This window comes from Salipaludibacillus keqinensis (assembly GCF_003226325.1).
Taxonomy (GTDB): Bacteria; Bacillota; Bacilli; order Bacillales; family Salisediminibacteriaceae; genus Salipaludibacillus; species Salipaludibacillus keqinensis.
Genome location: NZ_PDOD01000005.1, coordinates 114480 through 172150, shown reverse-complemented (window position 1 = coordinate 172150; position 57671 = coordinate 114480). Strand labels below are relative to the sequence as shown.

Genomic DNA, 57671 nt, shown 5'->3' with positions numbered 1-57671 from the left:
CACCTCCCCCATGGTGGAACGATACCCAGCTTGCTCCCGCTGCTGTATTAATCAATGCATTCAAGACGGCCCAATCTCCAACCGCGTCGCTCCCATCAAGCATTGCTTCTGTTTCTCTATTCGGGGAAGCTACAGAACCGCAATCGAGATGATCTCTACCAATCACAATTGGTGCTTTTAGCTCCCCCTTTCGAACCAGTTCATTAATAGCCAACCCCATTTTCTGTCGATCCCCATATCCTAACCAACAAATTCGTGCAGGTAGCCCTTGAAATGAAACTTTCTCTTGAGCCATATCAATCCAGCGACAGAGAGCCTTATTTTCAGGAAACAGTTCTTTAATCAGCCTGTCTGTCCTGTAAATATCTTCTGGGTCTCCCGATAGTGCCACCCAACGAAATGGACCTTTACCCTCGCAGAACTGGGGTCGAATATAAGCAGGTACGAATCCTGGGAAATTAAATGCCTCTTTTAATCCTTCATCTTTTGCTACTTGCCGAATATTATTGCCGTAATCAAACACGACTGATCCTTGTTTTTGAAATTGCACCATCGCTTCTACATGTTTTTTCATACTAGACTTCGCCAACGCTAAATACTCTTGTGGATCATGTTGACGCAGTCTGTTTGCTTCTTCTAGAGAATGTCCTTCTGGGATATAACCGACCAGTGGATCATGGGCTGATGTTTGATCGGTTACAATATCAATCTTGATTCCTTTGGCGAGGACCTCATGGAGGGTCGAAGATGCATGACCAACGAGACCGATCGACAACGGTTTACCTGCCTTCTTTGCCTCAATTGCCCACCTTATCGCTTCCTCTATAGATTGGGTTGATTTGTCACAATACTTCGTTTCCAATCTTTTAAGAATTCTTTTTTCGTCTACATCTACTGCGATGACCACTCCGTCGTTCATCGTTACTGCTAGCGGTTGAGCCCCTCCCATTCCTCCGAGCCCCGCCGTGAGAGTAATGGTTCCTTTTAAACTTCCTCCAAAGTGCTGTCTGGCAATTTCAGCAAACGTTTCGTACGTTCCTTGTAAAATCCCTTGCGTTCCAATATAAATCCAGCTTCCGGCCGTCATTTGGCCGTACATCATCAATCCTTCTTTTTCCAGCTGGTTGAAATGTTCCCAATTTGCCCATTTAGGGACAAGAACAGAGTTTGACAGAAGAACTCGTGGCGCCTGATCATGTGTTCTGAATTTGCCTACAGGCTTTCCTGATTGAATTAATAATGTCTCATCCGCCTCTAATTCTTTCAATGAGCAGACAATCGCATCGTACGAAGCCCAATTTCTTGCCGCCTTCCCCTTTCCACCGTAGACAATCAAGTCTTCCGGTTTCTCTGCAACGGCTGGATCCAAATTATTGCGTAACATTCGTAATACAGCTTCTTGCTCCCAACCTTTGCATTCCTTTTCAAGTCCCGTTCGTGCTTTCACCATAGGTCGTTTACTGCTCATCTACCTCTCCTCCTTATGAAAGATTTAACGATTGATTTTTAGTGGAATGAATGGTAATTTTTGCTCTTTTGAGCCACGTTGCCATCGCTTCCATATCCTTTGAAAAAACACGATCTTTGTTGATTGTTGGCACAATTTTTCGTCCTTGATGGAAGAATGCCTTTGTCGCCGTTGCCATCTTCTCTATTCCTCGGTATTCAACGGCCTGCATTGCACAAATCGCCTCCACAGCTAGCACTCTCCTTACGTTGTTGATGACTTCGTAGGCATGTCTTGAGGCAATTGTCCCCATACTCACATGATCTTCCTGATTTGCTGAAGAAGGAATGGAGTCCACACTAGCAGGGTGAGCAAATGTTTTATTTTCTGAGACAAGTGATGCCGCTGCATATTGCATAATCATCGCACCAGATTGCAAACCGGGCTCAGGACTTAAAAACGGCGGTAAATCATTTAACTGAGGATTGACAAGTCGCTCAATTCTTCGTTCTGAAATGTTGCCAATCTCTGCGATTGCGATGGTCATAAAATCCATCGCCAAAGCAATAGGCTGACCATGGAAATTCCCCCCTGAGATTACTTTCTCACCATCATCAAAAATCAAAGGATTATCTGTTGCTGCATTCATTTCTATTTTTAATTTATCTTTTACATACTCAAGAGCTTGCCAAGAGGCCCCATGCACTTGAGGAATACAGCGAAGGGAGTAAGCATCCTGAACACGCACCTCTCCTTGTCGAGTGACTAAACGACTATCCGTTAAATAGCCACGTATCCTTTTGGCCACGTCTATTTGTTCTTGATACCCTCTCGCCTGATGGACGTCGTCATCAAAGGCGTCAATGATTCCATTCAATCCTTCAAGAGTAACCGAAGCAATTAATTCCGACTGATAAACGAGCATTTCAGCTTCCATATAGCCAACGACTCCCATGGCGGTCATCGCCTGTGTTCCATTAATTAATGCCAATCCTTCTTTCGCCGTAAGTCTAATCGGAAAGATTTGCTCCTTTGTAAGCACATCTAGTGCCGGTTGCCGGTTGCCCTTATAAAACACTTCTCCCTCTCCTATTAACACAAGAGCTAAATGGGAGAGAGGGGCCAAATCCCCACTGGCTCCTAGTGATCCCTTTTGAGGAATAACCGGGTGGACTTGTTTATTAATTAATTCCAATAATCGTTCAATAACTACTGGTCGAACACCTGAAAATCCCTTTAACAATGCATTAGCCCGTAGCAAGAGCATTGCTCTCGAAACGGATTCAGGAAACGGGTCTCCTAGCCCACAAGCGTGAGAATGAATCAAATTTAGTTGCAACGTCTCTACATCTTTTTTCTGAATAAACACATCACTAAACTTCCCGAACCCTGTTGTAATCCCATAAACGACCTTTCCGTCATTCACAATTTTTTCTACAGACTGTCTTGATTTTATTACCTTTTCCATGCTCTCATCTGATGCTTTTACTTTTTCTTTTTCGTACAAAATCCGCTTTAGCTGAGCGAAATTCAACGTTTCACCTGTTAAAGTAATCATCTTCTTTTCCTCACTTCCTTGCTCTACTTCACGAAAGGAATATAAAAAGGAGGCTATATGAGAAAACCGCAACGGTTTTTTTCATATAGCCTCCTGAATTCCACTCGTATCTATAGGCTGTATTTATATGTGATTGATTCCCATGCCAATCGTTTCGTGTTCCGCTCCTTTGATTGGAGCACCAATCGTCCCGTAAAGTGAAACGGCAATCCATTCCCCTTCTTCCGAGTTGTTATAAGGTTTGCCCCGAACAACTGCAAAGCGTAAACCGACTGTACGTAACACCGATCCTAATTGAACTTGCCCCCTCGTCACTCCTTGAAGAGCTTCAATAATGGCATGATAAAGTGCATGACTTTCTCTGTAAAGTCCTGTTTGCACAATGTCATTTTTTCTAGCAGCGGTTTCAATGGCTGCTACGACTTTACTTGCTTCCATGGACCCTACTTTACCTGAACAGGCTCTCCATCCAAGACGCTCAATGGAATCCTTTGTTTCTTTGGGATCTTCACTGATCAATAAAAGCACCGCGTAACGCCCAATTCGACGATCATTATTCAGTGTCATAAAACCACAACGCTTTCCTAACATCTACTATCTAAACAAATGAAAAAATTGTAAATTATAATTTAATTGTAAGCGCTTTCTACCGAGTAGTCAATTGTCTTTTAATCGTAATTGAACTTAATGTGCAGGTTATCGTCTCATATTATTCGATTAAAGTTTGGACGATTGAATCTTGACTGCCTCCATAATTTTCAACGGATGAACCTGTGTTTAATTCACATGATAGTAAATGTGGTCATAACTTCGTCAATTAGGCCATCATTGATCAAATAAGAGGAGGATTATAATGGGAATATTAAGTGGAAATCAGCAAAATGAACCAATGCATTACGGTGAGATATTTAACACATGGACTTACTCAAGCGTAGTTAAATCGGCCATTGCCACGTTTGAAATTTATCAAAACCACTGTGGTGATGACGACCTGAAAAAGCAAATCCGAAACTTGATCGACACCGCCCGTCAAGAAGAACAGGAAGTGGATGCTCTGCTTAAGAAGAATGGAATCGGGTTACCACCGACTCCTCCAGAACGACCTCAAGCAAATATTGAAGACATTCCTCCTGGGGCAAGGTTTAACGACCCAGAAATCGCTATGGTTATTTCAAATACCCTTGCAACGGGTCTTGTTGCTTGTAGCACTGTGATGGGCCAATGTACTAGAGAAGATATTGCCACAATGTATGGACAATTCCATCAAGCGAAAGCTCGTGATGCCTTGAATTTATTGAAATTGAATAAAGAAAAGGGTTGGTTAGTACCGCCGCCATTAGAAGTGCAAAAGCCGAAGGAAATGCAAACAACTTAAGAAGATTTCCTTTTGCTGTTTAATTTTATTAACGCCTCCCCACTGGACAGTTCTCATTTAACCAGTCAAAATAGAAGATAAGATTAACTTTTAGGGGAGGTTTTTACATATGACTGAAACGAAAACATTCAAAGCTTTTGTAACAACTGGTGACGGCGAAGGACAAATTGTCGAACGAGCATTTGATGATTTACCAACGGGCGAAGTAACCATTAAGGTTCACTATTCTGGAGTGAACTTCAAAGACGCCTTGGCGTTAAACGCAAAAACGAAAGTAGCTAAAAATTACCCTATCGTTCCAGGCATAGACTTAGCTGGAGAAGTCACATCATCTGAAGATTCTGCTTTTAAACCGGGCGATCACGTCATTGTGACGAGTTATGAGTTAGGAGTAGGTCATGATGGCGGATACAGTGAATTCGCTCGAGTGCCTGCTAAATGGGTCGTTCCTCTCCCAGATGGTCTATCTACAAGGGAAGCGATGATTATAGGTACCGCTGGTTTCACTGCGGCTTTATCGGTTCATCGTTTAGAAGAAAGTGGATTGACAACAAAGGACAAACCTGTTTTAGTCACCGGGGCCACCGGCGGAGTAGGGAGTATGGCTGTGTCTATGTTAAGTAAACGAGGTTATTCAATCACAGCCAGTACAGGAAAAAAATCTGAACATCCTTATTTAAAAGCACTCGGTGCCGAAGAAATCATTAACCGCGAAGATGTCACACCAGAAAAAATAAAACCTCTCCAGGAACAACGATGGGCTGCGGCAGTTGATCCGACTGGTGGGCGACCCCTAGCTTCTATTTTAAGTTCCACTAAACAAGGTGGGGCGGTTGCCGTCAGTGGACTAACCGCTGGTGCGGATTTGCCGGTAACAGTCATGCCCTTTATATTAAGGGGAGTTGATTTACTTGGAATTGATTCGGGATTCTGTCCAATGGAGCTTCGATTGAACGTCTGGGAACGAGCTGCGACAGACTTGAAACCTGATCATCTAGAAGAAATCGCTACAGAAATTAACATGGATCAATTACCAAAAGCGCTTAAGGATATCTCTCAAAGCAACGTGCGAGGTCGCATTCTTGTTAAGATGGGCTAGCTCAGTATGGATTACCTGAATGTTTCAGGTAATCCTTTTCTTATTCCCAAATAGAATCCATAAAATCATAAAAAAGACAAAGGCGGCTACTTCCATACTTAGGATATACCATGGGTGAGGCCCTAAAAAATCCAACAAACTTCCTCCTGCTGGTTTCCTCTTTATAAACCAATAATTTCCTTCGAACATAACATTCGTAAAATAAATAAAAGGTAATAAAACATTTAAAAAAACCATCGCCTTTAGCACGCTCCACAAAGTTAAAGGAAAATGTCTATACCATAAAAAGTAAAAAACGACCCAAATAACCATAAGATGCGTATAGAAAAAGTGCCAGAATCGAAAATGTGGCCAACCAAAACTTAATACTGGCGTGATTATTGCCTGCAAGGCCCCACTAATTCCAACCAAAAATACAATTTCAAACACGAGACGGTTTCTAGTTAATAATAATAAAATAACAAGCAAGACACTTATATTGCTTAACTCTAATGGCAATGCGTGACTAACATGCCAATTTCCGGTATAAAAAAGCCATGTTTGATAGCTAACTTCCATCATAATTAAAGACATGCCAATACTAATCTCCCATTTACGATAAGTCTCTTCACGCCTATGCTTGTACAATGCTGCTGTCACTCCAATGAGGAGAGCTATCATTATTCCATGCTGAAAAGAAAACATCGTAAAAGGTGCTGCTGAAGAATCTCCTCCGAACCACATTTTTTTAACCTCCTTCCAGTGGGTATTCCCTCTTTCAGATACGGTACTTTTCTCCTATTTTCTATAAAACAACCTGAAAATACAATTTTAATCAAGTATAATAGTAAATTGATTGAAAAAAAATGATATTTAATGATACAGGGGGATCAATATGAAAGGGTGGTTATTACTTCTAAGCAGTTCAATGCTTGGCTTCATTTCAGCCGGGTGCGCTATTGAAGACACGGAAGAAATTATAGAAAAAGCTGTTGAAGCTCAAGAAAATTTAAATAGTTATTATGCTGAAGTTACGAGCACTTATATGTTTAATGACGAGCAAGAAGAGATGGCTTACAAAGAATGGCATGTTAAACCAAACAAGCATCGTATGGAAATGGATGAGGGACACATCTATGTTTCCAACGGGGAGCAGTCATGGTCTTACAATGCTCAAGACAATACAGTCATTGTTTACGAAGAGTCAGCAGATTTGTCTGAAGAAATGCCTGACGAAACGGATATGATCCGTGATATGTTAACTGAAATGATGAATTCTAATGAAGTTTTAGCAACTGGAACTGAAACTATTGCTGACCGCTCAACCATTCATTTAACTTTAACTCCTGATAACGATGAAGTTGAATCTCAATTTAATGGTCTGTATGAAATTTGGATAGATGAAGAAACTTATATGCCCTTAAAAATGATATGGGAAGAGGATGGATTCCGTTCAGAAATGGTCTATGATTATGTTGAATTCAACGTGGAATTAAACCATGACCTCTTTACATTCGATATACCTGATGGTGCTTCTATTCAAACAATTGATGATTATATGCCAACAAGCTTATCGTTGACAGAACTAGATAATCAGACAAACTATGAAGTGCCCGAATTAACCTATTTACCTAAAGACTTTGAATTAGAAAATGCCCTTTATTTAAGTGACATTGAGGAAAGTATACTTGAGTACACTAATTCTGCCGGGGACTATTTCATGTTGTCTATTTTTCAAGATCGGAACGATGCTCACTTTAATGATGAGGAGAGCAGCGAGGAAGTCGAAGTAGGACGGTATAAAGGGCAATACTCAGATATGATGGGCACTCATTTACTTTCATGGGACACTGGACCATATCAACTTCAATTAATTTCTTCAACCGACTCCATATCCAAGAAAGAACTTATGCAAATAGCTGAAGGTATAGAGTAATGACATTTATCTTACACCTTCAAAAAAATCTCCAGTTACCTAAACTGGAGATTTTACTTTACCCTTATTATTGAAGTTGTTTGACGGATTCTCGATTAAAAGCTTCTAGATCATCTGGTGTACGACTCGTTACTAGATTTCCACAGACAACCACTTCTTCATCAAAAACATTTGCCCCGGCATGACGAAGATCCATTAAGATCGACTTGAATCCTGTTAATTTTCTCCCGTGGAGAACATCGGCCGTGATTAGAAGCTGTGGCCCGTGACAAATTGCAAAAACCGGTTTATCTTTTAGTATAAAATGTTTTGAGAACTCTACGAACTGATCATCAGCCCGCAATATATCCGGTGAGAATCCCCCAGGAATAAACAAGGCGTCATAGTCACTTGCGTTAGCATCTTCAATTCCTACATCTACTTTCGTCTTCGCTTCACCATTCTTCCCTTCTATTTCCTTTCCAGATTCTGAACCGATGACAACAACCTCATGACCTTTGTCTTGAAATGCTTTCAAAGGAGATGTATATTCGGAATCCTCAAACATATTTGTCATGACACAAGCAATTTTACTCATGAATCTCATCATCCTTTCTGTAAATAATCTCATATTTTGTATACCCTTGACATTAAACTTGAAACATAATAAAAGAGCCGTTACAGTTATAACAGCTCGAAGTCGTTTGATTGAATTTATTGACATAGCATCATTTTTATTGAGCAATCGGGAAACTTTCCTTTCATATCTTCGTAAAAGTAAATTTTACTTTCTTCTGAGTAAAAAATCATTTCTGTTAACGTTTCTTCTTCTTTATTCGATTCCAATGCCCGTTCATTTCCTTCTTCATCTAAAACAATCACTTTATATTTTTTCATCTGAAGACCCTCCCTATTTATATCTATACAATCAATACCCCCCTTATCATGAAATTAATCGTGAAATTCAAATAGAAATGCGCAGGAGTATTCGATCACTCCTGCACATTTTGTGAGATATTGCATCACTGAAAATAACTATTTTATGGTCAAATATATTACTAACCTTATTTAGTAGGGTTGATTTTTACCATCACTCCGTCATATGACCATTGATCTTGTCCAAACTGGGTGTTCATCCTTACTTTTGTTTGATTCGTTTTTGAGGCGGTTAATTCATACCTCGGAGAATCTTCAAACGAGTATCCCGTAAGTTGATTCCTTGAAGATGTGACAAGTTCTCGTGTTAAATTTTTGTATGCATTTCGTTCGTAAAAAATATCATCATGTTCACTAATCTCTGCATTCCCGTTTCGATAAGGTTTACTTTTAGAATTAAATATAACTGTACCTTGATTAGGTTTATAGTGATCACCATGATGCAAGTATGTCGATTTCACTTGATCAATGGCCCACTCTCCATCCGACTCACCTTGGTGAACCTCCGCTTTATTCAAATCAAAAATTTGTACGCCGTTTTCACCTACAACTTCCATATCTACAGCTGGATGATTGGCGTTTCTCACAACCAATGCTGTTGTTTCGTCTACACCATAAACTTTACCAACGCCAACATCCGCTGCTAACCTGATCATTCTTCCTTCTCTTGCTCGTTCAGAGAAGTGACTATCTATGAGACCATAGGAGAAGAATCCTAATCCTCCTTCTTCATAATATCCTAGAATACTTCCATCACTGTGGTAACCTTCTAAAGATCCTTCAGTAATTCCACGGTAACTATCTCCGCCTGTTATCATGTACTCTGATGCTTGTACTGCCGCTCCTGCAGAAGACCCTGCAATCATGAGCTTACCTTCTTCAAATTTAGCTCGAATGGCGCCTAGGACGGCAGAATCTGTCCAGTCTCCTTGATCATTTTCACGAACGAGAGAAGTTATGTACCTCGACTGATCTCCCCCTCCAAGAAAAAACCCAGAAAATTCTCCATTATCGATGCGTTCAGCCCATTCTTCACTATCTCCTACCTCGATATTCGCGATATCAACCGGCACCCATTCTGCTTCTATTCCATAGTCAGCAAAAGCGTCAATATAGTAATTAGCATTCATTTTACTATTGCTTACGTCCGGATCGTTACACCCCCCATCTGTAGACTCACCAAAATCTTCACAATCCCAATCATAAGGATAACTGCTAGCTGTGATTACGCCTATCTTACCTTCAGTTCCACCTGACAGCTCCACCATCGTCTCATAGATTTCATCGGCTCCATCGCCACTGCCTAAAGAGCCACCAATAATGACGAGATGACTCCCTCTCGCTGCCTCACCACTTGAAGAAAAGAAAAAGAAATTTCCACTTACTAGAAGAATGAGTACAAGAAATATTTTACCTGCTTTTAGTCTCATTCAAATCGCCTCCTCCCGTTTTATACATTTTAATATGAATAAATGCATAAAAACTGTTTTTTCTGAAAATTAGGAATATATTCGACAGATATAGGCCTATTGGTCTACATAATTGATACAGATTTTAACAGGTATTGTAAATAACAAGCACAAAAAAATCAGCCCTATTCGAAAAGGCTGATTTTATTAATCTTTTTTTGCAGATGTTACAAACACAAAGTAACCAATATCTTTTTCAAAATTCCAGTCAACAAACGTATCAAGAATTTTTTTATTCAATATATTTTCAAGCCGCTTTTGATCGACTAGCTTTTTCTCCATTGGACGTTTAGTTAGTTTCAACTCTTTAATAAAATGATTATTTATAAGTTCACTTTCTATCTTGACTAAAATACCTGTTCTTTTGGCTATGATTGTCCGGTCGTTTAACCAAAACACTTCCGTCTTCTCAGGAATTTTCTGACCTTTTTGGCTTGCCCGTTCTATTTCATGGTAAAATTTCTCTTCATCCACTTTTGTTAATCCTGAATCTCCTTGTACACCCGCACCATCCTTGATTAAGCCAAACACGATTCCTGATCGATTGTCTAGACTCCAGTCATAATGGAGGGCATCTACCTCTAAACCGCCGATTTCTTTTAATTCTTGTTTGATTTCAGGCAGCAGTTCCTCCATCAGTAAGTCCCGTGTTTCTTCTACACGTTTTCTTTCACCTTTCTCAAGAAGTACTCGTTCCATCGGCGCAAGAAAGTCTGTTAAATAAATCGTCAAATAAGGCTTTTTAATCGTTACAAAAACCGACGTTGGTCCTTTTCCGAACTTCTCTCTTAGCAATCGCCCCATGTAACTTGAAATTTGAGAATGAACTTTAGCATCATTTGTAATCATCTTTGTACACAACCTCTTTATGGTAAATTTCCAGGAATTATGTCAGTACAACCAAATTTACTGCGAATCCGTTTCTTTTATTATACTCAAGTTTCTTCGTAATATAAAGACACAACGCTAAGAACACTTTATTAAATAGGTTTTGCTGATAATAGATTACAGTGCTCGCATTCTTTGTACTTTTCAACTATTTTTAATTTTTCTATATATCCCATATTGTGTGTAAATTCCCTTTCTTTCACATCTGTTTTGTGAAAATTACATCTGTCATTGGCATATGTCGTTCGGTGAATAGACTTTTTTTCATGATCAATAAGATATTGCATAAATGCTCCTCTCTCGTTCGATAATGAAAAATGAAAAACAAAAAAGCCGAAAAGGATACACCACGCATGTTGGCTGCTCCTCTTCGGCTTATGTTCGGCTCTGTCGTCCGAAACATTTCCACCTAAATTATATTCATGAAAGTTGTCTTCATTCAACTTATCTTCTAAACGTCTTCCTAAAATTAGAAACGCTATTGTTTTCCAATCAAGTTTCATTGTACAGGAATGTGCAACTCATTTCAACCTGATGGATTTTTCTATCTATGTCAGCTGCTTGTTCGCTCACATGTGATAGAATATGATCTATAGATTTTTCAACTTTTTAAGAGGAGGGACGATCATGATAATAGGACTTGCTCATGTGGCGATCACAGTGAAATACATGGATAGATCACTTTATTTTTACCGTGACATTCTCGGTTTAAAACATGCGTTTCATGTAAATGATCAGGAAGGTAACCCGTGGATTGAGTATGTTCAAGTTGGTCCGCAACAATTTATTGAGTTATTTCATGGCGGAAAAAATGAGTCTGAATCTGTGGATCAACAGATCGGCTTTCATCACCTCTGTATTCGCGTCGCTGACATCCATGAAATTGCAAATCACTTAACCTCTCATGGTATCTCACTGGATGTTGCACCGAAAAAAGGGGTCGGTAAAAATTATCAATGTTGGGTGAAAGACCCTGATGGGAATCGAATCGAATTTCTTCAGCCTGAGGAAGGTTCACCTCATATGGCAGAGTAAATTGAAATAAGGTGCTCGTTACTTTTAACGAACACCTCTTTTTATTAAAATGATTCCCACTGAAGTTTCCGTGCCTGTTCAAATCGATCGTTGACATTTTCCCAGTCTATAATCGACCAGAATTTGTCTACATATTCACCACGGTTATTTTTATACTGCAAGTAATAGGCATGTTCCCAAACATCCAATCCTAATAAAGGAATGGCATCTTGTTGGCTAAGCAAATGATGAAATTCCGCTTGAAGAATTTCTAAACGGTTAGCCCTTGGCGACCATACTAACAAAGCCCAACCGGCTCCTTGAACCTTTTTTGCCGCTTCACTGAAATGACGCTTAAACATTTCATAACTACCAAAATCTTGGATTATTTGTTGGCTTAGTTCTCCTGTTGGCTCACCGCCCCCTGTTGGGCTCATATTTGCCCAAAACATTGTATGCAGATAATGCCCTGCACCATGAAAGGCCGCTTCTCTTTCCCAGTGACGAATGAGATCATAATTATCCGTTTCCCTTGCATTCTGCATTTCTCTTTCAGCTTTATTCAACCCATCCACATAACTTTGATGGTGTTCTAGATGGTGTAAACGCATGATTTCCTCTGCGATTACCGGTTCTAATGCGTCATAGCTATAAGGAAGAGGCGGAAGCCTATGACCGCCTATCGGCACAGGTTGATTTGATAATATTTGTTCATTGCGAGAATTTTCTAATATACAAACTACTTGCTCATACGCTCTTTCTACCCGCTCCACTTGATGCGTAAAGGCAAGATCCACAGAAGAACCCCTATTTGCCTCAAATAATTTGCTTCTTAATTTCTTTAAACTTTCTAACTCTCTAAAGAAATACTTCCCTTGAGCGAAAGGGTGTTCTAATTTCTTTTCGGCTTGTTGTTCAAGGTTTGTCATCCATTCGTCTACTTTACTTACATAAACGTGCCAGTTATGATCCATATTCGTCGATCTCACTCCTAACGTTTTTTCCATAGCATACTATGAACAAACACGAAGAGGAGTGCTAAATAACGTGAAGAAATTCGTATATACTCATACATTCCTCTTTTTTGCATAGACCACTCTATTAGTCACAAAAAAAGGTTAAAGCCGGTTGCCCGGCTTTAACCTTACTTATCTGTTGAGGATCTTTTTTTTGATTTATGTTTATTTTTTTGTTTTTGCTCTTCTTCTTCTAATTTAACATCTTCTAAAGGAAGTTCATCGATCGGCATCACTGACTGATCTCGCTCCATTTGCTTTTCTTTATCAGATTTAAATTTTTCCTCAGTTTTGCGCTTGTCTTCGTTTTTATTCATAAATGGAATCCCTCCTGTTCATCCATTCTAGTTATTTTTCACCATTAAATCATAATAATAATGTAAGGCCGAAACCAACTTCACGCAACTTTTACAACATCGTTAGAAGTGCACTAATTACGACGATCGCTCCAATAATCATTAAAATAGTTCGAATCATATTTGTCATCCCTTTCTGATATGCTTTATCACTTGATACTTTATACGTTCCCACTCCAACTTCAACCTAAACGACTTAGTCTTCTTTTCTCAATATTTTTCATAATTAAAATAGTTTCCCATGCTTGTAAAGGAGTAAAAATAAATGTTTCAGCGCACTTAAGTAACATGTGTTTCTAATTCCAGATAGCTCTTTATAAAAATACTCAGCAAATACTTTCTCACAGCTTCTCGACATCTGACCGTACATTTCATCCAGTACTTCCTCTTGTGAATACAATTGTGTTATACGATCTTGTTTCCATTCAAGATAAGAAACCATTACCCCACCAGCATTGGCAAGGATGTCAGGAATCACGACTTTTCCTTGCTCATGAAGGTATTCATCAGCAGCTGAGGTAATCGGAGCATTAGCCCCTTCCACGAAAATATCTGCCTTCACATCCTTCATGTTAGCTTCATTAATTTGATCCTCAATTGCAGCTAAAATAAAAACATCCATTTCAAGAGTGATGATATCGTCTCTGTGAAGTAATTCAGCGTCAATTTCTTCCTTTTCAAGCTCTTTCTTTGTGTGAGGTAACTGTTCGTGTCTCTCGTGATAAGAAATCAATTTTTCAATATTTAATCCATTTTTATTGTACAAAGTTCCTAAGTGATCACTCACAGCGACAACATGATGTTTCAATTCTTTGCAACGGTGAGCCATTTGCGCAGCTACCCCACCTACATTCCCAAACCCTTGGACGGCTACTTGAATAGGCTCTCCACGATCACTTTTTTCGAATATTTTTTTTAGCTTATTAAACTGTTTTAGGTGTACACCGGTACCAAGTTTCTCTTCTGTTTCTTTTTGCCTTCTCGCCCACTCATGAATGAGCCAAAAATAACTGTGAAACGTTCCTTTTCCAGTCGCTTCTCTCCTACCTAAGGCTCCACCGTTACCAATACTTTTTCCTGTGAAGGCCCCTAAATAATTTTGTCCCGGATGAATCGTCTTATATTCCCCAATCATCCAGTCCATGACTCTTTCATTCGTCCCCATATCAGGGGCAGGAATGTCATGTGTAGGTCCAATATCCGGCGCAAACCGCTGTACATACTTTTTTGAAACTAAATTCAACTCACGGTCTGAAAACTCTTTAGGATTAATGACGACTCCGCCCTTCGCTCCTCCATAAGGTAGTTCGTGTAAGGCATTTTTCAATGTCATAAGCACAGCTAGATTCTCAACTTCTTCTTCGCTTACATTTTCGTTAAACCGGATGCCACCTTTATAGAAGCCTGCAATGTTATTATGTTGTATTCGATAAGCTGGTATACGAACAATTTCACGACTGTCTCTTGAAACACGTATGTAACTTTTGATCACTTTATCTGTTGTTGTTAGGATTTCTTTTCCTGACTCAAATACTTTTCGTCGTCTATCATCTTTTTCTTCAGGGAGAAATTGTTTATCGTCCAAAAGTTGGTTCATGATGCTCTCGATTGTTTGCTGAGTTTCTTTTATGGACATGTCAATCATTCCTTTCTTAAATGAGTAAAAACGCTTACAGTCTTTTTTCCCACTTTAACTATGGAATTAAACTAAAGAAAAACAGGGAAACCGACGATCAGTACGGTTAACCCCTGTTTAGAGTAGTCATAAAATGATTATTTTATTTTTTTGTATGAATCAAACCTTGCTCTCGGGCCATTGTCCCTGCTACACGTGGAGCTAGCCACAACATCGGTAACAAGATGAGTGAAACAGGAACAGCCGTAAAGACGATAAACGATTGCAGGGCATCAATAGTCCCTTCTCCTATAAATAACAGAACAGAAGCTACAGCCCCCATGATAACAGCCCAGAATACGCGAAGACCACTTGACGGATCTCCTCCTCCTGTTAAGGCCATTGAAATCGTATACGACATGGAATCACTTGTTGTAGCAACGAACACTACAGTCACAAGTAAGAAAGCTGCAGCGAGAGCTGTGCCAAAGGGTATTTGTTGCACTATAGCAATCATAGCAGCTGGCATCCCACCCGTTTCTAACGGTTCAGATACGGAACCCGCATTTTGCAGTTCATAGAAAATACCTGATCCACCAACTACAGAGAACCAGAAGTTCGTGACAATCGGAGCAATGATCGCAACAGCTGTCACGAGTTGGCGGATTGTTCTCCCTCGAGATATTCTGCTAATAAAAATAGCCATCATTGGACCATAACCGATAAACCAACCCCAGAAGAAGATCGTCCAGAAAGATAACCATTCTGTATCGCCTCGATATAAACTATTCGTGAAGAAATCACTAATATACACACCGAAAGATCCAATAAATGAATCAAAAATAAACGCACCAGGTCCTAAAAGTAAAACGAGCAAAATGAGAATAAAGGTAAAAATAACGTTAAATCGACTTAAAATTTGGATGCCACGATGGACTCCCGTTACAGCTGAAATCGATGCGATCATGATCAGACCAAATATAATTAATAACTGTGTTAAAAATGTGTTTGGAATTCCAAATAAGGCGTCCATTCCATAGGCAGCTTGAAGTCCTAAAAAACCAATCGGACCAATTGTACCCGCTGCAACAGCGATAATGGAAAAAGCATCCACAAACGTTCCTAAGATACTCTTTTTCATGATTTTTTCTCCGAACATCGGATAGAGAAGCGTTCTTGGTTTTAATGGCATACCTTTATGAAAATGACCATACATCATAACAATGGCACTTAGCGTTCCTAAGATCGCCCAAGCCAAAAATCCCCAGTCTAAAAAGGATTGAGTTAGCGCTGGAACAACAGCTTCTTCAGTACCTGCTGTTACATCTCCATACATAGGCGGTGTCGTTATAAAGTGGTACATTGGTTCCGCAGCTGCCCAAAAGACTCCGCCCCCAGCTAACAGTGTACACATAATGATTGAAATCCATTTAAATGTACTAAGTTCAGGGTTCTCCTTATTTCCTAGTTTGACATTTCCATATTTTGAAAAAGCAATAAATATAGCAATAAGAAACGTCAACAGCATTAATACTTGCCAAAAAGCCCCGAAATACGTAGCTGAAAACTGGAATGATGCGTCCACTATGTTACCTACTAGTGATGCATTCATCACCGAAGCGATAACAAATGTGAGAAGTAAACCTCCGCTAATGGCCATCACAGGCCAGTCAATTTTATTTTGAGAATACACAATGAGCCTCCTAAAGTTAAATGATTGTGTCTAATTATGTCGAAATTACACAAGGCATTATTATAACAAATTGAATAATAAAATCAATGACTTTTTTATATGTTTATATATTGATACTATATCGAGTATTTGAAAGGACCTTTTGAAGGGAATTTATTTGTAATGGAAAGATTGAAAGAGAGCTATATTTGCTTTGCTTTAATTTAATCAAATAACTTCGCCATTTCATCACTTTCATTATGATCACCCTTTGTTCTTACTATATTTCGAGATCGCTATTCATACATTGAGAAAAGAAAGGAGGAACCTTGATATGTATTACCGGCCTATTTATGCCCCTCACTATTACCGAAATAGGCAATACCCACCTGTCGATATTTCTATATTTCAACAGTCGCTACAAACATATCCTTCCTTATTAAGTAAAGCCGACCAAGTGATTGACTCTCTCAGAAACTCTCCAGATAAAATGCACCGAATCATGGAAGCAGCTCAGGCAGGACAGGATAATGAAGTGGAGGAAATTATTAATGAAGCAGGCACATCTTTAAATGTATCTATTTCTTATACGCCTATGTCGATGACGCTAACTTTTACAGATGCTCCCCAAAGTGCTTTGTGCTGCAGATTGACTATGTATATAAGGTGGGGATAAATATGATATTTGTTCTTTAAACACAAAAAAACGGCCTATAGCCGTTTTTTTGTGTGGTATAATGCTTTCGCATGAGAAGCTAACCTCTAAACCTATACGATGGCGCACCACTTACATCAAGTTTCACGGAGAAGATTCCACCTGCATGGGGTTGTTCCTTAAGGTCTTCATTAGATAAGCCCGCTCTTGCCGTTGTAATATACAATTCATTGAGATCTTCTCCACCAAACGTACATGAAGTGACTTGTGCAGCAGGTACAGGAATAACTGATAGTTCCTCTCCTGTTTCCGGATTAAACCTTGTCACTTTCCACCCACCAAAAAAGGCCACCCAAAGCATTCCTTCTTCATCGATTGTCATTCCATCCGGACTACCTTCTCCGTCCGGAATAGTAACCACTACCTGTTCATTTGCTATTTCCCCTGTTTCCATATCAAAGTCATATGATTTTATTTTTTTCGTTTCTGTATCAATGTAATACATCTTTTCTTTATCTATGTTCCACGCCATTCCATTAGAAACAGTAACATCTGTCTGAACAACATGCACAGATAAGTCTAGATCCATTCGGTACAGATTCCCTTCTCCTTTCTCCCCTTCTAGAACCATTGTTCCTGCCCAAAATCTTCCTTTAGGATCACATTTCCCATCATTAAAGCGATTTGTTGATATATGAGATTCAGGATCATAAATGGCTTCTAGTCTATCGTTTTCCGGATTGTAACTGTAAAAACCATTCTCCATTGCTAGGAGCATTCCTTCAGATTCTTTCAACACCGCCGCTCCAACTTTTTGTTCCATTGAATAGCTATTATTTACTCTAGACTGAGGATCGTATTCGTTCACAGTTCGCCCATCGATATCTACCCAGATAAGCTTATTATTTATTTCATCCCAAAAAGGCCCTTCTCCTAAAGTGGCTTTTGCATCTAATACTAATTCTGGTTTAAACATAAACATTCACCTCTCTTGTTCATTTTGAAACTCTTTTTTATATGAAGCTGCACCTTCTTACGTATGTTTAACCTTGTTTAAGAAGGGAAGCTGAGATTTAGAAAGGAGTGGTAACATGATTTCAAGTCTTCTTATTGGCTTTACCATCATTTTTTTAATCGTAAACCTATACTATTTTTTCACAAATAAATCATATAAGGGTAGTTATTTAAACTCTGCTCTCATGATAAAGTTATTTCTGGTACTTACCATGCTTACTTTTGGCTTTGCTTTTCTATATTATTTACTTTCACTTGAAGCTCCAGTTCTAAAAGTTAATGATCCAACAGATGACTCCGTAAATGTAACTTTCGGGAAAGCTTTGTATTTTAGCGGCGTTACTATTCTCTCTGTCGGCTACGGCGATTTTGTCCCTATTGGCAGCGCTCGTTTTTTCTCTCTCATTCAAGCAAGTCTTGGATTATTGCTTCCGGCTGCATATGTAATGAAAGCTCTTTCTAATTCAAATGACAATAAAAATAAAGATGATTAAAATAGTGTTTGCTGTTAGGCTATGTACACGGAACACCTTATGCCATTTCCCGGGAAATTTCAGCAATTTTCGTTATTTTCCAGTCTCATTCGCTTGATATTCTAAAAAAATGTCTAAATGTTTGTCGTTTTATAAGTTTTAAATAAACGTTTATTTAATTGGTAATTCGTCTCTTTAAAACTTACTGCACAGTCTATTCTTTCATTTTAGATATCATTTAGTTATTACTTCTATACAGTCTATCCCTCTAGTGATACGATGGCACAAACTGACAGATGAAAGGGTTGGCTTAGATGAAGGATTATCATTGTTGTGCTACTTGCATACATTTTGCTCACATTAAAAAAAATAATAAAACTGACTACTTTTGTGCCAGATTAGGCTTTGAAACGAAACCCGCTTATAAGTTTAATTGTTGGGAACCGAAAGAACATATTAAAAGATTAATAAGTAAAGAGCATCCCTCTTCGTATTAAGAAAGGGATGCTCAATTTTATTTCCTCTTATTATTAAACCAATCTGTAGCGAAGTCAACCGCTTTCACGAGCGAAAATAACCGGGCTTTGGCCTGCCCAATCTCCCCCATGTTTATCGAGTTAACTGCTTCGAATTCTTTGCCTACTTCTTGGAATAGATCTTCTTCAAAAGCGACTTCTTCATACGTTTTCCAAACACGCTGGCCGCCTTCTTCAATGGGTGCTCCTTTTATCTCTATTACAGGATTTACGGCACGGTTTTCCCCTAAATGAAAGCATGTATTCGTCTCATAATCAGTTCCTATAAATAATACCTGCGCTTCTAACTCATACAACCTTCCTAAAGGTGAAGTTTCTCCAAGTCCAAAATCTAAACGATGATTTTCAATAATGGCTTGCTTATTTTTCCCCCAGGCCGCGAAAGAAACGGCAGGGTGTAGGCTTCTAATAACGTCTGGATAAGACCGAAATACTTCGACGATCCGTCCCATTCCTCTTGTAGGCGTAATATTAGGGTGATAAGAGGGCATTGTTTGTCTGATAGGCTCCCACCATTCTTTTGGAACCGCTGGCGCCTCCCATTCTTTCGGGTCACTCCAATCTCCACTCTGTGTCGGCATCACAACGGTCCCTTCAACTGTTACCGTCTCCATTAGCGCTTGAATAACTGCGACAGCACCTCCATTTGTCCATCCTATTGCAGATAACGAAGAATGAACAAGTACTGTCATACCAGGTTTGAGACCTAATTGTTTTAAATCATTTTCCAATGTCTCTATCGTATTAAGTTTTTTTGTATCGTTCACTATCTTTTCCATTTCTTAGTCCCCCCCTTAATCTATTTCTTGAATAAGAAATTCCAGCCGTTCATATAGATACTCCCGTTTGTTCTAAGTCCATCGTTCCTCATGAATTATTTCAACTGTTGTTTAGCAAATTCTCGGTACAAAGGATGAATGTCGACTAGTTCATCGTGCGTCCCTCTTCCGGTTACCTTTCCTTTCTCGATAAAGATGATTGAATCTGCATCTACAATGGTGGATAGTCGGTGAGCGATAACAAAAGTAGTACGCCCTTCCATTAAACGGTACAATGCTCGTTGAACAATACTTTCTGATTGGCTGTCCAAACTGGCCGTTGCTTCATCCATCATGAGGATTTTAGGATCTCTTAGAAAAGCGCGAGCGATCGCAATTCTCTGTCTTTGTCCTCCTGATAATTTAACACCTCGTTCACCAATTTCTGTATCCAATCCTTTAGGGAACTCTCGAATAAATTGATCAGCATAAGACATTTTTGCTACATCCCATAACTGTTCATCTGAAATGGCTTCATCTTTAGAAAGTCCATAAGTTAAGTTTTCTCGAATCGTCCCCGACATCATGGCACTTTCTTGGGACACATACCCTATTTGACTTCGCCAAGCCTCCATCGAAAGTTGGCTAATCGGGGTATTCCCAATAAGAATCTCCCCGGAAGTAGGTTCATAAAAGCGTTCTAGCAAGGCAAACATGGTCGTTTTACCACCCCCACTAGGTCCGGCGAGGGCAATCATTTCACCTGGCTGAGCTTCAAATGTCACATTTTCTAAAACAGGTTCACTCTCGTTATATGAAAAAGACACATTCCTTACAACAACCGGTTCGTTAGCTATTTCTTTCTCAAGACCTTGCTGTCCCTCTTCATACGGTAGATCTAGAATACTAATAATTCGTTCAGTCGCCCCTTTTGCTTTTTGCAACTGAGTAAAAAAGGTCGCAAAAGAGGTGATCGGCATTATAATTTGAAACAGATACAGTAAAAAAGCAACTAGTGAGCCAGTAGTCATCGTATCATTGGCTACCCGAATCCCCCCATAACCAATAATCATCACGATCACTACCATGACAACGAGATACATTAAAGGAGCTATTAAAGCAAAAATCCGCGCTTCTTTCATCCCAAATTTACGTAACGACTCGATCCCTTCAAGGCCTTTGATTTCTTCATTTAATTCCGCATTAGAGGCTTTCATCAATCGTATTTCGCCTAACGTTTGTTGAATATGTCCAGTAAACTTCGCCGTTTCATCCTGCAGTCCACGAGATATTTTCGCCATTCTTCTTCCTAGTGGAATCATGATGGCTAATGTAACTGGCACGGAAACCAGCATGAGCAATGTCATTCTCCAATCCATGATTAGCAAGATCGTTACGGCACCTATGATCGAAATAATCCCAGTAACAAATTGAGGGAAATGATCCGAAATTAAATTTCTGACCACACTCGTATCATTGACTACCCTGCTGACTGTCTCCCCACTGGATTCTTCGTCAAAGTGGCTAACTGGAAGCCTAATCAGTTTAATCCACATCAACTTACGTAAACCTGCGACAATTTTTTGACCAACAAAACTTAATAAATAAATCGATAATCCACTAACGAGCGCTTGGATAATGAATGCGATGCCGATAAAAGCCATCAAAGTAAAGCTGAGCATATCGACGGAAAATCCATCGACTAAATCTCTCGTTAATAAAGGGACAGCAAGACCTGTTAGCGTCGTTAACAAGCTGGCTATTAACCCGGCAATTAAAGGCCATTTCGGTACTTTAGCTTTCCATATGAGTGACACAAATGGTTTGATACTTCTATTTTCATCATTCATCCCTAGCAGCTCCTGTTCTTGTGCGTTACAGCAGTCGTTATTCTAATTCAACTTCTTCAATTATAGCATTGTAGAAAAGGTAATCTGCTGCTCAAGCACTAATCTCACTAAGGATTTCAACCCTTTACCCTTGAATATCTCTTCTCCCATAACCAACAAATCCAAGTGCAGTAATAAAGATAGCGATAACTGTCATGATTATAAGAGTAAAAAGGTTCACCTCTTCCACTGGCAAGTCCGGCACGTGAGAAAATGGCGTCAAGCTCGAAATCCAATCGGGAAACTGAAATAACCCACCTAAATACACCACTACAAAGGAAAAACCTAAGTATAACCATGTAAGACCAGTGTATTTAGGCGCCCATCCAATAAGCAATACAGCAAAAGAAGTCATCATCCACAATGCTGGAAGATATACGAGGCTTGAGCTAAAAAACGTCCCTAAAGTGATATCACTCTCTATGACAACAACCCCGATACTGCCCATACCTATTGCAGAGGCGACAAGCATAACGATACTAGTGAAGATGGAAACCGAAAGATAGCTTGCCAGGAGTTTTTGCCGAGAAACAGCCAAGCTATATACATGCTCCGTGCGATGATTTTTTTCTTCGCCTTTTAGTTTTAAAATCATCATTAAGGTGGGAATTGAAGCTAAGATAGCCATGACGACCATGAGCATTGTAATAAATTGATCGGTCAGCGCCGCGCCCTCCACTGGCTCCATAAATTCCATCATCATCTCAACATCCGCAATAAGTGTGTCAGTGTCGCCTAATACCGAACCATAGGAAGCTGCCATCACAAACACGCCTGCCACCCAAGCGATAAATCCGGTTCGCTGTAAACGAAACGCTAACCCTAAAGGGCTTTGTAGAAAAGGCGACGCATTGCTTCTTCCCGGTTTTGAAGGTAAAAATCCGCCCCCTAGGTCTCGGATCACGTTTAAGTATAAAGCGATACCCACGAGGGCAATTGCAACACCCAACGTTAATATAATCGGCCACCAGTAATTATTCACATATGCTTCAGAACCAAGAATCCAACCAAATGGAGACAACCAAGACAACGTTTCATTACTGACATCTCCAATCGCTCTAATTAAGTAAGCTATCCCTAATAAGGCAATGGAAAAACCAACCGTACCACGGGAATTATCTGATAATTGAGCGAACAGAGCTGTCGTTCCTGCAAAAAAGAGCCCGATCGAGCCTATTGCCGAACCGTAAAGAAGGGAGCCGTTTAGATCAAGGCTTTCAATACCCGTGGCATAAAGTCCCCATCCAATCATTAAAGCCAAAGAAAAATTGACACCTAGCATTACGGTTAGGGATGACGCAAGAGGAGACAATCGTCCTACTGGGAGAGCTCCAATCATCTCCGTTCTGCCGTCTTCTTCATCTAATCGAGTGTGACGAGTTACCAGTAAGACATTCATTAACCCTACGAGAAGTGCTGTCATACCAAGCATTTGATGAGCCATCATTGCTCCGTACGTATAGTTATCCAAACCATACCCTTGTCCCACCATAGCGGTCATAGCAGGGTTCACCATCGTTTCGGCTAATTGTTGGCGCTCTGTAGCTGTTCTGTATAAGTCAGGAAAGGCTACTGCCGTAGCAATCGTCAAGACTGAAATTCCAAGGATCCACAAGATGAATCTTAGTCGATCTCTTCTCAGAATCAACTTCGAAAGTACACTTGTATTTTTAAACAATCGCTCATTCATCAGGACTTACCTCCGTCTCCTGGCTTTAAGGTTCGGTCGTCTCCTTCATAATGACGCATAAATAAATCTTCCAATGTTGGAGGTGAGCTTTCTAATTTCGTTACTCCGAACATACTAATATGCTTAATGACATCCTCTAATTTCTCTGAATCTACTTGGAAAGTAACAGATCGCTCTTGCTTCTCTATATTGTGAACTCCGTCTATATTTGAGAGATTAGCGATAGGCTTGGATGTTTCCACTTGAAGTTGCGTTCTCGTTAAATGACGAAGTTCATCTAGCGTTCCCGATTCAATGATCTCACCTTCTCGAATGATCCCTACTCTATCGCAAAGCCTCTCAACTTCCGAAAGAATATGACTGGATAAAAGGATACTTTTCCCATCCTGTTTCGCCTCTAACACACACTCTTGAAAGACTCTTTCCATTAAAGGGTCTAACCCAGACGTCGGTTCATCAAGAATGTATAAATCGGCCTCTGAAGAAAATGCAGCAATCAATGCTACCTTTTGACGATTACCTTTTGAATAGGTTCGGCATTTTTTAGTAGGGTCTAATTTGAACTTGCGAATTAATTCTTCCCGTTTGCTTTTATGATTTGTGCCACGCAATTTTACAAACAGGTCTATCACCTCACCGCCAGTTAAATTCGGCCATAGGGTAACGTCACCAGGAACATAAGCAATTCGTTTGTGAATTTCTACCGCGTCCTTCCAAGCATCCAGTTCAAATATGGTTGCTTTACCTTTCGTTGCTTTCAAAATCCCCAATAGTACTCGAATTGTCGTGGATTTCCCTGCTCCATTCGGCCCGATAAATCCGAATACTTCTCCTTTATTTACATCTAGATCCACACCATTTAAAGCTGTAAATTGACCAAATTTTTTGGTCAGTCCTTTTGTACTCAATACTCTCATTTCTTCTCCCCCTCCTGCTTGTAAAAACTAATTTTGAGCACTTCCAAATAGTCATAAAACTCTTCAAAAAGTGGTTCATAATCCATTTCGGCAAGCGATTGCCTTTTCAACCTTTGTTTTAATTCTTCTTCGTAGCCATAAATACTCCAAGTAATAAGCTTAAATGCTTTCTTAACGTCAATATCGTCTCTAAACAAGGAATAATCGATGTTGTCATAAAGTTTTGTGTGTCCAAGTTGATAAAGCCTCTCATATTTTTCCTTAAGTTCTAAAGGCAATTCTTCTTTTTCCACCAAGACAAACGCTCCGATAAAGTTGAACAGATGTGGGTTCTCGGCGAAAATAGACAACTTAAATTTAGCCGTTCGTTTAAGCCTTTCAATAAAGTCTGTCTCACTCGTATCAATTCGTTCTAAGTAATCTTTTAATACTAAGTCTAAGCTGAAGTCGATAAGATAATAATATAGTTCTCTTTTATTATTAAAGTAATAAAACAGCATCCCTTTGCCAATTTTCGCCTTCTTTACAATACGATTGGTGGAAGCTTTCTCGAATCCATGTTCAGCAAATTCTTGAAAGGCTGCATTTAAAATACGTTGCTTCTTCTCTTCGTCGAGATTCTCAAATAAGGATGACAAAGGCCGATCAACTCCTCTTACACTTTTAGACCATTATGGTCGATTTAAATATATATCATGTCGACCACTGTGGTCAATATATTTTTTCAAATATATGTTTATTTAACGAGTAATAAGATGCGTTACTATAGAATGAATAAAAGAATAAAGCTAAACTGGAAAGCCTTACTTATAAAGACGAACTCAACTTTCTTCTTGAATCAGGACATACTTGAATTAGTCTAAATAGTGGAGTCCGTTCTGTATTCCATTTGACGATCCGTGTATCCTGTTTGAGAGGTTCTGTAGTCTGTTTGACGGTGGTTGTATCCCGTTTGAGAGGTGCTGTAGTCCAGTACACCGGAACGACGTGGCTCGTTTGTCCCCTTTCTTATTCCGAAAAGATATTTATGAACTGGCGGAAACTTATCCAGAACTCAAAAATCTATCATTTCATAAAAAAACAAAGGCTGTCACCAAAAGTTATACTTTTGGCGACAGCCTTTAACTAGCTTCATTCTTTTTTACTTGCTTTATCGACTTTATGAGTCGGGTCATGCCCTCTTTCACTTACTAAAACCCGTTAGCATTTTTTCCAGATGCTTTACGGTAGGTGTCAAATTAGCTAAGAAATACGTTTCTCGCAACCTGCGGGCATCTGCACTGTTCTTCAAGTAAGCAGATCCGCCGGCATGAAGCATAGCGGTGTGAACCGCGTCTAATGTCAAATAGGCAACGTCTCTTCTGATCGGTAACATTAACTCCCATGTTACGTTTTTCGAAGGTTCTTTGAAAACCTGTTGAATGGCATGTTCTATTTTTTCCAGCCTGTCACTTATGTCATCCACTTGCACTGGTAAAAACTCGTTGCAACCCCCTTGCTTATGACAGTGCTTATTGATCGATGCGATCGCCGCACTGGTGACGCCAAGCCCTAATGGAATTTGATAAGCGACGAAATAGGGTCGAATCTGTTTAACGAAGGAATCTGCATCATCTGAAAGAATTTGGTCATTCGGTATAAAAACCTCATTGAAGTTACAGGCATAGGTAGCACTCCCATTGATACCGAGATAAGATACTTTTTCTTTCAATGTGAGACCCTCTTGTTTACAGGAGACAAGGAACATCACTCGTTGATCTTCTTCCGTTTCTCCTATAACCCCGAACCAATGATCTGATCCTAAGTTTGATACGGCAGGTAAGACCCCAGAAAGAACATAGCCTCCCTTTGTCTTCGCAGCTTTCAAATGCAATGATTCAAGTCCTGCATAATATTTCATTGGATTTGATAAACCGGTACCGCCAAGCACCTCTCCATTTTCCAACTTCGGTAATAGTCGATCTCTCAATTCGTTATTGGGTGTATGACGAAGATACGTCAATGCCGCTAAGTGACACCAGAGATTAAAACCTGTTGTCATACAGTAAGCGGATGTGCGCTTCACAACTTCTATTTCCTCCGCTGCTGCTCCATTAAGAGATTTCCCTTGAGAGGAAAGATAGCCGGCTTTACCAATCGCTAGTAACACTTCTCTCGGATAATAGGCCTTCTCATCCACCTGCTTGACTACTGGTTTTAATTGATCTTTCAGCAAATCATCCAATTTGTTCATATTACTTGTTAGGACCACTTTTCTTCCCTCCTCACCAACAGCTGTGGACTATTTCTTTTTTGAAGAAAGCTGTGTAATCTGATCGACAGGTGCTTTTACTGCTTCACGAGCCCGGACGACTGCTTCATCGTCTGGCGCATCATAAAAGCACAAACATTTAGACATATCTTCACACACATACGTGCGAGAAAAAGATACTTCAGGAACTTCCGCATAGTGAACCGAGTTCGTTTTCTTTCGCTCCAAATATTGATCCATCGTTAAGTTCTCCGGTAAATTCCATTCCACTAAATAATTAATCTTCTCTTTTTGCTTTTTAGCCTCTTCTAACTCTTGACCAACGATGCGCACTTCCTTCGTTAAAGCTACAGGAATGCCTAAAATATCAAGTGATCCTGTCAGTGCTGTTTCTTTTTCCGCTTCAAAAATAAAGAAAGCTCGTGAAAAATCACTGGCCACTTGAACCTCAATCAGTTCATTGTTTCCAAGTTGATTCTGCAACTGCTCTACCTTTGCTTCAAATGCCTCTTGCTCTTTGATTTTTTCATTTAATGATGACTCGACAAGATAAAGTGCCAAGTAAATCCCTCCTGAGAATCGTATTTATCTTTATAAGGTTATTTTATTATACTTAGTTAATTAAATCAACTCACTTGGTTTATTCTACCTTGGTGGGGTATAATAAACTTAGAAACTAGTTTCACAAGGAGCTTTGATATAAATGAAGGAAAGATACAAACTTCCATGCAATATTGCGCAAACATTGAATATCGTCGGTGATCGCTGGACGTTGCTCATTCTTCACGACATTCTTGTTGGGAATGAAACATTTAATGAGTTAAAGAAAAGCCTCGATGGTATTTCAGCTAATCTACTCTCTGATCGTCTAAAGCATTTAGAAGAAGCAGGTTTAGTGGCATCCAGTGTTTACTCGAAACACCCGCCACGCTATCAATATACATTAACGGACAGCGGACGAGAACTAGAGCTGGTATTTGACGCTCTTCTCGTATGGGGACGTAATAACCTCGACATTTGCTATAAGCAGCTTGTTCATAACGAATGTCAACACGAGGTAGAACTACAGCATTATTGTCCTTCCTGTAAGACTAATGTTGACCGAGCAGACGTGAGCCCTGTTCCTGTGGAAGAACACCAATTAAACAAGTAAATTCTTTGTTACAGCCACGCAAATCATGTAGCGTGGCTGTTTTGTTAAGAACCTTGCACACCCCATTGCTTGCCAACCCACTTTTCAAACAGTCCGATCGATTTATCAAGGAGTAAGCCTAAAATTCCAATAAAGAAGATCCCTGCTAGAACAAGATCTAGATCAAGAGCATTTCTGGAGTCTACGATTAAGTAACCAAGTCCTGATTGTGCCCCAATCATTTCTCCTGCTACTAAGAAAATCCACGCTGTCCCTACCGCTATGTGAAGACCATTGGCGATGTAAGGAAATGCAGCTGGAAAGATTATCTTTAATAAAAGTGATGATTTCCCAATTTCTAGGTTTTGCGCCAATTTCAAATACGTCTTATCTATTTTCTTCACAGCGGAAACTGTCGACAGCAATACCGGGAAAAACGCTGCAATAAAAATAATGACAATGGCAGGCATATTGCCGATACCAAACCAGAGTACAATGAATGGGGCCCAAGCTACTGGCGCCACAGGGCGAAGCACTTGAACAATAGGATCAATTACCTTCCATACCCTCGTTGTCCGACCAAGAATCAAGCCTAGAGCTATAGCAACCACTACGGCCGACAAATAACCTACAAAAAAGCGGAATAAACTCACTCGAACGTGCTCAAACAATGTTCCATCTTGAATAAGGGAAATGATTCCTTGGAATACCATGAATGGTGACGGTAATAATGCTTCCGGATAATCTCCGAAGAAAATGACTAGCTGCCATGCCGATATAACAAGGAGAAATGACACTGTAGCATACATGAATATGGATAAATATTTCATCAGTATCACCTCTCTTCTTCAAAATAGGATTGATCAATAAATTCTTCATACGTCGGCGGTTGATCAGAGAGTTGCATCTCGATCAGACGTTGTCGTAAGTGTTCGTATTCCTCTTCACCAATACTTAAATCTTCATACGTAATCCAACCTAGGGACAGCTCCAATGCTTCGTCTGTTACATTTAAATAGTTTGAATGAGCCGCAAGAGATTCTTCTGTCTGTTGGTCAGCCCTTACCCCTGCTTCTAAATATGCTTCAACAAATTGATCTGCTAGTTCAGGAGCTTCTTCCATGAAATCGTCTCGAAGGACAAGGGCGCAGCATAAGCAGCTATCAGGGCAAAATTCGTTAGATTGGTAGAGAACATGCCCCGCCTCCAACGTGACTCCTAAGGCGCCGAAGGGTTCTGCCACAATATAGCTTGATATACGGCCTTCTGATAACGCCGCCGGCATCTCAGGTGGCGGCATTTCCACCACATTGACATCCTCATAGGCCATGCCTTCTCGTTGAAGCATTTCATCTAGAAGAAGATTATGGGCAGATAGAGTATGAGGGATCGCTACTGTTTCCCCTTTTAAATCGGCAACTTCATCCACGTCATGAGAAGCCACAATGGCATTTCCTTCTCGGTGCCCTAGGGCAACAGCACTGATACCGATCCCTCTCTCTTTCGCTTTCATCGCCAACTCAAAAAGCACGGATGCTCCATCAATTCTTCCGGCATTTAACGCGTCCATTAGTTCAATCCAACTGCTGAACCGAACAAGCTCTATTTCAGCCCCGTTCAGTAATTCTTCTTCATATTCTTTTGTAAAATACAAAGGTGCTGCATGGGTAATCGGTAAATGCCCGATACGAATGACATCATTCTCCCCTGGTGTCGGCCTTCCACAAGCTGACAATACCAGTGAGCCGACAAGGAAGTAACTTCCTAACTTCTGCGATGCTTTCACTGAACGCTCCTCCTTTTTCCAAGCCTTTAAATGTTAAATTCCAAACCATCCAGTTTTTGACCGAAGTTAAATTCATCGAGAATCCACTTTCGATAATATTGAAAATCGCTATGTGAGCGGTCACGAGGCTTTGGAAGTTGAATTGGTATTCTTTTACGGATCGTTCCAGGGTTCGCATCCATAATAAAGACTCTGTCAGACAAATAAACGGCTTCATCTATGTCATGAGTAACTAAAATGATGTTTGTTCCTTCCTGCTCCTTAATTCGTAACAATTCATCCTGTAGGTAATACCTGGTAAATGTATCCAATGCCGCAAACGGCTCATCCATAAGAATCAGCTCTGGCTGAATAGACAGCGCCCTTGCAATGGCTACCCGTTGCTGCATCCCTCCTGATAATTGAGAAGGAAACTGATGCAAGCTATCTTCAAGACCGACCAATTTAATGTATTTCATCGCTCGCTCGCGGCTTTCTTCTTTAGAAAGCCCTTCCGGTTCCAAGGCAATCTCCACATTTTTTAACACCGACCGCCAAGGAAGCAACGCATAAAATTGAAACAGCATGATCGCTCGGCGTGTCGGTTTCGTTACTGGCATGCCATCGAAGTGCAATTCTCCTCTGGTTGGCTGATCGAATCCGCCAATTAAATTCAACAGCGTGCTCTTTCCACAACCACTCTTTCCTAAAATAGAGACGAATTCTCCTTCTTTTACATCAAAGTTAATGCCACTTAGTACTTTCTCTGGTAAACCCTGCTTCATAAATTCCTTATCTACATTTCTTAATTCGACTAAAATTTTTTGTTCGGAGATACTTCCCATGCCCGCCTCCTATAATTCCCAATAAATTTTATAATGCCTACCTGTTTACTTTGTTTTAATTAGTTTATGATACTTAGTTAAAAAAAACAACCTTAATTTTTAAAAAGTTTATGTGCTCACTTATTAAATTTAATTGTTCATAAAAAAAAGGCCTCATACCTTGGTAGATACGGGCTTGAATTAGAGGATTAATTTAGGTAATTACAAAGCCAAGGTGGATGATCAGCAGATAAGCTGGACCTTCGCTACTATATCTCTTAACTTTATATTAATGTTGCTCTTCCGTAGAGGTTTGAGGCGTTCTCAGGTTATCACGGCATACTTCATTTTCCCTGAATTTCAGATCTGGAATCGGCAGCGTTTTCCCGACTAAATAAGGGCTAAACGTCCAGAGCGAAGACAACTTCACGACCATGACTGATGCAGTGATACTCATTGTCATTGCCAACACAAAATATAGTAGTGGATGGACAAAGTCTATATACGGAAAGAAATAAAGAAATGCCGTGTGAAGTAAATAAATATTAAAGGAATATTTACTAATAAATAAAACGAACTTTGGTACTTTTTTTATTTGATAAGCTACAAGTAAAATCACAGCAATCATCGCTGTCGTATATATAAGATAATCAATTCGTTTGGAAGAAACGACTGTCAATATATCACTTCTTACTAACAAAAAGACTATCGAAATACTGATGAACGGCATGAAATAAATGAGCTTTTTATATGGAAGTATCTTCTCAATTAATAACTGATAATGTTTTCCACAGTAATAGCCTAAAGTAAAATAGAAAAGCCAGCCAAAAATTGGGAGCCAATGACCTCTTTGCCAGATGTATTCACCAAACGTAAACGAAGGGGGATTTGTAAAATGGAAAATTGCCAAGTAACTACTACTAATGACTAAGGAGACAGCAATGACCTTAAAAGGAGGCCACTTGTCCAAAAACTTTTTAGCGAAGATATGCAACAAATAAAACTGGAAGATAATTAAAACGAAATAACCTGTATATCCTCCTAAAAATAAATTTAAGACTAACTGCTCCATAAATGCATATAGAGTATCCGTTGTAATTATTGCAAATACAAGAGCCATAAACGCAAACGGCAGCAACAAAAATTTTACCCGTTTCATAAAGAAGCCTTTTGGCACTCCATTTGGATAAGAGTAAGCCAGCAGTAATTCCGATATAAAAATAAATGCGGGCGTGCCAAAAAAAGCGATAAATCTCAAAGCAATCAGGAAGTACTCTTCAGACTGATGTATGTTCATTTCGTAATTGGAAAGTGTTGTGTTGACTGCATGCGTGACCACCACTGCCAAACATGCTAAAGCTCTTAGCCAGTATATTTCTTTGATAACTTTCGATTCGTTCAATGATATTCCGCCCCTTCTAAGAAGTCTTGCCCTTATTCTTTCGTTTTAGAAAGAAATGATGTAGGGGTATTTGAAAATTAACAATTATATTGTTTATTAAAATCTGTTTAATTTTCGAATGTGATTCGGATTACGCGATTTTCTGTTATGGTAATACCGTTAAATTCTCGACCTCTTGATCAAGCATCCCCTTGCCTTCATTTCTTACATAAAATGGTTGTCTTGAGAGACAGTTAACTCTACTTCTTTACCCCGGGATGTGAACTTCCAAGCATGGTTAAGTAAGTTGATCATAAAGAGATGAACTGGAAGGAGGAAACACATAATTTCTTCATAAGTTCTTCATCTTTTCTACACAGATCCCACCTATAATAAAGGTAGATCATAAAAAAAGGAGGAGATTGATATGAGAAAGTGGTTAGTCGCAAGTTTAGCCGTTTTGATTTTAGCTACTGTAGGTGGAACTGTTATGGCATCAGGGGAGAGCGAATGGAATTTCGAAAACCATCTTCCGTTCATGCAGAACCATCACCCTAATTTATCAGACGACGAACTAGAGCAGAGGTTTAACGAATGTAGCGATCGTCATAAAGAAGGTAGATTCGGTCTCGGCCACGGAATGATGAACGGCGGGATGATGGGTAATGATAATGAGTTTGGTCCTGGCAACGTTCCAAGTAATGAGAGCGATAGCTAAGAACATTTCTTTCGGTAAAATGTTGATAAACGGTTCGAGAGTGTATTCTGAAGAGTACACTCTTTTTAGCTTTAGCTAGTTATAATTATGGAATAGCAATCCATTTGGTCAAGACTTTTTCAAAATAACTCTATCAAAATCAGTGGTAATAAAAATTGACAAAGGTGTTCCTATCTCTAACTTAGCAAATCTTTTTAATTCTGCTGGAATTCGGATTGCACCGTTTTTAGTAATGACCATACGATTCTCTGAAGTAAGAGTATGGTGTGGGGATATTGTGATTTTATCCCCTGTTTTACTTAAGCCAACAGACACTTCATGTCCTGGTAACAAAAAAACCCTTTTCCTGATCTTTACCGGTATTAATACGGTCTGATCTTTTTTGAACGTGCAAGAAAGCTTTGTATCAATAAGTTCTATATGCCTCACTGGTTTCATAATCTTACACCTCAAATGACATGTTAATATCAATTGTAAGTGTAATATTTGAAGGAAGTTTGAAGTTTATAAAGTTAGATATTAAAAATGTTTAATAAGTTAATATTAAAGAGGGATGACACTGAGTCATCCCTCCGTTAGATTTTAAGCTGCGAATCTCTTGCACTCCTCTGCACATTTAAAACAAGCGTCAGCACACTTTTGACAATGGTCATGATCATGCTGCTTACACTCATTCCCGCACTCTTCACAAATTTTTGCACACACGCTCGCCAGTTCGGAAGCAAAAGGTGTCCCTCTACCTAAAGCTTGTTCTAAATATCCACAGATATCAGCGCATTCGCGGTCAAGACGAATACAACCAGCCATCATCTTCACATCATCCTCTTCTAAACATGCATCAAAACAATGATTACAAGCCTCCATACACTCATGTAACGTGTTAATTAAAGCTGTATGCTGTTCATGTGGCATAGTTATGAATCCTCCTTTATTTAGTCTTACTGTTCTTCATTTCCATTTAAAGTGGAAGATAAACAGACTATAAATAAATTAGGATTATTGTCTCAATAACTTACTAAACGGAGGAAGATATGATTTTATCAAAACAATTCACCTCAGACAGCGCGGCACGTTCTAAGAGAGCAGTCCGTTACTCATAAATAACTTAAGACCAAGGAATGAATATATAAAACGTCGTACCTACACCTTTTTCACTTTCCACTTTGACTTTTCCTTGGTGAGCCTCAACTATTTCCTTTACAATTGCAAGCCCCAGCCCTGTTCCACTGTCGTCTCGCGAGCGGGAAGTATCTGCTTTATAAAATCGTTCCCATATTAAATCGAGTTCCTCCTGATCCATTCCTTCACCAGTGTCTGAGATTTCAAACACCAGCATCGTGTCCTCAAAATAACAAGAAAGCTTGATCTCTCCACTCACTTCAGTATACCTGATCGCGTTTTCCATCAAATTAATTAAGGCTTGTTCCATTCGAAATGCGTCTAAGTGAATCGTTTTCTCCTTCAAGGAAGCATCGATGTGAATAGATGAATGTATTTGCTTTTGATCAAACATGATGGCCCGACTCTTAAATAGAGGAGGTAACCATTCATGAACACAAACTTCTTCAACTTGAAGTTGAATTTTTCCTTCTTGCAGTTTCGTAAGCAAAAATAAGTCACTTACTAAATTTTCCATCCTCTTCGCTTCTTCATAAATAACTTGCATGTTTCTTCTCCAAGTCCCGGCATCTACTTGTCCCGCATCTTTCATCAGAGCTGAGTATCCTTTAATATAGGTAATCGGTGTTCTTAAATCGTGAGAGATGTGAGAAATAAATTGCCTCCTGGAATCTCTGAACTCCTTTAACTGTTTCGTCATTTCCTGAATATTTCCACCTAATTGACCTACCTCATCATTACTCTTAACATCAACTACAATATCAAAATCGCCATCAGCAATATCTTGTGTTCTAGAGCTAATCTCATTTAAAGGGTTGGAAATTTTTCTAGTTAAATATAAGATAAATGCATAGCCAACAACGAATGTAAGTGCTCCCATGAAAAGAAGGAGTAGCAATAGGTTCAATCTTGCGCTGTTTAACTCACCAGTATCTTGATCAATAAACACGTAGCCGATCGTATTTCCAGCCTGATCATCAATTTGAGCTGTTCCCCATAAATGGGGAATATGAAAAGCCATTGACGTATCCACTTCATCTAAATGGGTTATTTGATGACGAGACGAAATGTCCTGCTGGTTATTGTTTAAAAAAACAAGGTATTTCTCTTTTTCCTCAACTGACACATTCTCTGATATATAAATAGGTTGAAAAGCTTGATCTGTAATAAGGAGATTACTGTTTTTTCCTGTCTCGAGCTGGTTTAAATACCTGAAAATATCTTCATCTCTTGTTGTACTTAACAGGCTTACGTGGGCTGATAAACGCTCTTCCACTTCATTCTTTAAATGCTTTTGGTAAAAATCTGTTGTAATCCATTGCGCACCAGCGATAATAAATACAATTAATAGTAATAACGTAACCATCACCCACGTCGTGATTTTTTTTGCTAAGCTCCGCTCAACGTTCTTAATCAGCCGACGAATCATTTTCATCCACCTTATATCCTATCCCCCAGACTGTTTCAATCACAGTTCCCTGATAACCTTCTGCTTTCAATTTTTCACGAATGTTTTTAATATGTGTATCCACTGTTCTTAAGTCTCCATCATAGGCCATCTCCCACTCAAGATTCAAAATCTGTTCACGACTGTATACTCTGCCTGTATTCGTTGCCAATCGGTGAAAAATAGAAAATTCTTTTTTCGTCAATGGCAAGGCTTTCTGTTGATAAATAATCTGATATTTGTTTGGATAAAATGTCAGGCCTTTCAGTTCAAAAAAATAATCTGGATTTTTTTGCAGTAAGGATCTCCTAAGGACAGATTCTAACCTCGCTGCTAGTTCTCTTGGCTCAAATGGTTTTACGATATAATCATCCGCTCCTAATTGCAATCCTTTAACCACCCGTTCCGTATCTCCAAGAGCGGATAGCAGTATCACAGGGGTCGTCTTGTTTAATTCACCACGCATTAATTTAAGTAATTCAAATCCGTCAATTTCCGGCATCATGATATCTAAAACCACAAGCTGTATGTCTTTATTGTGGATGATTTCCATGGCTTCTGCACCATTCGTGGCTTCAGATACAAGGTAGTTTTTGTCTGATAAACTAAGTTTTATGAGTGTTCTCATTTCTTGCTCGTCATCTACTATCAGAATATGTTCTGCTGCCATGAATTTATCCCCCCTCTTGTTTTCACCTATTGTATCTTATTTTACTGCGTAAAAAGAGGGGCTCAAATATCATTTTTGAGCCCCTAATTTTTTACTATTTAGTGATCACCGTGTTCTCCGGCAATTTCCAGTTTTTCGTCTAAAATCCCTTGTGTACTAAATGGAACAATGTCTGTTCCAGCTAACAAATAGGCGTGGTTATATGGTCCACCCATTGGATCATCTTCAAATGTCGGTCGTACCTCTGCTAAATACTCATATAAACCTTCGCCGATCTCATCTTCTTCAATCCAAATCAAAGGGGTATGCTTTCCTAAGTGACCTAAAGCAGAACCGGTAATCGCAAATTCAGGTGTTGATGTCGAGACAAAACTGAAGCCGTGACCAGGTTCTTCTTGTCCCCATCCAACAGACGTATCAGGATCTTGATACTTCGCAAATTCAACGGCCATATCTTCAGGAGAATCACCATCGATTCTTTCTGCATCACCATAATCAGATAATGCTTCCAATGTCTCATCCGCTATGACTTCTTCAGATCCTAATACATACATTTTTGCATTGCCATCTCTTGTTTCCAAAGCTTCAGCTGTTTCTTGTGGTACGCCCTCGTTATCTACATATAATAATGGTTCATTCATATGAGCAATCCAGTTGCTGGCAATCAATGAGAATAACTTAGCGTCTTCCTCTGAAGAAGCAATTAGCACTGCTTCCGGTACTTCATTAATTAATTCAGAAAAATACTCATCAATCTCTGCAGCGAATCCTGCTGCACTATCTGCATCAAATTCTTCCACTTCGTAATCGGCAAGCTGAGATAACGCATCGTCCTGAACATCTCCAACGACCATCACTTCAGTTCCGTTGTCATTTCCTTTCGGATTCAGACGGGCCAGCTCTGCCATCACTTCCTCTGACACACTTCCCTCTTCCATAAATAATACAGGACCATCATTCGGATGATGAATGAGTGTTGTACTTACAAGCGATTTTTGCCAATTATCTACGGGAGCTAAAATAACCGTTCCTGGCTGATTTTCTTCGTGGGTAGCCGGCCATACTAACTGTGATGTGTAAATAGACATACTTATTGGTGAATCGGCATCAAGTCTTGTTACGTTTTTCGTTTGAACATGCATAAGCTCATTGTTTGCTTCAGAGTTTAAATTCTCAGGTGCTGAGGCAAATTCTTCATGCTGATCATCACTGTGCCCATGATCGGCCATATGGTCACTATCATTATTATTTTCCTCGTTATGATTGTTCATATCCTCCTCATTGTTTTCATTGTGTTCCTCGTTTTGATTATCCATATTATGATTTTCATTAGCGCTGTTACCAGAGTCATTAGCATCTGAACATGCTCCGACTAAAAGTACAACAGATAAAAAAGTGATGAAACTATACGTTTTCTTCATGATAAATCCTCCCTAATTCCAGTTAATTTCCTAAGTGGTCTTGTAAGACCGGCTCCATTGTTGAACCCTTTTCGCTTAGATAATATTGAATGTATCAACGAATAGTGAAGAAATAGTGAAGATGAAAAAAACGACGTGCCTGAGACCTCTTTTTTTTATTCCTTCTTTTTTTTAATTAAAAACCGGTTCACCTTGATCTACAATCACTTCCCATGAGTTTCCTTCATCTTTGGATAAATAAATGGAGTCATCTGCCGTTCCAATTGCTATCGTTTTTTCATCCAGTGGGTCTACGGCTAATGATAGAACCGGTGTTTCCGTTGGCAATTCTCCGATTGGCTCCCATGTCTCACCAAGATCATCACTAATCATTAACCCTTCAATTTGTCCTACCCCATGAGCCAAAAGTTGGCCTTCCGAACCGTGGTCAACGCTCGTCATCGTTAGCTCTGAATTGATTCGTTCGAAGGTTTCTCCTCTGTCTTCAGACATATATATACCGTCTGCCGTACCTGTCAACACCACGTCTGCATTTAAAGAATCTGAAATAATCGCATAAAGTTCGCCTTCAGGGTTTGTCCCTGCCATTGAAGCCGTTTCCCATTCCTGACCAGCATTTGAGGACCTTTTCACTCTTTGGCCATAAGCATCAAAACCATAGATAACAGAAGGGTTACTCTCATTTACATCTATCAAATGAAAATCTACTTCACCATATAGGATATCTCTACTCCATGACTGTCCTTGATCTTCACTGATCATGACACCAAGAGGGTCTTGTAAATCAGAATCATGATCAGGATGACCACTGCTCACAAAGATGTTGTCTGAGGTAATCGTGAACCCCATAAAATCATGGCGTTCGCTCTCATCTCCCCGCCACGTCATGTTTTCGCCGTCCTTATCTATTTGCAATAGCCCATGATGCGTACCAGCGTAAAGTAATCCTTTTCCTTCACGATCAAATGCAAGATCATGGACATGCTCGATTTCTTCGACCTGTGTTTCGTCACTGTTTTCAGAAGAACAGCTAATACTCATCAACGAGATAATTAAAATTGGTATTACCCTTTTCATTTCTTATTCTCTCCTTACGAACAAAAATCTTAGTTAGGTACAATTTTATCGAGAGAAGCCAGTACATCCGCTTCGGTTTTTCCACCAATTGTTCTTTCCACAACCACTCCATCTTCGTCTATTAATAAAGTATGTGGCAAAACGGTAACACCATATGCATTTCCTACAAGCATGTCGCGGTCAATCGGATTCGGATAGGGAACGTTATGGCGATCGATAAACCGCTGAACCTGAACAGAGGACTCATTAACATTCACCCCAATAATTTCCACACCTTTATCTTGATATTCATCATAATTAGCCTTTAAATATTCCATTTTATCTCGACAGTAAGAACAATATGTCGCCCAAAACGTTAAATAAACTCCTTGGCCTTCATAGTCTTCTAAATGAATCTCTTCATCATTTACATCTTTGATAATGAAATCAGGAGCTTCATGGCCAACATCCACCAATCCCCTGTCCTCTGAAAAATGCGAGTAAAAAGTATAACCAATCGCTACTATCATCACAGTTAAAATGATAGACCGGATCAATAATCTGCGTTTCTTCATTATAAATCCTCTCCCTATGAAAACTTTCCCGTTCCTATCGTAGAACAACCACGGATTCTTTTGCAATACGTAGACCTTGTTAACCACTCTAGTTTACTCCTGCTTTATGAAAAATCTATGAAGAAGGTGTACGATTTTCATTTTTCTTGGCTTGGTGGATAAGCTCCATTCACATGTCAATATAAAGCAAATTGTAGATGAAAACCTAATTTATTTTAGTATACTCTTAGTATCCCTTCATCCATATTCCATATCTTTATTCAGTTACATCCTGGTTTGTATCATAGTGTTAGGAACTTTTACAGTCTTAGTTTTGTTAAATGTTGTTATTGAAATTATGTGTTTTGTTTTATATCGCTTTGTTGAACCGCCCCATTCTTTTCTACGGACGAAAAATGACCCTACTCGAGTTTAGATCCGGCTTCTTCTTTTCACTTTTAATTAAATGAATATTTTTCGCATGCCCCATCATACAACGTCGTAGAAAGCCTCGCATCAAGTTAGATACGAGGCCTTGTTCAATCTAATTTCCTGAATTGCGAACTCATTACTACCAGCACAATACTAAGCAATAACCCTACGCTCCCTGCGATCGTTAAGATGGTTTGAATAGGGAGGGCTGCTGCCACTAGAAAAGAAATAAGTCCGAACGCTACTGGTTCAAATCCGCTTGCTGCCAAGGTGATAATACTCATGACGCGACCTAGTTTATCCTTGTCCGTTCGCTCCTGAACGATCGTGATCGTTGGTAAATAAACAAACATAGCTACAAAACCGGTAAGAGCAGCTAACAATATTAACAAGGGCAACGTCTCTAGTAGGCTGAACATAATGAAAAAACTAAAACTCACGATGAGAGATCCAAAGACAAATCTTCCTCGCTTTTTTTTCATATTCCAAATCACAAGCAATACGCTTGCAAGGAAAGTTCCAGCGGACAACCCTCCTTCTAATAGGCTTAACTCTAGCGGCCTACCCCCTAGGGCATCTACAAGAATAGGAAAACTGATAATTAGCGGACCAATCATAAATAAATTAATAATGACAATCGAGAGTGTCCCGGTTCTATGAACATGAGATTGACGGACATACGCGAGACCTTCTTTCAAATCGTCCAATGCCGAAGGACTGCCTTCTCTTTTTTTCGGGACAGGATCTTGAATCAACGGTGGGAACACTAAAACGGTTGAAATAAAGATTAAGATAGCCGCAACGGAAAATGTCAGCGTGTAATCTCCAATCGTAAGAAGTATTCCAGCTACGAGCGGGCCGATGATAAACATCATTTCTGTGGAACCTTGAAAAAGAGAGTTTGCCCTCTGCAACTGTTCATCACGAACAATAATCGGAATCATTGAAGACACCGCAGGAAAAAAGAAAGCATCAAGAAATCCAAAGACGAGAGCGATCACAATCAATGTGCTGACATCGAGCCAATCATTAAGAAATAAAATGATCATCGTAATCATAACTAGACCTTGCAAGAAGTTCGTCACAAACATAATCAACGACTTGCGAATTTTATCAGCAAGTATTCCGCCATATATCATCATGATCACTCTAGGGATCGCTACCGACATAAGAACCACACCCAATACTGCTGGGCGGTTAAGTACATCTACGATAAACCATGAAACCGATAAAAAGAACATGGAGAAGCCAAGCATGACCGTAAGACCAGACATCCAAACGAGCATAAATGAGCGATTTCGTAATAATGATACAGGTGCAGTGATCTTATTGCTGGTTTCAGTCATACCTCTCTCCTCCTCTCTGCTTACATACGAAAAGCCAGACTCCAGTTCTTTAACGGAGTCTGACACTTATAGAATGTGTATATATTATCGTAGAAAACAGTTCGGAACGCAACTCGTAAACACACGCTCAATTTGTCGTATTGGATTTTTGGTTATCAATAAAACCGTATTATTATTAAGTTACTTAATCATTTGGTAAAATAGTTTTATAACTATCTAATTTAGTAGGGGAAGAATACTCATAAAATCGTTGTTAATTTAGCATTTTTATACAATATTTAATATATAGTATTTTAATTAGTATGATAAAAATGAAGGGGAGAACTCATGTTTTTAGAAACATTTGGAACAAATGCATTTGTATTTCTCGGAGCCTTTATTTTAATTAGCGGGGTTCTTGCAGCGAAATTTTCATCAAGATTAGGTGTCCCAGCACTCGTCTTGTTTATTCTCGTTGGTATGGCAATCGGGAGTGACGGTCTCGGATTTGTTCCCTTCAACAATCCTCAGTTAGCACAAACAATCGGAATTTTCGCCTTAATTATGATTTTGTTTGAAGGGGGACTTCAGACAAAATGGTCCACAGTTCGCTCGGTCGCTTTGCCCTCTTTATCATTAGCAACGTTGGGTGTGTTTCTCACATCGGCTATAGTCGCTATGGCAGCTTTTATGATTTTTGACGTTTCCCTCCTCGAAGCCTTTCTTTTCGGTGCAATCGTCGGGTCCACTGATGCAGCAGCGGTATTTGCGACGTTAAAAGAAAGAAATATCAAAGCTAAATTAGGCGCTACTCTGGAAGCTGAATCTGGCGCGAACGATCCTATGGCGGTCTTCTTAACACTTTCTTTTATTGAACTTATCCTTTTTCCTGAAACAAATGTCTGGACGCTCCTTCCTGCCTTCGTTTGGCAAATGGCGTTAGGACTTATCATTGGCCTCATCCTAGGAAAAATCGCTTCCGAATCAATCAATCGTATTCACTTGGAATCAAGTGGACTTTACCCACTTTTCACAGTCGCTTTTGCATTATTAACTTTTAGCGTTGCCTCTTTTGCAGAAGCAAGCGGCTTTCTCGCTGTTTATACAGCGGCTCTTGTTGTCGGCAACTCAGAGTTGACATACCGGTACTCTATTTTCCAATTCAACGAGGGATTTGCCTGGATGTCACAAATTATCATGTTCATCATCCTAGGTCTGCTCGTTTTCCCAACACAGGTTTTCACTCTCGATGTCATGTTCAAAGGGTTGTTGTTATCGGTAATTTTAATTGTTGTTGCACGCCCTATAGCGGTGTTTCTCTCAACGATCAGAATGAAATACACGTTGAAAGAAAAGCTCTTCCTATCTTGGGCAGGGCTAAGGGGCGCTGTGCCAATTGTCTTAGCCACGTTTCCAATTGTGGCCGGTTTAGAGAATGGCCAGCTTTTCTTCAATGTCGTCTTTTTCATCGTTCTTACGTCAACACTGATTCAAGGATCGACCATTTCCTTTTTCGCAAAAAAGCTCAATTTAACGGGTCCTGTGAAGGATACACCCCATCACTCCATGGAACTGATTTCAATGGGAAAAGCGAATGCGGAAATGGTTCAGTTCAAAACGAATAAAGATAGTGCCATTGTAGGGAAAAAGCTCCACGAATTATCCTTCCCACAAAAGGCGAACATCAGTGCAATCGTAAGAGACGAAACGTTGATTACACCTTATGGCGAAACGGAAATAAAAGAAGGAGATTTCCTCTATATCCTCGTCGCTTTAAGATATAAAGTTGACCTTAAGAAAGTATTGGAAGCGAAAAAAGAAACGAAGCCATCTTCACAGGAATAATGTGAAGATGGCTTCGTTCCATTTTTAGGGCTTTAACCTACTGATCCTTAACAATCAATCCTAAAATTTTGGATAGCCCTACGGCTTGATCCGGCGTGACAGTACAGCCAGCTAATTTATCTAAAGACACCGTGAGATGATCAAACGAACAATCACTCAAATCAATTCCATTCAAACTAGTCTCAGCGAAATTAACTCCATCCATGAGACAGGTCTTAAATAGAACTTGTTTAAAAGTAGATTCGTAAAAATCCGATTGAATAAGAGGTGTGTCTTTAAATTGTAGCTGACGGCAACTTGAGAAGCCAAACGTACTATAGTTGGCCATACACTCATTTATCGTGACATTTCTTATGGTCGATCCGGAAAAGTTGCTACCTGTTAGTTTCGATTGATTAAATTCAACTCTGTGAATAATTGCATCCCTAAAATCTGCATTCGACAAGTTGCATTTATTGAATATGACATCCATCAGCTCCATGTTGTGAAAGGACACATTTTCAAAAGAGACTTGTTCAAAAATAACTTGATCAAACCGAAGCTTTGCAGCTGATTGAGGAGCGATCACATGCTCGATGACCTTACCGGACGAGAATGAATCTTCGTCTTCAAGCTGGTCAGGCAGTTGAATAACTGGCAGATTGGAGGTAACTCTCGGTAATTCTATTTTCAGTAGTTGCTTCTTCTTCATTTGCAAAACTCCTTGCTCGTTGTCAGCCTGTTTAGATGATTTTGCCTTATAATCAAGGTAATACTTTCTCGCCAAAGCATTTATTCATACCATGCTTGATGTGGTCTCGATTCAGGGTAACCGTGCTTTACACGGTACAGCTTTCTCTCTTTCGTAAAATCATACCACTTTCTGTTACTTTCACGATGTTTAGCAAAATAAATCATACAACGAATTTGATCTTCTACACATGGATCCGTCCATACCCCAATCTTTTGCTCCAATTGATCTAATAATTTTCCTCCGTCTTTATCAATTAATTCATCAAGCGAATAAATGCCAAGTTCGTACACCATTTTTTCAGCCATTTTATGTCCTATAGAAGGAATCTGTTGGAAAGAGGCCAGAGCTTTCAACGTTTGTGCCCGTTCATAAGGGACTGCTAACACATCTGATATATGGTTTACTGATAGAGAGTTGATATCTCGTAGGTTGATATGTGCTTTTCTCAAAGAAGCTTTTTCACTTTTAGTTAATGGAAGTTTAGGATTATTAGAAGATGGCAAGTTTACGGGCCCCTTTCATCTTGTGATTTCAAACATGCTATCTCTTACAAATACTATACTACATGTTCTTGAAGACTGAGCACGAAGAAGTTGGTTCTTCATATATACAAGATGATTAGAACAGGATCGCAACACCAAACCGATTCTGACTTCTTATGTTAAGTTAGATACTTTCGTCTGGGGGTATTTCTTCAACCTGCACGTCTTTTTATTCATAAGGACGGGATCCAACAGGCTGTAACGAACCTACTACAAAATGCGATTCAATATTATGAAGGGACCGGTCTAGTAAAATTACGTGGATTTCGAAAAGGGGCCAACTACTTGATTCAAGTCTCTAATCCTGGTCCAACTTTACCCACAGATAAACAGAAATGGTTGTTTGAACGTTTCTACAGAGCTGATTCGTCTAGAAGTCGGGCAACAGGTGGAACAGGCCTCGGGCTTGCAATCGTTAAAGAGATTGTCGTCACCCACCACGAAGGAGATGTCTCCGTGTCCTCTTTAAACAATGTTCATACATTTACGATTTCCCTTCCTAAGTCACACGATAAGGATAACTAATTTTCAAGTTAACCGATTCTCCAATTAAATAGGGCGATAACCTCTTTTTATCGACTTTTTACAAGCATCTTCACAGCTTCTTCAATAGTATCTTCCCGTTCTGCCGACGTTCCTTTTTGTTCAATCAAGCATGTTTCAAGATTTTTGGCTACAACATATCCAGTTGCCCGATCGAGGGCTGATCGAATCAAAGAGAGAGGGAAATATTATAATCTGCTTTGATCCGTCGATGCTCAACAAACTTCTTCTACTCCGTTCGTCGTCAATCTCTGATGTTACGTACGTTCAGCGAGAGCTCTCTACACGTTCCTCGACAATCTCTTACAAGATTATTACACAAAGTAAAAAGCCAAAAAGGATCTTCTCCTCTTCGGCTTGAAATTTCAGCTTGTGTTTTATGGCTTAAAAACTATTCTTTTTCTGTGGTTTTAATATAAAGGTGATGTAGCTAATATCGAAGTGGAAATCCCAGTCTACAAAGATATCAAGAACGTTTAAACCTAAGATTTCCTCGAAAGTACCAGGGTCCAACATTCCTTTTTCCAGCTTTCTTTTACTTAAACGCAAAGATTCAGTAAATCCCGAGCGGATAAATTCTTTTTCAATCTCAACTAGAATACCGCTTCTTTTGACTACTAGAGTTCTAGAGTTTAAATACAGAGAGTCGACTTCTTCTGGAGCCTTTTCCGCTTGCTTGCTCATTTTAATGATCTCATCATGTACTCTTTGTTTTTGTGGATAATCAGAAAAAGACTTCAATTCTTCATCATTATCCTCTGTGATGACTCCCACAAGCAAACCCGTTCTGTTTTTGATAGACCAGTCGTAATATATATTATCTATATTAATTTTTGCAGTGACCCTAAGCGTTGCTTTGATTTCAGGAATGAGTTCCTGCATGAGGCAGTCCCTTGTCTCCTCGATCTTCATGAAATTCTCTTGCCTTACTAACACCCTCTCCATCGGCGCTAGAAAATCTCTAAGATAGATCGTTACAAAAGGATGTTCAATGGACACATACACAGATTGTGGTCCTTTCCCAAAATTATCTCGAAATAACTTGGCTGTGTAACTTGCTAACTCTGCATTTATTGATTTTGCTTCCATACATTATCATTCCTTTTAAGGTAAGAATTCTAGTTTACGTTCTGTTAAGGATATGATTTTATTACCTCTTCACAAGGAAAAATAAACACCATTTCGTTCCATTTTGTTATTTATAAAAGACAATAAAGGTTGCGTGTTTTCAACGCAACCTTCTTGTCATACTAGTTTTTCTTTTTCCAGTAAGCGGCTTCTTGGCTGGATCGTAATGGAGGGAATGTTTGTCCATTTTTTAATTCAATTTGTGCTTCCTCATCTGTAGCATTACTTTTCTTCCGTCCATCTGTTAACCCATCAAATTTATACGTACCGTTTTCCGGTGCCTTTTCTCCTGTTTTGTAACGATTCGTCATAATAAATACGCTCCTTTAAAATAATTTTATTAATAAAATGCTTTCATGAAGCGGTCTTTTTACATTCCCGCTTCATATTTCAAACGTTTAGAAAGCTCTAGGAATTGCTCCTCATCGAAACCTGGAGCAAATTCTTCTGGGACATGAGCTAGGTCAGGGATTTCTCCCCCTTCTGGTGTTCCATCGACTACTTCAAGTTCTCCAGGTGGTCCAATTGGTGTCGGGCCTGTCCAAATACGGTTCAGTAACCCGTAATCGTCATCGCTAAAACGATAGAGTTTAAGGTGGGATCCTTCATCTTCGTATTTCTTTGCGTAATCGAACTTGGAATTATCTAAATCCGGGACTGGCAACATCTTTGTCATATCTACCCCTGTAATTTCTTCTAAAGCTTTCGCATAGGCGACGGCATGAACACTTCCCCGTACGAGTAAATAACCGGTTAGTTCACGTGCCGTTTCATTCGTTGTCATTTGGTACACTCTCATTTTATGTGTTCTAGCTCCGCACTCAAGATAAAAGTTATGAAGCAAATCATCGACTAGATTCCCGCTTGAGAACACATTATCTCCTGACCACGGTTTCCCAGTAGAATCAGCTGGAACGGCGTTCTGTCCACCTAGAACAAAGTTAAATTTGTTCCCAAGGCCGAGTGCATCCCTTAATGGAGCATCGTCTGGATTTTTGCTGCCGTTCCCAATGGGTCCATCAAGGCACAAATTAATAGTATTCGCCACAAGCTCCACGTGGCCAAGTTCTTCCGCTGTGATACTAGCTATCAATTCATAGAACGGACGGAGTTTCTTTTTGCTACGAAAATTAAACGATTGAAACATATAATTGTTTAACGTCGACATTTCACCGAATCGGCCGCCTAACAACTCTTGAACGGCCCCTGCTGACTCTGGATCCGGTTCGCGTACTCGTGGTAAATCAATTTGCAATCGGTCAATTCGTTTAAACATAATGAAACCTCCTTGTTTTTATTCATTGCCCTTAAGAATTTTGCAATTTTCTAAAGGGATTGCCGATAGGTTCAATCGCTTCGATTTCTTTACGATTCGCTAAAAATTCAGGGCGAGGATTCTGTCCGCCAAATGGCTGGACTAATTGATTTTCTACTGAATTAAAGACGAAGAAAATGTTGCTTCTTGAGTAAGGTGAGATGTTTCCAGCAGACCCATGCATCGTGTTGCAGTCGAAGAAAAGAACAGACCCAGCAGGACCTGTGGCGCGGTCAATTTCTCCATCTGCTTCTTCTACCAACTCGGTCATACTTTCATTATCTGGAACACCCGATTCTTGTTTTTTTAACGATGTTTTGAAATTATCCTTCTGAGTCTTTCCAGGGCAAGACACATACCACTTTTGCGACCCTGGAATGAGCATTAATGGACCATTAAATTCATAGTTGTCTGTTAAAACGATTGAACAGCTAACCGCTCTCATATTTGGCATACCGTCTTCTACGTGCCATGTCTCAAAATCAGAATGCCAATAAAATTCCTTGCCCTTAAAGCCTGGTTTAAAATTGATTCTCGATTGCATCACGTAGACTTGACTTTTCAACAACTGTTCAGCGATCTCGACAATTCTCTTGTATTTAGAAAGAGATTGAAAGAACGAGTCTTCTTTATGAATCTCAAACACGGAACGAATTTCATTGCTCCCCGGCTCTTTGATTACATGATTTGATTCTCGAAGCTCTTCTTTTCTCATTGTTTCATTTAGGCTTTCCTGCATGGCCTTAACTTCTTCATCTGTAAACAAAGAGTCAAACAGCAAGTATCCATTTTCTTCATAAAAATCTAATTCTTCTTTTTTCAAAGGTCCCTCTTCTGTGTTTCCGTAAACGACGGGATCTTTCCTTTGTGAGATTTGCGCTTCTCCATCTCCTAATCTAGATGGGTATCGATCCATTTGCATGTTCAATTTCTCCTTTCAATCTAAAAACAGTTTCTTAACTTTTAATAATCTCTCTACCAACTTCGCCATCTTGCTCTACCAGAAACGTGGCGAATCTCTCACCTTTTGAAAATAAGCCGTAATGACGATCATGACGTGCACCTCCTAGGGCTAAATAGAGAATCTTGTCATATTTATATGTAAAAAAAAAGCTGGAAAGGGCATAGGGATACCCTCTCCAGCTCATGCTTTAGCGCTATTAGTCTATGCATTGCTACTGGACGTTTATATAAATCTCTCGTGTTTAAATAATGAATGACTAGTATCTTTCATAAAGAAATCGAGTTTTATGTCTCGGCTTCCACTAGTAACCCTTCCCAGATTCTTTTTCAGTAAAACATCTTTTTTAACAATCTGATTATTTCATCAATTTCTTCCTTTGTTGTATATCTACCTAAACTAAAGCGGACCGCCCCTTTTCCTACTGATTCTTTAACTCCCATCGCCTTTAAAACTGGTGATAAAGTAATTTCATTCGCATGACATGCAGAGCCCGTAGATGCAGCAATTTGTGGGAGGGAAGCTAATATCTCTTGTCCCGTTTGGTTTAAGAAATTCACACTTAATGTGTTAGGTAATCGATCCACCGGGTGACCATTTAAAGAAATTTGATTACCACAACAATCTTGCAGGTGTCCCCAAAAATATTCTCTTAAGCTATGCATATTATTAGCTTCACCCACCAACTGTTTGGCTAGTTTGCACGCCTCCCCTAACCCCACAACGAACATGACATTTTCAGTACCCGCTCGTCGGCCATTTTCATGACCTGCACCATGAATAAGGGGTTCTAGTTCTACCCCCTCTCTAATATATAGGGCTCCAATTCCTTTCGGGGCATAGACTTTATGACCTGCTACGGTCAAAAAATCAACATTTAATGCCTTAACATCAAGCTCCACTTTCCCAACAGATTGCGAGGCATCTGTATGGAAAAGAATGCCGTTCTTTTTAGCGATTTTCCCTACTTCACTTATAGGCTGTATGGTGCCCACTTCATTATTTGAGTGCATAACAGAAATTAATATTGTATCTTTTCTGATTGCCGCCTCCACCTCGGATGGATCCACTTTCCCATGTCGGTCTACACCAATATAAGTAACTTTCGCTCCTAACTTTTCCAAGTAATGACATGGATTTAAAACAGCAGGATGTTCAATGGTAGTCGTAATGATATGTGCCTTCTTACGCTCAAATCTTCCAAATACACCTTTTAACACGTGGTTATTGGATTCACTTCCCCCACTTGTAAAAACGATTTCATTAGCTGAGGCGTTGAGGAGTGAAGCCACATGATATCTTGCCATTTCTACAGCTTTTTTCCCTTCCCTTCCTGCAAAATGAAGTGCGGACGGATTTCCATAATGTTCACTGAAAAAAGGCATCATCACTGCTTGAACTTCAGGGGCAATCGGGGTGCTGGCATTATAATCCAAATAAATCTGATTCATGTACCCACTCTCCTTAACTGTTTTAAGATTGTAAATTTATGATTAATTTTAGCCATTTTTATTGTTCTTGTAAGTATCCTTTGATACCGTTATTTTATCAAAGAGTGAAAACATCTGGGAAGGTTGTTTACATATGACTACTAAATCAAAAATAAAAATTATTAATTTATGGGAAATCTTAATCATTTCCACACGGCTCGGACTCACGTCCTTTGGAGGTCCGGTCGCCCATTTAGGTTATTTCCATGAAGAGTACGTACGAAGAAGGAAATGGATGGACGAACAAAGTTACGCTGATTTAGTTGCATTATGTCAATTTCTCCCTGGCCCTGCCAGCAGTCAGGTCGGTATTGGAATAGGAGTTATGCGTGCAGGGGTTATTGGCGGTGTAGTCTCCTTTATCGGCTTCACTCTCCCATCTGTCCTGGCGCTAATCGTGTTCGCTATTGCCCTTCAAAGCTTCGGCGTAAGTGAGGCCGGGTGGATCAATGGATTAAAGATTGTCGCCGTCGCCGTTGTGGCTCATGCTATCTTAGGTATGGCTAAAAATTTAACCCCAGATGTGCAGAGAAAAACACTGGCTCTGTTCGCTGTCGTTTGTACGTTATTATGGCAAACCCCTTTTACACAGGTTAGTGTAATTATATTAGCTGGGATCTTAGGCTATATTTTGTTTAGACAGCAAACAAGCGATGCCTCTAGCTCAACATTCAGATTTCCGCTGTCTAAACGGTTTGCTGTTGTGTGTTTATCATTGTTTTTTGGTTTGCTTGTCACTTTACCGATATTAAGAGAAATCACTTCACTTCATTGGGTAGCCATGGTTGACAGTTTTTATCGTTCAGGCTCGCTCGTTTTTGGCGGAGGTCATGTGGTTCTGCCTTTACTTGAGAGAGAGTTTGTACCGACAGGGTGGTTAACAGAAGAACAGTTCCTTGCAGGATATGGGGCAGCCCAAGCTGTACCAGGACCGCTATTCACCTTTGCTGCTTATATCGGAGCCGTCATCAATGGTTGGCAAGGAGGTCTTTTAGCAACGTTCGCGATCTTTTTGCCTGCGTTTCTGCTCATTTTAGGAACGTTGCCATTTTGGAACGTTTTGCGCCAAAATCGTCATATGAAAGCTGCTTTAATGGGTGTCAATGCAGCGGTTGTAGGTATTTTAATTTCCGCTCTTTATCATCCGATCTGGACCAGTTCGATCCGATCCCCTATTGATTTCGTGTTCGCAGCAACCTTATTTACAATGCTAGCTTACTGGAAACTTCCTCCTTGGATGGTTGTACTAACAGGAGCTGTTGGAGGGTTTCTACTAACGTTCATCTAAAATTACCGCAAAAAAAGAGACTGTCCCGCGAATCTTTAGGGACAGTCTTATTGACGTTCTTATTCATCCTCTTCATGCAACTTTAAGGAAGATCATTCCCTGCACTTCGATAAAGTTCATACCACTCTTCACGCGTTAACTGAATATGAGAAGCTTGGGCAATATCTTGAAGACGCTGTGGATTCATCGAGCCAACGACAGGTTGGATCCGAGCTGGATGACGTAAAATCCAGGCAATAGCAATCGCTGAATCTGTTACTCCTTTTTTCTCCGCAAGTTCCTGTAGCTTTGCATTTACATTAGGAAAATCCTCATTTCCAACGAAGACCCCTTCGATCATCCCGTGCTGAAATGGCGACCACGCTTGAATCGTCATGTCATTCAATCGGCTATATTCAAGGAGATTGCTGTCACGAACGATCGACGGATCATTTTGCATATTTACGTTAAACCCTGCATCAATCATTGGCGTATGCATGAGACTTAGCTGCAGCTGGTTAATAATTAAATCATCTTGTACATGTTTTTTTAACAATTCGATTTGCGCAGGATTTTGATTACTCACACCGAAATAACGAACTTTCCCGCTCTTTTTCAATTGAGTAAATGCCTCGGCCACTTCTTCAGGTTCCATTAACGCATCGGGCCGATGAAGAAGTAAGATATCAATATCATCTGTTCGAAGCCGCTTTAAACTCTCTTCTACCGAATGCAAAATATGCTCTTTAGAAAAATCAAAAAATCCATCACGAATACCGCATTTGGTCTGAAGAATCATTTGATCCCGTAAAGAAGATTTCAAATCCACCGCACCCGCAAACACTTCTTCGGACTTCCCTTTCCCATAAATATCAGCGTGATCAAATAAGTTTATTCCTTCTTCAAGCGCTGTATGTACGACGTTCGATGCTTGTTTATGTGTCAATTGGTCCATTCTCATACATCCTAATGCAATCTCTCCCGCTTGTAACTCACTTATACCCAAGTTTAGCTTCTTCAAAAGAACAACCCCTTTTCTCGTAATAGTTTTATTTTACCATGAAGCTTATTGCATCATTAGCTTCTCGACTTATGCAATTGTCTAACATTCGTTTAAGTTCATCATTCTTATGGGAATATCTATTGGAAAGGATGTGGATAACATGAGTTTTGATTACGATCTTGATTTTGACAACATTGACTTCAGGAAAGAGCCTGAAAAGTATAGAGTGGGACGAGGGGAGCAGGGAGTTCTCATGGTAGAGCCGTATAAAGGTGAAATTCTACCTCATTGGAGATTCAAAACGCCTGAGATTGCGAAAGAGTCCTCCAAGAAAATCTACGAGCTTTTTGAACAATATAAAGAAAAAGATGACTTTGTCGGAATGGATATGGCTAGGAAGTTTATTCAAATGGGCTACACAAGGGCGAGGCGTTACGCGAACTATAAAGGCGGAAAGAAATACGATAAAGAAGGGGAGATCAACACGCGAGAGATCGATGATGAGAAAGCGGAATCGGCACGGATTTTCGAAGAGAAATGGAAAATTGTCCGAACCGATGAAGAGTACTTAAAGAAAAAGAAAGAGCATCAGAAAAAATATGGTTAATTAGTATTTTAAGCATTCAGGCCTTTTTCTCCGTTATTTTGATTATGCGTCGATTCATTTGCATTTATCATTCTTTTGCTTGTAGTAAATATTGTTTAAAATTTTTTTCATAAATTCTCTTCTTTTAGATCATATTATATGGTGTGATGTGCTTAACTTGAGGTAATCCACACAGGGGGGACGACTGTTTGACTGAAATATCACTACTATTTACTATACTGTTGATGACTGTGATTATTTGGGTCGCGTTCAGATTAACTTTAAATCTCAAACCTTCTCCAATCCCCGCCAAGATAATCAGGTTGAGAAAATCTAAACACACACCTAATCATTTCAAGGAGGAATTTGCTATGGAACGAGAACAAGAGCAAAAGATCGAAAGGGCTGTTGATAAAGAAGTTTCGCATGAGTTAAGTCCGCTCAAAAACCAGCTGAAGGACATTCAAACTAAAATGGATCAGTTTCAAAATGCTCAAAAACAACAAGGTACAACTTCAGGACAAACTCAGCAGCAGGCAAATGATCTTGCCCAACAACTTCAGCAATTCAGCAACCAAGCTCAGCAACAGCAGCAACAGACGATTCAGCAACTGCAGCAATCCATTAAACAAGCCTCCGAAACACTACAAGGTGTCGATCAGTCTCTGCAGTCATTCAATGTACTAAGTCAGATTACTGATCAAATGAATCAATCTCAAGACCAACTTAACCAGCAAATGAACCAACAAAATCAGCAAATGAACCAACAAAACCAGGCACCAAACCAACCTTAGCGGCAACAAAACAAAAGTACCTGTTGGGGTGCTTTTGTTTTTGTTTCAACTGTAATATAAGTGTCGTCCCCCTCAACAGTATAAATCTTTGATTACACCCTCTTTCCGTCATGCAAAAATCTTTACGTGATACATTTTATCTCGCGGTAGACATAATCGCTACGAAGAGTTTTAGGAATGGTTTACTTCTTCTGAAATTAACCAATAAGATTTCAGTATGTCTTCGAGTGAGTATGTGGTTGAAATCACCATAATTTCATCCGTTTGATACTTTGAGCTAATCTCGATCAGCTCTCGATTCACTTCTTTTCGATTACCAATCACCATCTTTTGTTTCATTTTCGCTAATTTTTGCCTTTCAACATCGCTCAACTCATATTGTTTAGCATCTGCTATGGAAGGCATCTCTTCTTTTCCTTCACCTTTCTCCTTTTGTAAAGACCAAATAAGTGAAGAAAGGGCCACTTCATTTGCTTTCTCGTTCGTATCTGCACAAATAACGGATACGGCAACGAGCACTTTAGGTCTATCACCTTCCTTGCGAGGTTGAAAATTTTTAAGATATTGTTGAATCAACTCTCTGCCATCGTTATCACTCATGAAGTGTGCAAAGGCATATGCGATCCCTTTTTCTGCAGCAAGGCGTGAACTCTTTTTACTTGTGCCTAATAGCCATGGCTCAGGCTTTATATCGGGAAGTGGCGAAGCAGACAACCTATTATTCTCTGTGTCCTGTTCCAAAAACTGTAGCAACTCTTCGACCAATTCAGGCATTTTAAAAACTTGCTGTAGGAACTGATCAGACAGCGCATTGGTGACCTCAGCCGATCCACCTGGGGCTCGTCCCATCCCAACATCAATCCGTCCAGGAAATAATGTCGCTAGAGTATGATGAATTTCTGCCACTTTGAAAGGCTTATAATGAGGCAGCAACATGGCCCCCGTTCCAAGGCGAATGGACTCTGTATGCGCGCCGATGTAACTTAACACCACTTCTGGTGCTGAACAGGCCAGTCCTGGTAAATCATGATGCTCCGTCATCCAATACCTGGTATATCCCCATTTTTCCCCCATTTGTGCTAAAGCCCTGGAATTTTGCAATGCCTGTTGCGCTGTTTGGTTGGAAGAGACTGGCGAAGGATCTAAAATACTCAGTTTCATGAGAGAACTCCTTCTATCTAAGATTTAAGTAATGAATGTTTTAATTCGATTTATAATTTACCAACTTTTGAACCAAAGATCCTGAATCTTTGTCCGTTAAGATTACGTCTTTCTGATTGAATTTCACAAACCCTTGGTCAATCATATGGTCAAACATAGATAAAAGAGGCTCGTAGTAGCCGTTCACATTGAGTAATGCACAAGGCTTGTCATGATAGCCAATTTGAGACCATGTAAACACTTCAAACCACTCTTCTAACGTACCAATTCCTCCAGGCAGCGCCATAAACCCGTCAGCATGCTCTGCCATTAAGGCTTTTCGTTCATGCATGTTCTCTACAATGTGAAGCTTTGTTAATCTGGCATGTGCCATTTCTGCCTCGAATAACTTTTTCGGCATGACCCCTATCACTTCACCTCCACCGTCGATCACAGCGTCAGCAACAGCTCCCATGCAACCGACACTTGCCCCTCCATAAACAAGCTTTATCCCTGCGGCTGAAATGGCTTCTCCTAGTTTTTTCGCTTCTTCCATATAAATAGGATCAGCTCCTGTACCAGACCCACAAAAAACAGCGATCGTTTTCAATTGAAAAATCCTCCTATATCATGACTCGAATTAACTTGCACAGCATTGACACAAGTTCTATGACACTTCTTGTGGCTTTTTGCCACAAAAACAAGTTTTTTAAAATAGTAACATATAAGTAAAGTAAAAAGAACGATTTGTCTAGTTTTAGAGTATTAGTATTAGCGCCTTATCACAAATAAACAGTCTCTATATCTTAAGGTAGCTTGAATAAGAGCTGAAATCATACATATCTTTTAATCTTTCATAAAGGGGTGAGGTCTTTGAATAAATTAACGGATGATTTACTTTTAGAAATATATAAAAGAGCGATTGAATTAGAATTAGACGGCCAATTCATTCAAATACTCAAGGATGAACTCAATAAAAGGGGATTACTGTTAAAGGAATAGGCCTTACCGTTCATTTAATTTCCTCTCGTCTATATATAAAATGATATATAAGGATGTTAGGAAAAAAGGAGAACGAACGTGAAAAGACAATGGTTAATTAATTTAAGAAAAGATAAACAACTGACTCAACAATGTGTCGCCTCCATGGCATACATTGATCGAGGCTTTTATGCTCAAATTGAAAATGGGACGAGAGATCCTAGTATACACGTGGCAAAAAAAATAGCCAATGCATTGTTTATTAGTCCAGCAGCTTTTTTCTCCCATCAAATAGAAGTGCTATTTGAATCTTCTTTAATTCACAGTCCTATCGTAGTTGCACACTTCGACTTGGAACTAAAGTATACGTGGATTTTCAATCCCCACAATGATTTTGATCCAAATGACTTATTAGGAAAAACAGACGAGCAAATCACAAAAAATGATGGGACAATCGCTCTTATGAACTTAAAGCGGGAAGTGATTGAAACAAATCATATCGTTAGAAAAAAGATTACCTTTCCTACCTCTGAGGGTTTTATAACTTACGACGTGTTTGGTAAACCTATATTAGAAGCAGGTCATTTAATAGGCGGCACTACCGTTTCTTCAGACGTAACTCACTTAATAACCTAGCCATCTTATGGATTTTTTTAATCAATTGTTTAATAGTGAAGTAACTATAAAGAGTTTTTATCAGTTGTCTTCTTATAGCTGTCTAAAACTCCTTTGAGACGATCAATTTCTTCATCAGAAAGTTCTTCAATCCGGTCGATTTCACTTTTCATATACACAATTGCTGGTTTATCCTCTTTTTCATTTTTTCCTTGTAAGAAATAGGAAGCTACCGAACTAGTAACCATTCCTAACAGCCCAATCCCTACCATCATAAGTAATATAGCTATCATTCTGCCAATAGGTGTTTCAGGTGAAATATCACCATATCCTACTGTTGTAGAAGTGACCACCGCCCACCATACCGCATCTGTATAGGTGTGAATGGTCGGTTCAATGATTCGTATCGGAATCGACGAAATGAATATAAGAATAAACGTTGCCAATACCACTTTATCTAAATGATTCGTGCGCATCACGGCAAAAAATGGCTGTAAATAGTGTTTTAATATGGCGAGACTTCTTACCAATCTGATTAATCTGGCAATCCTCGCCAACCGGAATATGCTATCAAAAGGAATGATGGCGACGATATCAAGGGGATTTTTCTTAAGGTATTGAATTTTATCGGGACTTCTGATTAGCCTTACACTTACATCGACAACAAAAATAATCCAGATCATTAAATCCAAATTACGGACGAAATGACTGCCATCATCACTCCAGATAAAAAGCACAGAAATCAAAGCTAAAATGACCATCATGCACTCATACAATATTTTTAATTTTTTGTACCGTTGAATGCCTTCATCCATCCTCTATCATCCTCTCAATCAAACTTCAATAATCCTATACAAAGTATAGCAATGTCCAAGACTCTAAAACATCTGTTTCTTTAAAAAAATAGGGTGATTTTTTCCAATTGCCGCTACTCAACTCTTTTGCATGATAAAATGCAGAAAAAGGAGTGAGTGTGTATTAGACATAACAAATGGTTCTCTTACTTATGGGTGGCTTGCTTTGTTTTTGTGGTGGGCTGTGGTGATGCAAATGAATCTGGAAATTCTATAGCAGAAACAACTACTGGGAATCAGGAATTAGAAGTGGAAGATACTTCTAACCAAGAAGATGAAGATCTGGCGACCAACGAAGAAAATAACGTTGATAACAACACTGAAACGGATACTTCCGAGGCCATTGAAGAAGAGTCTCTAGAAAATGAAAATATGGAAGAACATACGGTTGAAAACAATGATGAACCCGTCAATGAGCCAGATGAAACAACTAATGAAACGAATAATAGTGAGCCAGAGAACGAAGTCCTTGAAGAAGTGGAGGACCTTGAGGAACTAGAAGAACTAGAAGAACTTTCTGTACATTTTATTGATGTGGGACAAGCAGATGCGACCCTTTTCCAGTTTACTCATGAAGGTGAGGAATTTGCAGTATTATTTGATACGGGAAATTGGAACAGAAATGATACAGTCAATTATTTGCACGATCAAGATATTTCATCTTTAGACGTGATGATCGGAAGCCACCCTCACGCCGATCACATAGGTCAAATGGATAAAATATTGGACGAATTTGACGTCGGTGAAGTGTGGATGTCTGGAGATGAGACCTCCTCTCAAACATTTGAACGAGTACTAGATGCGATCGAATCTTCTGATGTTGCATATGAAGAGCCACGAGCGGGTGATGTCTTTGGTATTGATCCTCTTACAATCGAAGTCTTTAACCCGGAAACGTTAACCGGTGATGTTCATGAAGGATCTCTCACTGCCAAATTTACCTTCGGCGAAGTTTCCTTTTTACTAACTGGGGACGCTGAAACACAAACAGAACAGGCCATGATTACACGTGATCACGACTTATCAGCCGACGTCTTGCAACTTGGTCATCACGGGTCAGATACCTCGACTTCTTCAGAATTTCTGTCAGCCGTTTCTCCTACGATCGCTATCGTTTCAGCAGGGGCGGGTAATCAATACGGTCATCCTCATGATTCTGTAGTGGAACGAATCCAAGAGGCAGGAGTAGACTTGTACGGAACACATGTCAACGGGACGATTGTGATTGAAACGGACGGCGAGAACATCGATACACTAACGAGCGAAGATGGTACGATCTCTCCTTCTTCAACGGATAGCGGATCGAGCAACACGGAAGAAAAGGTGGAAGAAGAGACAGAGACTAAAGAAAATGAAGAACATGAGGAATCGAGTGAACCAGCTACAGATGCTTCATGTATTGATATAAACAGTGCTACTATTGATGAACTTCAAGAGATCATTCATATCGGTCCCGCTCGTGCAGAGGAAATGCTTGATTTACGACCATTCAGTTCAGTGGATGACAT

At 39.6% G+C, this 57671-nt stretch carries 62 protein-coding genes (2 of these 62 cut by a window edge); 16 read left to right on the top strand and 46 right to left on the bottom strand.

What is annotated here, in order from left to right; all coding sequences use genetic code 11:
* The 3 genes from hutU to hutP all read right to left on the bottom strand — a co-directional run.
* On the bottom strand, nt 1–1468 hold the 5' portion of the coding sequence (hutU, locus tag CR194_RS17575) for a urocanate hydratase (protein ID WP_110611467.1). 197 nt of this gene lie to the left of the window's left edge; 1468 of the gene's 1665 nt are visible here — the first part of the coding sequence; its start codon is at nt 1466–1468; the stop codon falls past the left edge of the window.
* A gap of 13 nt (nt 1469–1481) precedes the next feature.
* Nucleotides 1482–3005 carry a histidine ammonia-lyase gene (gene hutH, locus CR194_RS17570; RefSeq protein ID WP_110611756.1) on the bottom strand — a complete coding sequence of 508 codons (1524 nt, stop codon included), beginning with the start codon at nt 3003–3005 and terminating at the stop codon, nt 1482–1484.
* Nucleotides 3006–3128: 123 nt separating this feature from the next.
* On the bottom strand, nt 3129–3572 hold the full coding sequence (hutP, locus tag CR194_RS17565) for a hut operon transcriptional regulator HutP (protein ID WP_110611465.1): 444 nt from the start codon (nt 3570–3572) through the stop codon (nt 3129–3131).
* Between the two features lie 286 nt (nt 3573–3858).
* Here hutP and CR194_RS17560 point away from each other — a divergent pair, with 286 nt between their 5' ends.
* Nucleotides 3859–4380: a DUF3231 family protein gene (locus CR194_RS17560; protein WP_110611463.1), complete on the top strand. Its 522-nt coding sequence runs from the start codon at nt 3859–3861 to the stop codon at nt 4378–4380.
* Between the two features lie 109 nt (nt 4381–4489).
* Nucleotides 4490–5479 carry an oxidoreductase gene (locus CR194_RS17555; protein ID WP_110611461.1) on the top strand — a complete coding sequence of 330 codons (990 nt, stop codon included), beginning with the start codon at nt 4490–4492 and terminating at the stop codon, nt 5477–5479.
* A 24-nt stretch (nt 5480–5503) separates the two neighbouring features.
* On the opposite strand, the gene CR194_RS17550 is transcribed toward CR194_RS17555, so the two are convergent.
* Nucleotides 5504–6202, bottom strand: coding sequence for a YwaF family protein (locus CR194_RS17550; RefSeq protein ID WP_110611459.1), 699 nt, complete (start codon nt 6200–6202; stop codon nt 5504–5506).
* Nucleotides 6203–6353: 151 nt separating this feature from the next.
* Between CR194_RS17550 and CR194_RS17545 the strand changes: the two genes are divergently transcribed.
* Complete coding sequence (locus tag CR194_RS17545) at nt 6354–7394, top strand: outer membrane lipoprotein-sorting protein (protein WP_110611457.1); 1041 nt, start codon at nt 6354–6356, stop codon at nt 7392–7394.
* Between the two features lie 67 nt (nt 7395–7461).
* Here the strand turns inward: CR194_RS17545 and CR194_RS17540 are convergent, their stop codons facing one another.
* From CR194_RS17540 to CR194_RS17520, 5 genes are all read right to left on the bottom strand, one after another.
* The gene (locus tag CR194_RS17540; protein WP_110611455.1) at nt 7462–7971 is read right to left on the bottom strand and encodes a type 1 glutamine amidotransferase domain-containing protein; all 510 of its coding nucleotides are present in this window, start codon (nt 7969–7971) and stop codon (nt 7462–7464) included.
* A gap of 116 nt (nt 7972–8087) precedes the next feature.
* Entirely contained in the window at nt 8088–8270 is a 183-nt protein-coding gene (locus CR194_RS17535) for a hypothetical protein (RefSeq protein ID WP_110611453.1), read from the bottom strand.
* Between the two features lie 167 nt (nt 8271–8437).
* Nucleotides 8438–9739 (bottom strand): cyanophycinase, encoded by a 1302-nt coding sequence (locus CR194_RS17530; RefSeq protein ID WP_110611451.1) that lies wholly within the window; start codon nt 9737–9739, stop codon nt 8438–8440.
* Between the two features lie 186 nt (nt 9740–9925).
* On the bottom strand, nt 9926–10627 hold the full coding sequence (locus tag CR194_RS17525) for a DUF2294 domain-containing protein (protein WP_110611449.1): 702 nt from the start codon (nt 10625–10627) through the stop codon (nt 9926–9928).
* 131 nt (nt 10628–10758) lie between these two features.
* Nucleotides 10759–11169, bottom strand: a complete 411-nt coding sequence (locus CR194_RS17520) for a hypothetical protein (RefSeq protein WP_110611447.1) — start codon at nt 11167–11169, stop codon at nt 10759–10761.
* A 124-nt stretch (nt 11170–11293) separates the two neighbouring features.
* On the opposite strand from CR194_RS17520, the gene CR194_RS17515 reads away from it, so the two are divergent.
* Nucleotides 11294–11701, top strand: a complete 408-nt coding sequence (locus CR194_RS17515; protein WP_110611445.1) for a VOC family protein — start codon at nt 11294–11296, stop codon at nt 11699–11701.
* Nucleotides 11702–11745: 44 nt separating this feature from the next.
* Here CR194_RS17515 and CR194_RS17510 read toward each other — a convergent pair whose 3' ends face one another.
* The 5 genes from CR194_RS17510 to CR194_RS17495 form a co-directional block, all read right to left on the bottom strand.
* Entirely contained in the window at nt 11746–12654 is a 909-nt protein-coding gene (locus CR194_RS17510) for a superoxide dismutase (RefSeq protein ID WP_110611443.1), read from the bottom strand.
* Between the two features lie 170 nt (nt 12655–12824).
* Nucleotides 12825–13013: a hypothetical protein gene (locus tag CR194_RS17505; RefSeq protein WP_110611441.1), complete on the bottom strand. Its 189-nt coding sequence runs from the start codon at nt 13011–13013 to the stop codon at nt 12825–12827.
* A 91-nt stretch (nt 13014–13104) separates the two neighbouring features.
* Nucleotides 13105–13227, bottom strand: a complete 123-nt coding sequence (locus CR194_RS20760) for a hypothetical protein (protein ID WP_269845728.1) — start codon at nt 13225–13227, stop codon at nt 13105–13107.
* Between the two features lie 51 nt (nt 13228–13278).
* Nucleotides 13279–14649, bottom strand: a complete 1371-nt coding sequence (locus tag CR194_RS17500; protein WP_233254410.1) for a Glu/Leu/Phe/Val family dehydrogenase — start codon at nt 14647–14649, stop codon at nt 13279–13281.
* 181 nt (nt 14650–14830) lie between these two features.
* Entirely contained in the window at nt 14831–16363 is a 1533-nt protein-coding gene (locus CR194_RS17495) for a BCCT family transporter (protein ID WP_408640768.1), read from the bottom strand.
* 310 nt (nt 16364–16673) lie between these two features.
* Here CR194_RS17495 and CR194_RS17490 point away from each other — a divergent pair, with 310 nt between their 5' ends.
* Complete coding sequence (locus CR194_RS17490) at nt 16674–17015, top strand: hypothetical protein (protein WP_110611437.1); 342 nt, start codon at nt 16674–16676, stop codon at nt 17013–17015.
* Between the two features lie 79 nt (nt 17016–17094).
* Here the strand turns inward: CR194_RS17490 and CR194_RS17485 are convergent, their stop codons facing one another.
* Nucleotides 17095–17970 (bottom strand): SMP-30/gluconolactonase/LRE family protein, encoded by an 876-nt coding sequence (locus CR194_RS17485; RefSeq protein ID WP_110611435.1) that lies wholly within the window; start codon nt 17968–17970, stop codon nt 17095–17097.
* Between the two features lie 115 nt (nt 17971–18085).
* On the opposite strand from CR194_RS17485, the gene CR194_RS17480 reads away from it, so the two are divergent.
* The gene (locus tag CR194_RS17480) at nt 18086–18502 is read left to right on the top strand and encodes a potassium channel family protein (protein ID WP_110611434.1); all 417 of its coding nucleotides are present in this window, start codon (nt 18086–18088) and stop codon (nt 18500–18502) included.
* A 493-nt stretch (nt 18503–18995) separates the two neighbouring features.
* Here the strand turns inward: CR194_RS17480 and CR194_RS17470 are convergent, their stop codons facing one another.
* The 7 genes from CR194_RS17470 to CR194_RS17440 all read right to left on the bottom strand — a co-directional run bounded on the left by CR194_RS17470 (nt 18996) and on the right by CR194_RS17440 (nt 27083).
* Complete coding sequence (locus tag CR194_RS17470) at nt 18996–19796, bottom strand: aminoglycoside N(3)-acetyltransferase (RefSeq protein WP_110611430.1); 801 nt, start codon at nt 19794–19796, stop codon at nt 18996–18998.
* Nucleotides 19797–19891: 95 nt separating this feature from the next.
* Nucleotides 19892–21625 (bottom strand): ABC transporter ATP-binding protein, encoded by a 1734-nt coding sequence (locus CR194_RS17465; RefSeq protein WP_110611428.1) that lies wholly within the window; start codon nt 21623–21625, stop codon nt 19892–19894.
* 124 nt (nt 21626–21749) lie between these two features.
* Nucleotides 21750–23354 (bottom strand): ABC transporter permease, encoded by a 1605-nt coding sequence (locus CR194_RS17460; RefSeq protein WP_110611426.1) that lies wholly within the window; start codon nt 23352–23354, stop codon nt 21750–21752.
* The gene (locus tag CR194_RS17455; protein WP_110611424.1) at nt 23354–24271 is read right to left on the bottom strand and encodes an ABC transporter ATP-binding protein; all 918 of its coding nucleotides are present in this window, start codon (nt 24269–24271) and stop codon (nt 23354–23356) included. Before CR194_RS17455 ends, CR194_RS17460 begins: the two co-directional genes overlap by 1 nt.
* On the bottom strand, nt 24268–24909 hold the full coding sequence (locus CR194_RS17450; protein ID WP_110611422.1) for a TetR/AcrR family transcriptional regulator: 642 nt from the start codon (nt 24907–24909) through the stop codon (nt 24268–24270). Before CR194_RS17450 ends, CR194_RS17455 begins: the two co-directional genes overlap by 4 nt.
* Before the next feature lie 545 nt (nt 24910–25454).
* A complete protein-coding gene (locus CR194_RS17445; protein ID WP_332888681.1) occupies nt 25455–26522 on the bottom strand; it encodes an acyl-CoA dehydrogenase family protein in 1068 nt (355 codons plus the stop codon).
* A 30-nt stretch (nt 26523–26552) separates the two neighbouring features.
* Entirely contained in the window at nt 26553–27083 is a 531-nt protein-coding gene (locus CR194_RS17440; RefSeq protein WP_110611420.1) for a DUF4242 domain-containing protein, read from the bottom strand.
* Nucleotides 27084–27225: 142 nt separating this feature from the next.
* Here CR194_RS17440 and CR194_RS17435 point away from each other — a divergent pair, with 142 nt between their 5' ends.
* The gene (locus CR194_RS17435) at nt 27226–27675 is read left to right on the top strand and encodes a winged helix-turn-helix transcriptional regulator (RefSeq protein WP_110611418.1); all 450 of its coding nucleotides are present in this window, start codon (nt 27226–27228) and stop codon (nt 27673–27675) included.
* 44 nt (nt 27676–27719) lie between these two features.
* Here CR194_RS17435 and CR194_RS17430 read toward each other — a convergent pair whose 3' ends face one another.
* The 4 genes from CR194_RS17430 to CR194_RS17415 all read right to left on the bottom strand — a co-directional run bounded on the left by CR194_RS17430 (nt 27720) and on the right by CR194_RS17415 (nt 31645).
* Complete coding sequence (locus tag CR194_RS17430) at nt 27720–28463, bottom strand: ABC transporter permease (RefSeq protein WP_233254409.1); 744 nt, start codon at nt 28461–28463, stop codon at nt 27720–27722.
* A 26-nt stretch (nt 28464–28489) separates the two neighbouring features.
* Entirely contained in the window at nt 28490–29440 is a 951-nt protein-coding gene (locus tag CR194_RS17425) for an ABC transporter substrate-binding protein (protein WP_110611415.1), read from the bottom strand.
* Nucleotides 29441–29466: 26 nt separating this feature from the next.
* Nucleotides 29467–30264, bottom strand: coding sequence for an ABC transporter ATP-binding protein (locus CR194_RS17420; protein WP_110611413.1), 798 nt, complete (start codon nt 30262–30264; stop codon nt 29467–29469).
* A 268-nt stretch (nt 30265–30532) separates the two neighbouring features.
* Nucleotides 30533–31645: an acyltransferase family protein gene (locus CR194_RS17415; RefSeq protein WP_110611411.1), complete on the bottom strand. Its 1113-nt coding sequence runs from the start codon at nt 31643–31645 to the stop codon at nt 30533–30535.
* 406 nt (nt 31646–32051) lie between these two features.
* On the opposite strand from CR194_RS17415, the gene CR194_RS17410 reads away from it, so the two are divergent.
* Nucleotides 32052–32342 carry a hypothetical protein gene (locus tag CR194_RS17410; protein ID WP_110611409.1) on the top strand — a complete coding sequence of 97 codons (291 nt, stop codon included), beginning with the start codon at nt 32052–32054 and terminating at the stop codon, nt 32340–32342.
* A 108-nt stretch (nt 32343–32450) separates the two neighbouring features.
* Here the strand turns inward: CR194_RS17410 and CR194_RS17405 are convergent, their stop codons facing one another.
* The 8 genes from CR194_RS17405 to CR194_RS17370 form a co-directional block, all read right to left on the bottom strand.
* On the bottom strand, nt 32451–32780 hold the full coding sequence (locus CR194_RS17405; RefSeq protein WP_110611407.1) for an AbrB/MazE/SpoVT family DNA-binding domain-containing protein: 330 nt from the start codon (nt 32778–32780) through the stop codon (nt 32451–32453).
* Nucleotides 32781–32924: 144 nt separating this feature from the next.
* Nucleotides 32925–33254 (bottom strand): four-helix bundle copper-binding protein, encoded by a 330-nt coding sequence (locus tag CR194_RS17400; RefSeq protein WP_110611405.1) that lies wholly within the window; start codon nt 33252–33254, stop codon nt 32925–32927.
* A 193-nt stretch (nt 33255–33447) separates the two neighbouring features.
* The gene (locus tag CR194_RS17395; RefSeq protein WP_110611403.1) at nt 33448–34890 is read right to left on the bottom strand and encodes a sensor histidine kinase; all 1443 of its coding nucleotides are present in this window, start codon (nt 34888–34890) and stop codon (nt 33448–33450) included.
* Nucleotides 34871–35578 (bottom strand): response regulator transcription factor, encoded by a 708-nt coding sequence (locus CR194_RS17390; RefSeq protein WP_110611401.1) that lies wholly within the window; start codon nt 35576–35578, stop codon nt 34871–34873. Before CR194_RS17390 ends, CR194_RS17395 begins: the two co-directional genes overlap by 20 nt.
* 98 nt (nt 35579–35676) lie before the next feature.
* Nucleotides 35677–36999, bottom strand: a complete 1323-nt coding sequence (locus CR194_RS17385) for a cell wall-binding repeat-containing protein (protein ID WP_110611400.1) — start codon at nt 36997–36999, stop codon at nt 35677–35679.
* A gap of 171 nt (nt 37000–37170) precedes the next feature.
* Nucleotides 37171–38076: a F510_1955 family glycosylhydrolase gene (locus CR194_RS17380; RefSeq protein ID WP_110611398.1), complete on the bottom strand. Its 906-nt coding sequence runs from the start codon at nt 38074–38076 to the stop codon at nt 37171–37173.
* 29 nt (nt 38077–38105) lie between these two features.
* Nucleotides 38106–38630 (bottom strand): thiol-disulfide oxidoreductase ResA, encoded by a 525-nt coding sequence (gene resA / locus CR194_RS17375; protein ID WP_110611750.1) that lies wholly within the window; start codon nt 38628–38630, stop codon nt 38106–38108.
* A gap of 518 nt (nt 38631–39148) precedes the next feature.
* Nucleotides 39149–40387, bottom strand: coding sequence for an MFS transporter (locus tag CR194_RS17370; protein WP_110611396.1), 1239 nt, complete (start codon nt 40385–40387; stop codon nt 39149–39151).
* Nucleotides 40388–40714: 327 nt separating this feature from the next.
* On the opposite strand from CR194_RS17370, the gene CR194_RS17365 reads away from it, so the two are divergent.
* Nucleotides 40715–42211 carry a potassium/proton antiporter gene (locus tag CR194_RS17365; RefSeq protein ID WP_110611394.1) on the top strand — a complete coding sequence of 499 codons (1497 nt, stop codon included), beginning with the start codon at nt 40715–40717 and terminating at the stop codon, nt 42209–42211.
* Between the two features lie 37 nt (nt 42212–42248).
* On the opposite strand, the gene CR194_RS17360 is transcribed toward CR194_RS17365, so the two are convergent.
* Nucleotides 42249–42902 carry a pentapeptide repeat-containing protein gene (locus CR194_RS17360; RefSeq protein ID WP_110611392.1) on the bottom strand — a complete coding sequence of 218 codons (654 nt, stop codon included), beginning with the start codon at nt 42900–42902 and terminating at the stop codon, nt 42249–42251.
* Nucleotides 42903–42982: 80 nt separating this feature from the next.
* Nucleotides 42983–43447: a helix-hairpin-helix domain-containing protein gene (locus CR194_RS17355; protein WP_110611390.1), complete on the bottom strand. Its 465-nt coding sequence runs from the start codon at nt 43445–43447 to the stop codon at nt 42983–42985.
* 177 nt (nt 43448–43624) lie between these two features.
* On the opposite strand from CR194_RS17355, the gene CR194_RS17350 reads away from it, so the two are divergent.
* The gene (locus tag CR194_RS17350) at nt 43625–44011 is read left to right on the top strand and encodes a sensor histidine kinase (protein ID WP_110611388.1); all 387 of its coding nucleotides are present in this window, start codon (nt 43625–43627) and stop codon (nt 44009–44011) included.
* Between the two features lie 47 nt (nt 44012–44058).
* On the opposite strand, the gene CR194_RS20345 is transcribed toward CR194_RS17350, so the two are convergent.
* The 6 genes from CR194_RS20345 to CR194_RS17325 all read right to left on the bottom strand — a co-directional run bounded on the left by CR194_RS20345 (nt 44059) and on the right by CR194_RS17325 (nt 48884).
* Nucleotides 44059–44202, bottom strand: coding sequence for a metal-sensitive transcriptional regulator (locus CR194_RS20345; RefSeq protein ID WP_158282304.1), 144 nt, complete (start codon nt 44200–44202; stop codon nt 44059–44061).
* Between the two features lie 211 nt (nt 44203–44413).
* Nucleotides 44414–45118: a DUF2294 domain-containing protein gene (locus CR194_RS17345; RefSeq protein ID WP_110611386.1), complete on the bottom strand. Its 705-nt coding sequence runs from the start codon at nt 45116–45118 to the stop codon at nt 44414–44416.
* Nucleotides 45119–45279: 161 nt separating this feature from the next.
* Nucleotides 45280–45468, bottom strand: a complete 189-nt coding sequence (locus CR194_RS17340) for a YjzC family protein (RefSeq protein ID WP_110611384.1) — start codon at nt 45466–45468, stop codon at nt 45280–45282.
* Nucleotides 45469–45527: 59 nt separating this feature from the next.
* Nucleotides 45528–46433, bottom strand: a complete 906-nt coding sequence (locus CR194_RS17335; RefSeq protein ID WP_110611382.1) for a manganese catalase family protein — start codon at nt 46431–46433, stop codon at nt 45528–45530.
* Between the two features lie 31 nt (nt 46434–46464).
* Entirely contained in the window at nt 46465–47394 is a 930-nt protein-coding gene (thpD, locus tag CR194_RS17330) for an ectoine hydroxylase (RefSeq protein ID WP_110611380.1), read from the bottom strand.
* Between the two features lie 368 nt (nt 47395–47762).
* Nucleotides 47763–48884, bottom strand: coding sequence for a cysteine desulfurase family protein (locus tag CR194_RS17325; protein WP_110611378.1), 1122 nt, complete (start codon nt 48882–48884; stop codon nt 47763–47765).
* A gap of 133 nt (nt 48885–49017) precedes the next feature.
* Between CR194_RS17325 and CR194_RS17320 the strand changes: the two genes are divergently transcribed.
* Entirely contained in the window at nt 49018–50211 is a 1194-nt protein-coding gene (locus tag CR194_RS17320) for a chromate transporter (RefSeq protein ID WP_110611376.1), read from the top strand.
* 82 nt (nt 50212–50293) lie between these two features.
* Here CR194_RS17320 and CR194_RS17315 read toward each other — a convergent pair whose 3' ends face one another.
* A complete protein-coding gene (locus CR194_RS17315) occupies nt 50294–51211 on the bottom strand; it encodes an aldo/keto reductase (protein WP_110611374.1) in 918 nt (305 codons plus the stop codon).
* A 142-nt stretch (nt 51212–51353) separates the two neighbouring features.
* Here CR194_RS17315 and CR194_RS17310 point away from each other — a divergent pair, with 142 nt between their 5' ends.
* Nucleotides 51354–51800: a DUF4385 domain-containing protein gene (locus CR194_RS17310; protein ID WP_110611372.1), complete on the top strand. Its 447-nt coding sequence runs from the start codon at nt 51354–51356 to the stop codon at nt 51798–51800.
* Nucleotides 51801–52150: 350 nt separating this feature from the next.
* On the top strand, nt 52151–52573 hold the full coding sequence (locus tag CR194_RS17305) for a hypothetical protein (RefSeq protein WP_146035971.1): 423 nt from the start codon (nt 52151–52153) through the stop codon (nt 52571–52573).
* A 171-nt stretch (nt 52574–52744) separates the two neighbouring features.
* On the opposite strand, the gene CR194_RS17300 is transcribed toward CR194_RS17305, so the two are convergent.
* Together CR194_RS17300 and CR194_RS17295 are read right to left on the bottom strand one after the other, a co-directional pair.
* Nucleotides 52745–53734 (bottom strand): LLM class flavin-dependent oxidoreductase, encoded by a 990-nt coding sequence (locus CR194_RS17300; RefSeq protein WP_110611368.1) that lies wholly within the window; start codon nt 53732–53734, stop codon nt 52745–52747.
* Nucleotides 53735–53774: 40 nt separating this feature from the next.
* Nucleotides 53775–54323, bottom strand: a complete 549-nt coding sequence (locus tag CR194_RS17295; RefSeq protein WP_110611366.1) for an LOG family protein — start codon at nt 54321–54323, stop codon at nt 53775–53777.
* A gap of 263 nt (nt 54324–54586) precedes the next feature.
* Here CR194_RS17295 and sda point away from each other — a divergent pair, with 263 nt between their 5' ends.
* Entirely contained in the window at nt 54587–54715 is a 129-nt protein-coding gene (sda, locus tag CR194_RS17290; RefSeq protein WP_110611364.1) for a sporulation histidine kinase inhibitor Sda, read from the top strand.
* Between the two features lie 78 nt (nt 54716–54793).
* Entirely contained in the window at nt 54794–55330 is a 537-nt protein-coding gene (locus CR194_RS17285) for a helix-turn-helix domain-containing protein (RefSeq protein ID WP_233254407.1), read from the top strand.
* Nucleotides 55331–55374: 44 nt separating this feature from the next.
* Here the strand turns inward: CR194_RS17285 and CR194_RS17280 are convergent, their stop codons facing one another.
* Nucleotides 55375–56124, bottom strand: coding sequence for a potassium channel family protein (locus tag CR194_RS17280; protein ID WP_110611362.1), 750 nt, complete (start codon nt 56122–56124; stop codon nt 55375–55377).
* Between the two features lie 156 nt (nt 56125–56280).
* On the opposite strand from CR194_RS17280, the gene CR194_RS17275 reads away from it, so the two are divergent.
* Nucleotides 56281–57671: the 5' portion of an MBL fold metallo-hydrolase gene (locus CR194_RS17275; protein WP_233254406.1), read on the top strand. The gene runs 76 nt beyond the window's last position; 1391 of the gene's 1467 nt are visible here — the first part of the coding sequence; its start codon is at nt 56281–56283; its stop codon lies off the right edge, out of view.

Coding starts and splice junctions, on each gene's coding strand:
- hutH (WP_110611756.1), bottom strand. CDS start 3,005: ATGATTACTTTAACAGGTGAAACGTTGAATTTCGCTCAGCTAAAGCGG.
- hutP (WP_110611465.1), bottom strand. CDS start 3,572: ATGACACTGAATAATGATCGTCGAATTGGGCGTTACGCGGTGCTTTTA.
- CR194_RS17560 (WP_110611463.1), top strand. CDS start 3,859: ATGGGAATATTAAGTGGAAATCAGCAAAATGAACCAATGCATTACGGT.
- CR194_RS17555 (WP_110611461.1), top strand. CDS start 4,490: ATGACTGAAACGAAAACATTCAAAGCTTTTGTAACAACTGGTGACGGC.
- CR194_RS17550 (WP_110611459.1), bottom strand. CDS start 6,202: ATGTGGTTCGGAGGAGATTCTTCAGCAGCACCTTTTACGATGTTTTCT.
- CR194_RS17545 (WP_110611457.1), top strand. CDS start 6,354: ATGAAAGGGTGGTTATTACTTCTAAGCAGTTCAATGCTTGGCTTCATT.
- CR194_RS17540 (WP_110611455.1), bottom strand. CDS start 7,971: ATGAGTAAAATTGCTTGTGTCATGACAAATATGTTTGAGGATTCCGAA.
- CR194_RS17535 (WP_110611453.1), bottom strand. CDS start 8,270: ATGAAAAAATATAAAGTGATTGTTTTAGATGAAGAAGGAAATGAACGG.
- CR194_RS17530 (WP_110611451.1), bottom strand. CDS start 9,739: ATGAGACTAAAAGCAGGTAAAATATTTCTTGTACTCATTCTTCTAGTA.
- CR194_RS17525 (WP_110611449.1), bottom strand. CDS start 10,627: ATGATTACAAATGATGCTAAAGTTCATTCTCAAATTTCAAGTTACATG.
- CR194_RS17520 (WP_110611447.1), bottom strand. CDS start 11,169: ATGAAACTTGATTGGAAAACAATAGCGTTTCTAATTTTAGGAAGACGT.
- CR194_RS17515 (WP_110611445.1), top strand. CDS start 11,294: ATGATAATAGGACTTGCTCATGTGGCGATCACAGTGAAATACATGGAT.
- CR194_RS17510 (WP_110611443.1), bottom strand. CDS start 12,654: ATGGATCATAACTGGCACGTTTATGTAAGTAAAGTAGACGAATGGATG.
- CR194_RS17505 (WP_110611441.1), bottom strand. CDS start 13,013: ATGAATAAAAACGAAGACAAGCGCAAAACTGAGGAAAAATTTAAATCT.
- CR194_RS17500 (WP_233254410.1), bottom strand. CDS start 14,649: ATGAACCAACTTTTGGACGATAAACAATTTCTCCCTGAAGAAAAAGAT.
- CR194_RS17490 (WP_110611437.1), top strand. CDS start 16,674: ATGTATTACCGGCCTATTTATGCCCCTCACTATTACCGAAATAGGCAA.
- CR194_RS17485 (WP_110611435.1), bottom strand. CDS start 17,970: ATGTTTAAACCAGAATTAGTATTAGATGCAAAAGCCACTTTAGGAGAA.
- CR194_RS17480 (WP_110611434.1), top strand. CDS start 18,086: ATGATTTCAAGTCTTCTTATTGGCTTTACCATCATTTTTTTAATCGTA.
- CR194_RS17470 (WP_110611430.1), bottom strand. CDS start 19,796: ATGGAAAAGATAGTGAACGATACAAAAAAACTTAATACGATAGAGACA.
- CR194_RS17465 (WP_110611428.1), bottom strand. CDS start 21,625: ATGAATGATGAAAATAGAAGTATCAAACCATTTGTGTCACTCATATGG.
- CR194_RS17460 (WP_110611426.1), bottom strand. CDS start 23,354: ATGAATGAGCGATTGTTTAAAAATACAAGTGTACTTTCGAAGTTGATT.
- CR194_RS17455 (WP_110611424.1), bottom strand. CDS start 24,271: ATGAGAGTATTGAGTACAAAAGGACTGACCAAAAAATTTGGTCAATTT.
- CR194_RS17435 (WP_110611418.1), top strand. CDS start 27,226: ATGAAGGAAAGATACAAACTTCCATGCAATATTGCGCAAACATTGAAT.
- CR194_RS17430 (WP_233254409.1), bottom strand. CDS start 28,463: ATGTATGCTACAGTGTCATTTCTCCTTGTTATATCGGCATGGCAGCTA.
- CR194_RS17420 (WP_110611413.1), bottom strand. CDS start 30,264: ATGGGAAGTATCTCCGAACAAAAAATTTTAGTCGAATTAAGAAATGTA.
- CR194_RS17410 (WP_110611409.1), top strand. CDS start 32,052: ATGAGAAAGTGGTTAGTCGCAAGTTTAGCCGTTTTGATTTTAGCTACT.
- CR194_RS17405 (WP_110611407.1), bottom strand. CDS start 32,780: ATGAAACCAGTGAGGCATATAGAACTTATTGATACAAAGCTTTCTTGC.
- CR194_RS17400 (WP_110611405.1), bottom strand. CDS start 33,254: ATGCCACATGAACAGCATACAGCTTTAATTAACACGTTACATGAGTGT.
- CR194_RS17395 (WP_110611403.1), bottom strand. CDS start 34,890: ATGATTCGTCGGCTGATTAAGAACGTTGAGCGGAGCTTAGCAAAAAAA.
- CR194_RS17390 (WP_110611401.1), bottom strand. CDS start 35,578: ATGGCAGCAGAACATATTCTGATAGTAGATGACGAGCAAGAAATGAGA.
- CR194_RS17385 (WP_110611400.1), bottom strand. CDS start 36,999: ATGAAGAAAACGTATAGTTTCATCACTTTTTTATCTGTTGTACTTTTA.
- CR194_RS17380 (WP_110611398.1), bottom strand. CDS start 38,076: ATGAAAAGGGTAATACCAATTTTAATTATCTCGTTGATGAGTATTAGC.
- resA (WP_110611750.1), bottom strand. CDS start 38,630: ATGAAGAAACGCAGATTATTGATCCGGTCTATCATTTTAACTGTGATG.
- CR194_RS17370 (WP_110611396.1), bottom strand. CDS start 40,387: ATGACTGAAACCAGCAATAAGATCACTGCACCTGTATCATTATTACGA.
- CR194_RS17365 (WP_110611394.1), top strand. CDS start 40,715: ATGTTTTTAGAAACATTTGGAACAAATGCATTTGTATTTCTCGGAGCC.
- CR194_RS17360 (WP_110611392.1), bottom strand. CDS start 42,902: ATGAAGAAGAAGCAACTACTGAAAATAGAATTACCGAGAGTTACCTCC.
- CR194_RS17345 (WP_110611386.1), bottom strand. CDS start 45,118: ATGGAAGCAAAATCAATAAATGCAGAGTTAGCAAGTTACACAGCCAAG.
- CR194_RS17340 (WP_110611384.1), bottom strand. CDS start 45,468: ATGACGAATCGTTACAAAACAGGAGAAAAGGCACCGGAAAACGGTACG.
- CR194_RS17335 (WP_110611382.1), bottom strand. CDS start 46,433: ATGTTTAAACGAATTGACCGATTGCAAATTGATTTACCACGAGTACGC.
- thpD (WP_110611380.1), bottom strand. CDS start 47,394: ATGCAAATGGATCGATACCCATCTAGATTAGGAGATGGAGAAGCGCAA.
- CR194_RS17325 (WP_110611378.1), bottom strand. CDS start 48,884: ATGAATCAGATTTATTTGGATTATAATGCCAGCACCCCGATTGCCCCT.
- CR194_RS17320 (WP_110611376.1), top strand. CDS start 49,018: ATGACTACTAAATCAAAAATAAAAATTATTAATTTATGGGAAATCTTA.
- CR194_RS17310 (WP_110611372.1), top strand. CDS start 51,354: ATGAGTTTTGATTACGATCTTGATTTTGACAACATTGACTTCAGGAAA.
- CR194_RS17305 (WP_146035971.1), top strand. CDS start 52,151: ATGGAACGAGAACAAGAGCAAAAGATCGAAAGGGCTGTTGATAAAGAA.
- CR194_RS17300 (WP_110611368.1), bottom strand. CDS start 53,734: ATGAAACTGAGTATTTTAGATCCTTCGCCAGTCTCTTCCAACCAAACA.
- CR194_RS17280 (WP_110611362.1), bottom strand. CDS start 56,124: ATGGATGAAGGCATTCAACGGTACAAAAAATTAAAAATATTGTATGAG.